Source organism: Acetobacter ascendens, from assembly GCF_001766235.1.
In the GTDB taxonomy this organism is placed as follows: Bacteria; Pseudomonadota; Alphaproteobacteria; order Acetobacterales; family Acetobacteraceae; genus Acetobacter; species Acetobacter ascendens.
Map to the genome: position 1 here is coordinate 1,082,501 of NZ_CP015164.1, position 57,671 is coordinate 1,140,171.

At 50.9% G+C, this 57,671-nt stretch carries 38 protein-coding genes and 10 pseudogenes (1 of these 48 cut by a window edge); 16 read left to right on the forward strand and 32 right to left on the reverse strand.

The features are described 5' to 3' along the window. Nucleotides 1-85: 85 nt before the first annotated feature. The gene (locus A4S02_RS05225; protein WP_070323158.1) at nucleotides 86-2,599 is read right to left on the reverse strand and encodes an excinuclease ABC subunit UvrA; all 2,514 of its coding nucleotides are present in this window, start codon (nucleotides 2,597-2,599) and stop codon (nucleotides 86-88) included. Nucleotides 2,600-2,781: 182 nt separating this feature from the next. On the opposite strand from A4S02_RS05225, the gene A4S02_RS14905 reads away from it, so the two are divergent. Next, nucleotides 2,782-3,536, forward strand: a protein-coding gene (locus tag A4S02_RS14905) for an IS5 family transposase (RefSeq protein WP_099046881.1) whose coding sequence is annotated in 2 segments (ribosomal slippage) — nucleotides 2,782-3,121 and nucleotides 3,121-3,536 — 756 coding nt in all. Because the reading frame shifts where the segments join, the coding sequence is not laid out codon by codon here. A 50-nt stretch (nucleotides 3,537-3,586) separates the two neighbouring features. Here A4S02_RS14905 and A4S02_RS05240 read toward each other — a convergent pair. Next, nucleotides 3,587-4,618 (reverse strand): annotated as a pseudogene (locus A4S02_RS05240) (dicarboxylate/amino acid:cation symporter); the annotation flags it as partial. A gap of 90 nt (nucleotides 4,619-4,708) precedes the next feature. Between A4S02_RS05240 and A4S02_RS14910 the strand changes: the two are divergent. Continuing rightward, nucleotides 4,709-5,657, forward strand: a protein-coding gene (locus A4S02_RS14910) for an IS630 family transposase (RefSeq protein ID WP_249023703.1) whose coding sequence is annotated in 2 segments (ribosomal slippage) — nucleotides 4,709-5,049 and nucleotides 5,048-5,657 — 951 coding nt in all. Because the reading frame shifts where the segments join, the coding sequence is not laid out codon by codon here. A 13-nt stretch (nucleotides 5,658-5,670) separates the two neighbouring features. Here the strand turns inward: A4S02_RS14910 and A4S02_RS05255 are convergent. Together A4S02_RS05255 and tmpT are read right to left on the reverse strand one after the other, a co-directional pair. Continuing rightward, nucleotides 5,671-5,898, reverse strand: a pseudogene (locus A4S02_RS05255) (cation:dicarboxylate symporter family transporter); the annotation flags it as partial. A gap of 172 nt (nucleotides 5,899-6,070) precedes the next feature. After that, nucleotides 6,071-6,712 carry a thiopurine S-methyltransferase gene (gene tmpT, locus A4S02_RS05260; protein ID WP_070323162.1) on the reverse strand — a complete coding sequence of 214 codons (642 nt, stop codon included), beginning with the start codon at nucleotides 6,710-6,712 and terminating at the stop codon, nucleotides 6,071-6,073. A 124-nt stretch (nucleotides 6,713-6,836) separates the two neighbouring features. Here tmpT and grxB point away from each other — a divergent pair, with 124 nt between their 5' ends. The 3 genes from grxB (at nucleotide 6,837) to A4S02_RS05275 (ending at nucleotide 10,705) form a co-directional block, all read left to right on the forward strand. After that, complete coding sequence (gene grxB, locus A4S02_RS05265; protein WP_070323163.1) at nucleotides 6,837-7,481, forward strand: glutaredoxin 2; 645 nt, start codon at nucleotides 6,837-6,839, stop codon at nucleotides 7,479-7,481. Nucleotides 7,482-8,172: 691 nt separating this feature from the next. Further along, nucleotides 8,173-9,528 carry an MFS transporter gene (locus A4S02_RS05270; RefSeq protein WP_070323164.1) on the forward strand — a complete coding sequence of 452 codons (1,356 nt, stop codon included), beginning with the start codon at nucleotides 8,173-8,175 and terminating at the stop codon, nucleotides 9,526-9,528. Nucleotides 9,529-9,631: 103 nt separating this feature from the next. Continuing rightward, nucleotides 9,632-10,705: a cobalt-precorrin-5B (C(1))-methyltransferase gene (locus A4S02_RS05275; RefSeq protein ID WP_019088931.1), complete on the forward strand. Its 1,074-nt coding sequence runs from the start codon at nucleotides 9,632-9,634 to the stop codon at nucleotides 10,703-10,705. A 4-nt stretch (nucleotides 10,706-10,709) separates the two neighbouring features. On the opposite strand, the gene cobM is transcribed toward A4S02_RS05275, so the two are convergent. The 3 genes from cobM to A4S02_RS05290 are packed head-to-tail and all read right to left on the reverse strand — an operon-like array spanning nucleotide 10,710 to nucleotide 13,084. Beyond that, nucleotides 10,710-11,468 (reverse strand): precorrin-4 C(11)-methyltransferase, encoded by a 759-nt coding sequence (gene cobM, locus A4S02_RS05280; RefSeq protein WP_070323165.1) that lies wholly within the window; start codon nucleotides 11,466-11,468, stop codon nucleotides 10,710-10,712. Beyond that, nucleotides 11,469-11,843, reverse strand: coding sequence for a cobalamin biosynthesis protein (locus A4S02_RS05285; protein ID WP_070323166.1), 375 nt, complete (start codon nucleotides 11,841-11,843; stop codon nucleotides 11,469-11,471). Then, complete coding sequence (locus A4S02_RS05290) at nucleotides 11,840-13,084, reverse strand: bifunctional cobalt-precorrin-7 (C(5))-methyltransferase/cobalt-precorrin-6B (C(15))-methyltransferase (RefSeq protein WP_070323167.1); 1,245 nt, start codon at nucleotides 13,082-13,084, stop codon at nucleotides 11,840-11,842. The genes A4S02_RS05285 and A4S02_RS05290 overlap by 4 nt, the downstream gene beginning before the upstream one ends. 88 nt (nucleotides 13,085-13,172) lie before the next feature. Between A4S02_RS05290 and A4S02_RS05295 the strand changes: the two genes are divergently transcribed. Further along, entirely contained in the window at nucleotides 13,173-13,976 is an 804-nt protein-coding gene (locus tag A4S02_RS05295; RefSeq protein WP_070323168.1) for a cobalt-precorrin-6A reductase, read from the forward strand. On the opposite strand, the gene cobJ is transcribed toward A4S02_RS05295, so the two are convergent. Genes cobJ through cobG form a run of 4 tightly spaced genes read right to left on the reverse strand, consistent with a single transcriptional unit; the run spans nucleotide 13,946 to nucleotide 17,275 of the window. Continuing rightward, a complete protein-coding gene (gene cobJ, locus A4S02_RS05300) occupies nucleotides 13,946-14,704 on the reverse strand; it encodes a precorrin-3B C(17)-methyltransferase (protein ID WP_070323169.1) in 759 nt (252 codons plus the stop codon). The genes A4S02_RS05295 and cobJ overlap by 31 nt on opposite strands. Then, nucleotides 14,701-15,426, reverse strand: coding sequence for a precorrin-2 C(20)-methyltransferase (locus A4S02_RS05305; RefSeq protein ID WP_070323170.1), 726 nt, complete (start codon nucleotides 15,424-15,426; stop codon nucleotides 14,701-14,703). Before A4S02_RS05305 ends, cobJ begins: the two co-directional genes overlap by 4 nt. After that, a complete protein-coding gene (locus A4S02_RS05310) occupies nucleotides 15,427-16,056 on the reverse strand; it encodes a precorrin-8X methylmutase (RefSeq protein ID WP_019088938.1) in 630 nt (209 codons plus the stop codon). Continuing rightward, a complete protein-coding gene (cobG, locus tag A4S02_RS05315) occupies nucleotides 16,043-17,275 on the reverse strand; it encodes a precorrin-3B synthase (RefSeq protein WP_070323171.1) in 1,233 nt (410 codons plus the stop codon). Before cobG ends, A4S02_RS05310 begins: the two co-directional genes overlap by 14 nt. Nucleotides 17,276-17,445: 170 nt before the next feature. Between cobG and A4S02_RS16335 the strand changes: the two are divergent. Then, nucleotides 17,446-17,986, forward strand: a pseudogene (locus tag A4S02_RS16335) (Dabb family protein). Between the two features lie 51 nt (nucleotides 17,987-18,037). On the opposite strand, the gene fumC reads toward A4S02_RS16335, so the two are convergent. Further along, nucleotides 18,038-19,486 (reverse strand): class II fumarate hydratase, encoded by a 1,449-nt coding sequence (gene fumC, locus A4S02_RS05325; RefSeq protein WP_070323172.1) that lies wholly within the window; start codon nucleotides 19,484-19,486, stop codon nucleotides 18,038-18,040. A gap of 294 nt (nucleotides 19,487-19,780) precedes the next feature. Between fumC and A4S02_RS14915 the strand changes: the two genes are divergently transcribed. After that, a protein-coding gene (locus tag A4S02_RS14915; RefSeq protein ID WP_099046881.1) for an IS5 family transposase occupies nucleotides 19,781-20,535 on the forward strand; the annotation gives its coding sequence in 2 pieces (ribosomal slippage) (nucleotides 19,781-20,120 and nucleotides 20,120-20,535; 756 coding nt in all). Nucleotides 20,536-20,680: 145 nt separating this feature from the next. Then, nucleotides 20,681-22,617, forward strand: a pseudogene (locus A4S02_RS05340) (hypothetical protein). A 5-nt stretch (nucleotides 22,618-22,622) separates the two neighbouring features. On the opposite strand, the gene A4S02_RS05345 reads toward A4S02_RS05340, so the two are convergent. The 4 genes from A4S02_RS05345 to A4S02_RS05360 all read right to left on the reverse strand — a co-directional run bounded on the left by A4S02_RS05345 (nucleotide 22,623) and on the right by A4S02_RS05360 (nucleotide 28,990). Then, a complete protein-coding gene (locus A4S02_RS05345) occupies nucleotides 22,623-23,558 on the reverse strand; it encodes a helix-turn-helix domain-containing protein (RefSeq protein ID WP_026019426.1) in 936 nt (311 codons plus the stop codon). A 156-nt stretch (nucleotides 23,559-23,714) separates the two neighbouring features. Next, on the reverse strand, nucleotides 23,715-24,608 hold the full coding sequence (locus A4S02_RS05350) for a transporter (protein WP_099046901.1): 894 nt from the start codon (nucleotides 24,606-24,608) through the stop codon (nucleotides 23,715-23,717). A gap of 87 nt (nucleotides 24,609-24,695) precedes the next feature. Next, nucleotides 24,696-27,152 (reverse strand): membrane-bound PQQ-dependent dehydrogenase, glucose/quinate/shikimate family, encoded by a 2,457-nt coding sequence (locus A4S02_RS05355; protein ID WP_070323173.1) that lies wholly within the window; start codon nucleotides 27,150-27,152, stop codon nucleotides 24,696-24,698. A gap of 341 nt (nucleotides 27,153-27,493) precedes the next feature. Then, complete coding sequence (locus A4S02_RS05360; RefSeq protein ID WP_070323174.1) at nucleotides 27,494-28,990, reverse strand: outer membrane beta-barrel protein; 1,497 nt, start codon at nucleotides 28,988-28,990, stop codon at nucleotides 27,494-27,496. A gap of 511 nt (nucleotides 28,991-29,501) precedes the next feature. Between A4S02_RS05360 and A4S02_RS05365 the strand changes: the two genes are divergently transcribed. Beyond that, entirely contained in the window at nucleotides 29,502-30,773 is a 1,272-nt protein-coding gene (locus A4S02_RS05365) for a cation:proton antiporter (protein WP_408736039.1), read from the forward strand. Nucleotides 30,774-30,867: 94 nt separating this feature from the next. Here the strand turns inward: A4S02_RS05365 and A4S02_RS05370 are convergent, their stop codons facing one another. After that, nucleotides 30,868-32,319 carry a PepSY-associated TM helix domain-containing protein gene (locus tag A4S02_RS05370; RefSeq protein WP_070323176.1) on the reverse strand — a complete coding sequence of 484 codons (1,452 nt, stop codon included), beginning with the start codon at nucleotides 32,317-32,319 and terminating at the stop codon, nucleotides 30,868-30,870. Beyond that, nucleotides 32,316-32,756: a hypothetical protein gene (locus A4S02_RS05375; RefSeq protein WP_019088428.1), complete on the reverse strand. Its 441-nt coding sequence runs from the start codon at nucleotides 32,754-32,756 to the stop codon at nucleotides 32,316-32,318. Before A4S02_RS05375 ends, A4S02_RS05370 begins: the two co-directional genes overlap by 4 nt. 474 nt (nucleotides 32,757-33,230) lie before the next feature. On the opposite strand from A4S02_RS05375, the gene A4S02_RS05380 reads away from it, so the two are divergent. Next, nucleotides 33,231-33,500 carry a hypothetical protein gene (locus tag A4S02_RS05380; RefSeq protein WP_228142463.1) on the forward strand — a complete coding sequence of 90 codons (270 nt, stop codon included), beginning with the start codon at nucleotides 33,231-33,233 and terminating at the stop codon, nucleotides 33,498-33,500. Between the two features lie 120 nt (nucleotides 33,501-33,620). Here the strand turns inward: A4S02_RS05380 and A4S02_RS05385 are convergent, their stop codons facing one another. From A4S02_RS05385 to A4S02_RS05400, 3 genes and pseudogenes are all read right to left on the reverse strand, one after another. Beyond that, a complete protein-coding gene (locus A4S02_RS05385) occupies nucleotides 33,621-34,826 on the reverse strand; it encodes an IS701 family transposase (RefSeq protein WP_070323097.1) in 1,206 nt (401 codons plus the stop codon). Nucleotides 34,827-34,890: 64 nt separating this feature from the next. Then, nucleotides 34,891-35,715, reverse strand: a complete 825-nt coding sequence (locus A4S02_RS05390) for an IS5-like element IS12528 family transposase (protein WP_082246765.1) — start codon at nucleotides 35,713-35,715, stop codon at nucleotides 34,891-34,893. Nucleotides 35,716-36,003: 288 nt separating this feature from the next. Then, nucleotides 36,004-36,516: pseudogene (locus A4S02_RS05400) on the reverse strand (AI-2E family transporter); the annotation flags it as partial. Nucleotides 36,517-36,598: 82 nt separating this feature from the next. On the opposite strand from A4S02_RS05400, the pseudogene A4S02_RS05405 reads away from it, so the two are divergent. Together A4S02_RS05405 and A4S02_RS05410 are read left to right on the forward strand one after the other, a co-directional pair. Beyond that, nucleotides 36,599-37,985, forward strand: a pseudogene (locus A4S02_RS05405) (IS1380 family transposase). A 261-nt stretch (nucleotides 37,986-38,246) separates the two neighbouring features. Then, nucleotides 38,247-39,269 (forward strand): IS110 family RNA-guided transposase, encoded by a 1,023-nt coding sequence (locus A4S02_RS05410; protein WP_070323179.1) that lies wholly within the window; start codon nucleotides 38,247-38,249, stop codon nucleotides 39,267-39,269. Between the two features lie 543 nt (nucleotides 39,270-39,812). On the opposite strand, the gene A4S02_RS05415 is transcribed toward A4S02_RS05410, so the two are convergent. Both A4S02_RS05415 and A4S02_RS05420 read right to left on the reverse strand, forming a co-directional pair. Then, nucleotides 39,813-40,829 carry an IS110 family RNA-guided transposase gene (locus A4S02_RS05415; protein WP_228142501.1) on the reverse strand — a complete coding sequence of 339 codons (1,017 nt, stop codon included), beginning with the start codon at nucleotides 40,827-40,829 and terminating at the stop codon, nucleotides 39,813-39,815. After that, nucleotides 40,726-41,472: an AI-2E family transporter gene (locus A4S02_RS05420; RefSeq protein WP_228142465.1), complete on the reverse strand. Its 747-nt coding sequence runs from the start codon at nucleotides 41,470-41,472 to the stop codon at nucleotides 40,726-40,728. Before A4S02_RS05420 ends, A4S02_RS05415 begins: the two co-directional genes overlap by 104 nt. 244 nt (nucleotides 41,473-41,716) lie before the next feature. On the opposite strand from A4S02_RS05420, the pseudogene A4S02_RS05425 reads away from it, so the two are divergent. Then, nucleotides 41,717-42,280: pseudogene (locus tag A4S02_RS05425) on the forward strand (IS5 family transposase); the annotation flags it as partial. Between the two features lie 234 nt (nucleotides 42,281-42,514). Here the strand turns inward: A4S02_RS05425 and A4S02_RS15610 are convergent. From A4S02_RS15610 to A4S02_RS05435, 3 genes and pseudogenes are all read right to left on the reverse strand, one after another. Continuing rightward, nucleotides 42,515-42,667 (reverse strand): annotated as a pseudogene (locus A4S02_RS15610) (IS5/IS1182 family transposase); the annotation flags it as partial. A 184-nt stretch (nucleotides 42,668-42,851) separates the two neighbouring features. Beyond that, entirely contained in the window at nucleotides 42,852-44,237 is a 1,386-nt protein-coding gene (locus A4S02_RS05430) for an IS1380 family transposase (protein WP_070323181.1), read from the reverse strand. 75 nt (nucleotides 44,238-44,312) lie between these two features. Continuing rightward, a pseudogene (locus A4S02_RS05435) lies at nucleotides 44,313-45,263 on the reverse strand (IS5 family transposase); the annotation flags it as partial. A 78-nt stretch (nucleotides 45,264-45,341) separates the two neighbouring features. Between A4S02_RS05435 and A4S02_RS05440 the strand changes: the two are divergent. Next, nucleotides 45,342-45,608: pseudogene (locus tag A4S02_RS05440) on the forward strand (transposase); the annotation flags it as partial. Here the strand turns inward: A4S02_RS05440 and A4S02_RS05445 are convergent. The 6 genes from A4S02_RS05445 to A4S02_RS05470 all read right to left on the reverse strand — a co-directional run bounded on the left by A4S02_RS05445 (nucleotide 45,585) and on the right by A4S02_RS05470 (nucleotide 56,053). Next, nucleotides 45,585-47,381: an AsmA family protein gene (locus tag A4S02_RS05445; protein WP_228142466.1), complete on the reverse strand. Its 1,797-nt coding sequence runs from the start codon at nucleotides 47,379-47,381 to the stop codon at nucleotides 45,585-45,587. The pseudogene A4S02_RS05440 and the gene A4S02_RS05445 overlap by 24 nt on opposite strands. 100 nt (nucleotides 47,382-47,481) lie before the next feature. After that, on the reverse strand, nucleotides 47,482-48,684 hold the full coding sequence (locus A4S02_RS05450) for an acetate/propionate family kinase (protein WP_019088432.1): 1,203 nt from the start codon (nucleotides 48,682-48,684) through the stop codon (nucleotides 47,482-47,484). Nucleotides 48,685-48,713: 29 nt separating this feature from the next. Next, a complete protein-coding gene (locus A4S02_RS05455) occupies nucleotides 48,714-49,730 on the reverse strand; it encodes a bifunctional enoyl-CoA hydratase/phosphate acetyltransferase (protein WP_070323182.1) in 1,017 nt (338 codons plus the stop codon). Between the two features lie 8 nt (nucleotides 49,731-49,738). Then, nucleotides 49,739-50,749 (reverse strand): dihydroorotate dehydrogenase-like protein, encoded by a 1,011-nt coding sequence (locus A4S02_RS05460; protein ID WP_070323183.1) that lies wholly within the window; start codon nucleotides 50,747-50,749, stop codon nucleotides 49,739-49,741. 17 nt (nucleotides 50,750-50,766) lie between these two features. After that, a complete protein-coding gene (gene nifJ / locus A4S02_RS05465) occupies nucleotides 50,767-54,354 on the reverse strand; it encodes a pyruvate:ferredoxin (flavodoxin) oxidoreductase (RefSeq protein WP_070323184.1) in 3,588 nt (1,195 codons plus the stop codon). Between the two features lies 1 nt (nucleotide 54,355). Continuing rightward, nucleotides 54,356-56,053 carry an NAD(P)-binding protein gene (locus A4S02_RS05470; RefSeq protein WP_228142469.1) on the reverse strand — a complete coding sequence of 566 codons (1,698 nt, stop codon included), beginning with the start codon at nucleotides 56,051-56,053 and terminating at the stop codon, nucleotides 54,356-54,358. 1,080 nt (nucleotides 56,054-57,133) lie between these two features. Between A4S02_RS05470 and A4S02_RS05480 the strand changes: the two genes are divergently transcribed. After that, nucleotides 57,134-57,671 carry the 5' portion of a TetR/AcrR family transcriptional regulator gene (locus A4S02_RS05480; protein ID WP_228142470.1) on the forward strand. The gene runs 47 nt beyond the window's last position, so only the first 538 of its 585 coding nucleotides appear in the window; the start codon lies at nucleotides 57,134-57,136; the stop codon falls past the right edge of the window.

Here is a 57,671-nt window from a genome sequence, read left to right on the forward strand (position 1 = left end):
CTCCGTCTCGGTGAAGCAGCTTCTACACCCCATCCCAATACAACGTCAATATACAAAATCAGAAAAAATTCATGTTTCTGATTTTTTATAGATATTCACGCAGGAAAGGGCCTGTACGGCTCGCTGGGTTTTTAGCGATATCTGCGGGCGTGCCTCTGGCAACAATCTGCCCACCTTCATCCCCCGCCCCTGGCCCCATATCCAGCATCCAGTCACTTTGAGCAGCAAGCCGCATATCGTGCTCGGCCAACACAACCGTATGCCCCTGCGCAACAAGCTGCCGCAGTTGACGGGTAAGCCGATCTACATCTGCTGGATGCAAGCCGGTCGTGGGCTCATCCAGAACATATAATATGTGCCCTGCCCGCTTTTTTTGAAGTTCCGTCGCCAGCTTAATACGCTGCGCCTCTCCACCAGATAGCGTTGTGGCAGGTTGGCCCAAACGCAAGTACCCCAAACCTCCCTGCCGCAAGGTATCAAATCCATGCGCAATGTTTGGGCTATCAGCAAAAAACTCATGCGCTTCATCAACGCTCATGTTGAGTACATCAGCGACGTTGCGCCCTTTAAGAGTAATAGCCAGCACTTCCGGCTTGTATCGTGCGCCATGACATTCCGGGCATGGAGCATACACACTGGGAAGGAACAGCAATTCCACTTCAATAGACCCCACACCCTCACACCGTGGACAGCGGCCTTTTGCGACATTGAATGAAAACCAACCCGCATCCATTTTCTGTTGCTTAGCCTGCGGCACAGCAGCAAAAGCTTGCCTGATCTGGTCAAACAGCCCCGTGTAAGTGGCCAAATTAGACCGAGGAGTGCGGCCAATAGGCTTTTGATCCACTACCACAAGGCGCCGGATATTTTGTAATCCGCTGACCACCTGCCCTTCCGGTTCAGCACTTTCCGCAACTTCTGGGATATCGTTATCGTCTGCCTCTGGTTGCTCAACAGGTTCTTTCTGCCCAAGCGCCTTGGAAACAATACTGACCAATGCCTGACCGGTTAAACTGGATTTACCGGAACCAGAAATACCCGTCACAACCGTCATGACACCTAAAGGGAGATCAAGCGTAACGTTGCGTAGATTGTTCCAGTTAATGCTTTTCAGGCAAAGCCACTCTTTAGGCTTAAGCGGCTCCATCTGCCCGTAATTGACCTCATCAAAAATATACGGTCGTGTGCGGGAACGAGAAACAGACTTCAGTCCATCCAACGGGCCACTATACAGGATTTCTCCCCCTTTTTCGCCAGCATCTGGTCCAACATCCACCAGCCATTCTGCATGACGGATAACCTGACAGTTATGCTCCACCACCAAAAGAGAATTGCCAGCATCCAACAATCCATGCAGCGCCTTAAGCAGGGCTTGCGTATCACATGGATGCAAACCAGAGCTTGGCTCATCTAGCACATACAACACGCCAAACAGGTTGGAACGAATTTGGGTTCCTAACCGCAGGCGTTGATATTCACCAGGAGAAAGTGTTTGCACACCTCGGCTTAGTTGAAGATAGCCTAACCCTAATTCCAATAGCGTTTGCAGCCGCTCTATCAGCGCTTCCACAATGCCATAAGCCGCAAGCCCTGTGGCATCGGTTTTCTTTTTGAGTTGCTGGCTTTGTTCCTGCAACACGGCCGTAATGTTCTTAAGAGGCAAGGCAGATAGCTCAGCAATATTACGCCCTGCAAATAACACCTGAAGCGCTTCGGCTTTGAGCTTTTGACCATGACATTCTGGGCATATACTGCTGACCATGAAAGATGCAGCCCTCGCCCGCATTTTGGCGCTTTGCGATTTGGCAAAGGTGTTCAGCACATACTGACGTGCACCTGTGAATGTACCGTTATAATCAGCCGGGACACCATGCTTTATGGCCTCTAACACCTGCTCATGCGTGCGGCCGGGGTAAACGGGCTCTGTTGGGGTTTCCTTCGTGTAAAGGATCCAGTCGCGCGTTGCCTTGGGAAGATCTTTCCACGGGATGTCTACATTCACGCCACGCGTGATCAGAATATCCCGCAAGTTCTGGCCCTGCCATGCCGTTGGCCATGCCGCAACGGCCCGTTGCCTGATACTAAGCGTATCATCCGGCACCAATGTTTTTTCTGTGACATCGTAAATGCGCCCAAGCCCATGGCAGCGTGGGCATGCCCCCATTGGCGTGTTGGACGAGAAATCTTCTGCCTCTAAACGGCTCATGCCTGCAGGATACGTGCCTGCCCGTGAATACAGCATGCGCAAGAGGTTTGAGAGTGTTGTGAGGCTTCCGACAGAAGACCGACTACTGCTACCCCCACGCTGCTGCTGCAAGGCAACGGCTGGAGGTAGGCCTTCTATGGCATCCACAACTGGCACTGGCATCTGATTAAACAACCGACGCGCATAAGGAGAAACAGATTCCAGATACCGACGCTGGGCTTCTGCATAAATTGTACCAAATGCCAGCGAGGATTTACCTGACCCTGAAACGCCAGTCATCACAACAAATTTGTCACGCGGCACAGAAACAAAAACGTTTTTTAGATTGTGTTCACGTGCCCCGCGGACACAAATCATATCGGCAGGGTTGCTGGCAGAAGGTTGTGTTTTCATGGGGGCATTATACGCCCCCTATTTCTGCCCTGTGGTATGGAAAAAAGAATAGGTGCCCTGCATGTGCCGCTTTCTGACGTTTACGGCGTGTCGTCAGTTAAGCCCTGAGAGTGGCACGTGAGGGTTGTACTTTGTGTCTGCGTGTGCTGACTGTTTTCCCGTTTTTTTGGGGAGACAGACAGATGCGGCGCTATAGTTTACGCGATGACCAGTGGGAGCGGATAAAGGATCTTCTTCCTGGTCGAGAAGGCTATGTCGGCGGCACTGCGGTGAACAACCGTCTGTTCGTGGAGGCGGTGCTGTATCGCTATCGCGCGGGTATTCCATGGCGCGACCTTCCTGCCCGTTTCGGTGACTGGAAAAACGTGCACTGGCGTCTGCGCCGCTGGTGTGAAAGCGGCGTCATCGAACGGATATTTCGTTATCTGGCCGCTGATTACGACAACGAATACATGATGATCGACAGCACAATTGTCCGAGCGCATCAGCATAGTGCCGGAGCTCTCAAAAAAGGGGCACGGATCAGGCCATCGGACGATCACGAGGCGGGCTAACTACAAAGATCCATGCCATCTGCGACGCTCTGGGCAATCCAGTGGAACTCGGCATCACACCGGGACAGGATGCCGATATCACCCAGGCAGAACCACTTCTGGAAAACATCGAACCGGATGCTTTCCTTGCTGACAAGGCGTATGACGCGGACAGGTTGATCGATCGGCTGATACAGCGCGGGATTACCCCGGTCATCCCGCCAAAACGCAACAGAACGACACGACGGAAAACCGATTTTTCTCTCTACCGCGAACGGAACCTTGTTGAGAGGTTCTTCAATAAACTCAAGCAGTTTCGCGCTATCGCAGCCCGCTACGATAAACTGAAATCGACCTTCCTCGCAGCCGTGCAGTTCGCCTCAATCATCATCCTGCTTAACTGACGACACGCCGTAGCGTAGGTAACAGAGCACCTGATTAACTTAAATAAAACCTACAGAGTATCCTCTGTGGGCCCATCAGAAAGAGCACCTTCCCATTTGGCCGAGATTGCAGCGGCATAGCCATTGCCTAGCACATTGGTTGCTGTGCGCATCATATCCAGAAAATGATCAATACCCAGAATAAGCGCAATGCCCGCCTCTGGCAGACCAAACTGAGGGAGAACAGCCACAAGTGTAACAAGCGAGGCACGGGGCACGCCAGCAATACCCTTACTACTGAGCATCATCACCAGCAGCATCAAAAACTGCTGAGACCACGGCATATGGATACCGTAAGCCTGTGCAATAAAAATGGCTCCGAAAGACTGAAACAGAATGGAGCCATCCATATTAAAGCTGTACCCCAATGGCAGCACAAAGCCACTAATCCGGGTGGGTACGCCAAAATTCTCCAGTTTTTCCAGCAACAATGGATAAACGGACTCACTGCTTGCCGTAGCAAAACCCAGCAGCACAGGCTGCACCAATTCACCCACCAGCGTTTTAATGCTGCGCCCCAGAACCAGAAATGCAATAAAGGTCAGAACGCCCCATTGCACAAAAATCGTGCCGTAAAATTCCGCCAGAAACCGCCCAAAATGCAGCAACATACCTGCGCCACTTTGCGCCACAGTGCCCATAATGGAGCCAAATACAGCCAGTGGCGCCAGCACCATTACCATGTCTGTCATACGCAGCATGATATGTGCCAGTTCTTCGGTCCATTTCAGCATGGTCTCACCTGCTTTACCCGCTGCGGGCAAAGCCACACCAAACAGAACCGAGAACACCACAATCTGCAGAATATCATTACGCGCCATGGCATCCATGACACTGGTTGGCACGACATGCAGCAGAAATTCAACGGGTTCAAAAGGATGCTTCAAAGACGAAATATCAGATGGCAAAGGCGCTGAAAATCCATAACCCGGCTGAAGAATATTGGCTGCAAATAAGCCGATAAGCAGCGAAATAAAGGACATGGAGATAAACCACAGCAAAACGCGCCCACCCACGCGCACCACCAAGGTATCATCCCCTAGAGCATAATCCGATCTAATAGGTTCATTTTAAGATTCCCATACTGGTCGAAATCTGATTCATACTATGTGCCGGTATGGAGGCCGGCCCGTATGACCCGAGCCCTGTCTGCTGACCTTCGCCGCCGCACGATTGCGGCTGTTGCCTCTGGCATGACCCGTCGTGCGGCGGCGGTTCGTTTTGGTGTGTCTTCGTCGAGCGTTATCCGCTGGGTTGCTGAGTGGCAGGCCAGCGGTCGTGACCATGCGCTTAAACAGGGCGGCGATCGCCGTTCTCACCGGATTGAAGCGTGGTCAACCTTCCTGCTGGCCGCGATTGAAACAAAGGCCGATATTTCCCTTGTCGAACTGGCGGAGACACTTGCAGCGGAACACGGTGTCCGCTTTGCGCCGAGCACGATCTGGCGCTGTCTCGACCGTCACGACATGACCATCAAAAAAAACGGCGCACGCCAGCGAGCAGACACGGCCCGACGTCGCACAGCAGCGCGAGGCCTGGTTTGACAGCCAGCCTGACCTTGATCCGACCCGTCTGATCTTCATCGACGAAACAGCCGTCTCAACGAAGATGGCTCGCCTGCGGGGGCGGTCACAACGGGGCACGCGCTGTCGGATGTCCGTGCCCCACGGGCACTGGAAAACCACGACGTTCATCGGCGGGCTGCGCCTCTCCGGCATGACAGCACCGATGATGCTGGACGGCCCAATGACCGGCGAATGGTTTGCCGCCTATACCCGCAAGGTGCTCGTTCCAACCTTATCACCGGGAGACGTCGTCATTCTGGACAATCTGCCCGCCCATAAAGGAGCCGTTGCCCGCGAGGCTGTGGAGGCAGTCGGCGCCAGGTTGTTGTTCCTGCCGCCCTACAGTCCTGATTTCAACCCGATCGAAAACATCTTCGCCAAAATGAAGGCGTGGATCAGACGGGTGGCACCGCGAACCCTCGACGCTCTTCAAAATACCGTCTGTGGAGCAATTGACGATATCTCTCATCGCCAGGCCGCCGCGTGCTTCACCGCCGCTGGATATGAACCAGACTGATCGGATTATGCTCTAGCTTGCCAATGCCGCTTACCAATGTAGCAAATACCAACGGCGCAATAATCATGCGGATAAGCCGCAGAAAAAGCCCCGTTAACAAGGTTGCCACCTGATGTGCAGCCGAAATATAGGCCGGAAACAGATCATGCACCGCAAGCCCGCATAAAATGCCTAACACAAGGGCAATCAGGATAGCGTAGGTGCGCCGTTTGGTATTAGTGGGTGAAGCAACCGCTGCCATCTGTCATTCTTCTCCCTTTGGAGCATGAAACTTGTCAAAAAGAAGGCTCATATAGGGAAGAAGACGCAAGAGGTCAAAGCTGTAAAACAAGCAAAATTATTTCTTAACCGTATCTTTTACTTAACAATATAAATGATTACCTGCCCATTTTTTGGCAAGTGCCTGATACAGACTATTCAGGTTGCAAAGACCATACACTCTCGGTAGCCGGCGTACCGCCTTTTAAACCGCCAGAAAATGAAGTATTTTCCAAGCATCTGATAGCATATTCTGCCCCGTAATACTGCTGAATATCTTGCTGGGTTACGCTAAATGGTGGTCCGGCTATACAAGTTTGATCATATTCCAAAGTAACAAGGAGTTGCTTCGCCTTGCTTGAGATATCCAGCAGATGCTCTGCATAAGTTGCGCGCATAGCAGGCGGTAAAGCGACCAGAGCAGCCCGATCATAAATAGCCTGCACATTTCCCAGCAGCTTACGAGAGAGTGTGAAAATATCGCCCACGAATATGTTAACGTTTTCCGCCTGAAAACACAGCATATTTGGTGCTATATGAGATATTTGCGGCGTTATGCCGAGTTCGGAAAAGAGCTGTTCTACCGCAATCTGGCTAAGCTCTACCCCAACCACATTTATCCCGCGTTGCAGAAGCCAATGAATATCTAGCGTTTTGCCACATAACGGTACAAAAACACGCGCGCCCTCTTGCAGCCCCAGAACAGGGAAATATTTGACTAAAAGTGGATTAACAGCGGAAAGATGAAAGCCAATTTGGTTTTTCTGCCATTTCATATTCCAGAATTGTGCATCCATTTTGGCCTCTTTCTGTTATAAAATTATTCAAACCATGTTTATGCTTAGTGCGTAAACAATAAAGCGAACACCCTGTTTTAACAGGATATTCGACCTTACACTCTGTATCAGAAAGTTGTCTCTCATGCGTAAACTTTATGTTTATGATCATTGCCCATTCTGCATCAAAGCCAGAATGATTTTTGGCCTCAAAAATATTCCAGTTGAGCTTGTTGTTCTGCAAAATGATGATGAAGCAACGCCCATTGGCATGATCGGTCAGAAAATGCTGCCTATTCTGGAAGAAAATGGGCACTATATGGGGGAAAGTCTGGATATTATTGCGCATATAGATCAGGAAGGAGCGCCTCTTCTTACTGTTCCCGCTCGGCCAGAAATTTCTGATTGGATCAGCCGTTCTAGCTCTTTGCTGTATAGGCAGTTCCTTCCCCGTGCAGCAGCAGCTCCTTTTCCGGAATTTTCCACCACATCCGGGCGAGCATATTTTATACGCAAAAAAGAGGCTTCAACCGGTCCATTTTGCGAGGTTTTTAATGAAGGAACAGAAGCCCTTCTCCCTTTAAACGCATTGCTGGAAGACTTATCTCTTCTTTTACCAGAACCATCTGCGCTTCAGGGACCGCTCTCTTATGATGATATCCATCTATTTGCGCACTTACATAGTTTTTCCATCATCAAAGGGCTTACCTACCCTGCTGCAGTAGAGAGCTATAGGCAAACACTTTCCAAGCGTTCGGGCATTCCTTTGCTGGATGCTATAGCCGTCTGATTATAAAAAACTTTTCCTGTGTGGCGTTTGCTGAGAATTCACAATCAGAAACACAGGAAAAGTTTGTATATAAATAAATACTCAAAATAATACATTAGTAATTTTTTTATAATTTATGATTTTAAAAAAGTAATTTTGTTTTTATTGTAAAATTATATATTTATTTTCGCATATTATAATTACTGTAAAATAATATATTCTAAAATTTTTCCGTTGAAAATTTCATCAGAAAATATTATCAAGGCAATGTTATGACAACTGGCATAAGGAGAGGTCTTTCCTTTAGAATTGTAATTCTTCCACAACATCAAATGGTTTCGTTTTCTTGTGGCCTTTAGATGGGTGCCTGTTTTATATTATTGCAATAATATAAAACCATAATCTGTTTACTCTCAGATTTTTCCTTTTCTCCCATCTGGCAAGCAGATACATCCAGCTATCGCATAGTGCCGCAGACCCGCTGCGCTCTTTTTCCCTCAGACACATGTCCTGAGGCTTTTATGGTTAGAAGCCCCTATTGGCTTTCACCATTCAGGCGCGGACTTCTCCCGAACCGTATTTTTCCACAAGATTCCGGAGTGAACGGCCATTTGGCATCACCCGGAGAATTGCAGTCAGCCAGCATATTCCGCACTTCGGTGGAATATCCCGTCAAAATGACGGTTGCCTGTGTAAAGAGGAGTATCTCCCCTTGAAACAGACAGACCCTCTGTCGCCTCCGCCTGCATCGTTTGCAGATCGTCTTGGAATTCCCGCGCCTCTGTTCTGGGGCTTTGTGGGGCTTCTGTTCTTCATGATTGGTGATGGTGTAGAAGCCGGTTACCTTGCCCCTTATCTGGAAGGGCATGGTACATCAGCCGGTAACACCGCCCTTTTGTTCACTATTTACGGCGTTACAGTTTCCATCTCCGCATGGCTCTCTGGCCCACTGTCTGATCTATGGGGCCCCAAGCGCGTCATGTGGATCGGCTTGGCTATCTGGGCCGTTTTTGAAGTTATCTTTCTGGCCTGCGGTGTTGCCGTTAACAGCTACCCCATCATGCTGCTGGCATATTCCCTGCGTGGCTTAGGGTACCCGCTGTTCACTTACGGTTTTCTGGTATGGATTGCCGCTGCCACACCACCGCGTCAGCTTGGTTCTGCTGCGGGCTGGTTCTGGTTTGCCTTTTCCGGTGGCCTGCCTACCTTGGGTTCTCTGTTCGCCAGCTTTGCCATTCCTGTTATTGGGGAAATGGCCACTTTCTGGTCTTCTCTGGGAATGGTTATTTTTGGTGGTCTGCTGGCTCTGCTGCTTACGCGTGAACCTACAGGCTCTCAGCGTTTGGCGGCCCCCGGCACCCCCGCCAAGGATATCTTCTTTAGCTCCATCAGCATTCTGTGGCGCGAACCCAAAACGTTTGTGGCCATGGTGGTACGCACCATCAACACATCATCCGAATACGCGTTTTTGGTGATTATGCCGACCTTCTTTACCAAGGTTATTGGTTTTACACTTTCTCAGTGGTTGCAGCTGCTGTCTATCGTGTTCCTGTCCAATATTCTGGTAAACCTGTTTTCCGGTATTTCAGCAGACAAGTTCGGTCATCGTGAAGTTGTAGCTTTTGGTGGCGGCATTGGCGCAGCTATTATGGTGCCTGCCTTCTATTACGTGCCGCAGATGTTCCCCGGCAACTTTATGATTGCCGCTATTGTGGGTGCTTTGTATGGCGCATCCTTGGCTGCTTTTGTACCTCTATCCGGCTTGGTGCCCCAGATCTGCCCAAAGGAAAAAGCTGCAGCTCTTTCCGCTCTTGGGTTGGGTGCTGGTGCCAGCACGTGGGTTGGCCCGGCCATTGTAACATGGTTTCAATCCTGGCGCGGTGTTGAAGGCATCATCTGGATCTTCTCTGGTCTGTATGTTGCTTCTGCCCTGATGACCATGCGCCTGACTATTTCACCCGAAGCACGCCGCTATCTGAAAAAAATCTCCGAACGGGAAAAACAGAAGCGCGCAGCTGCTGCTCGTGGTGATATTGCTGAAGAACTTTCCCTCAGTAAACAATCCTGAAGCCGTTCTGCTTTATATGCAAAGCTGGCAAAAGCCCCATCCATTTCTGGATGGGGCTTTTTTTTTATGTTCTGTCACACGCAGATGAATTACATCATGTCGCATGGCACCCAATACTCATCCCCTCCGGCGAGGCTGGACAACAGGCAGTTGCGCAACAGCCGCAGCAAAGGCCGCATGGCTGATGCTGAACGGCAATCCCGCTCCTGCCTGCGTGAACATCACCCTTCCCTCCGGTCAACAGGTAGGGTTTGCCATTGCCCGCACTGGAGGTACGCCAGATGCGCCTTTTGCTGAAGTTATTAAAGATGCGGGGGATGACCCGGATATCACGCACGGGGCCCTTATTCGCGCAACAGTAAAAACCTTACCTGCTGGTTGTGGGATTATGTTTCAAGCTGGCCCCGGTGTGGGCACAGTCACCCGCCCCGGCTTGCCCATAGCTGTGGGGGAACCTGCCATAAACCCAACACCTCGCGCCATGATTCGCGCGGCTTTAACCAAAGCAAATGCAGGTATCTGCCCAGATGCAGAGGTGATTATCAGCGTAGAAAATGGAAAAAAACTAGCTGAACGCACACTAAACAGTCGGCTAGGCATTCTGAACGGTCTGTCCATTTTGGGCACAACCGGCATTGTGGTGCCTTTTTCATGCTCAGCATGGATTGAGAGCATCCATCGGGGCGTGGATGTTGCGCGCGCAGAGGGCCTGACGCATTTGGCCGGAAGCACCGGAAATGTTTCCGAAAAAGGTGTGCAACAGTTTTATAACCTGCCAGACAGTGCGCTGATTGAAATGGGAGACTTTGCTGGTGGCCTCTTAAAATACCTCCGCAAGCATCCCATTCCGCGCCTTACAATATCTGGCGGCATCGCCAAAATGACCAAGCTTGGCCAAGGCTTTATGGACCTGCATTCTAAACGAGGCCCGGCAGATATGCGCCAATTGGCCGATCTTGTTCTCGCGCATAACGGAAAGCCCGATATAGCAGAGACCATTGCGTGCAGCCCCACAGTGGCTGAGGCCTTTTTGCACGCAAGCCAACAGGGTTTTCCATTAGGACACCTGATTGCCAGCTCTGCCTTACAAACAGTTAAGAATGTTCTACACCCCGCCCCCATACAAGCCGATGTGCTCGTGTTTGACCGTGCAGGCAATCTGGTTGGGCAAGCCTGAAAGCTTAGTCCTGCCCGCGAAAACGCCGCCGATAATCAGGATTATACAGAGCGCTTTCTCTAAAATCCTTATCACCTAATACGCGGCCAACAATCACAAGCGCGGTGCGTTCAATGGGGTTTTCTTTCAACTTGTCTGCAATGTTGGCAAGTGTTCCGCGTAGTACAAGCTGGTCTGGCCACGTTGCTCGAGCCACAATAGCTACCGGGCAATCCGTCCCATAAAATGGCGTCAACTCTTCTACAATTCTCTCCAGCGCATGCACTGCCAGATGGATAGCCAGTGTCGCGCCTGTAGCACCAAAAGCTGCCAGCGTTTCTTTTTCTGGCATAGCGGAAGCACGTCCGTTTACACGCGTAAGCACCACACTTTGGGCAACGCCCGGAATGGTGAGTTCCTGCCCCAATATGGAAGCCGCTGCCGCAAAGGCTGGCACGCCCGGTGTCATACTCCACGGAATACCGTGTTTTTCTAGACGGCGGATCTGCTCTGCCACAGCACTATATACAGATAGATCACCCGAATGCAGGCGTGCCACATCCTGCCCTTGCTGATGAGCCTTTACGTATTCAGCTTCTATCTCATCTAATGTCATGGGGGCTGTATCAACCTTGTGCGCATCTGGCGGGCAAAATTGCAGCATTTCTGGTGGCACAATAGATCCTGCGTATAAACATACTGGACAGGATGCCAAAATATCCCTTCCGCGTATGGTAAGCAGATCAGCCGCTCCGGGGCCTGCCCCTATAAAATGCACGGTCATTCAAATATCTCCTTCTGCCACGGCGCATGTCACACCATTCATGCTGCAACGCGGTACAATAAGTTTGCCCTGTGGGCCAGCCGCAACCAATGCACAGGCTTCAGATACAGAGGCTACTCCGGTATGCTGCATGCTACGGGCTGATACTGTCTTGCAGTGCGCATTCATCTGCTGCATGGCCGCAAGCTCTACCCAGACAATTCGGATACCCAGGCAATTTGCCACCTGTAATGGCAGATTTGTAGCATGCCGAAACGCAGGAACAGCAAGAGCGGACAACTCTTTGCCAGAATGGTACGCCAAGGCGCGTGCAATACATGCCTGAGCCTGCGCTAAGGTTGCCCTACTGTTCCAGCCCAAGCCAAGAAATATCATGAGGCCTCAGGTTTCTGCGCGATCCACTGTGTTACTGGCATGGCAGGACGGAAACCATGGAGAGACCCTATCTTCTCTAACCGAGACACAGAAATGCGCGTAAGCGTTCCCCCCCATTCCTGCATGGCACGCAGCAATCGGGCTTCTGTTTCCGCCACCACGGCATTCACCACAATACGACCACCGGGTTTAAGAGCCTGCCATGCAGTTTCCAATACGCTTGCGCGGCTTGCGCCTCCGCCAACAAAAATAGCATCAGGCTTTGGCAAATCTTCCATGCCTTCTGGTGCACGGGCTTGCCTTACATCTAGCCCCGGCACACCAAGAGCCGCCGCATTACGTGCAATGCACGCAGCCCGTTCTGGCTGTGCCTCAATGCACACTGCGCGGCAGGATGGAGATGCCAACATCCATTCAATACTAATGGAACCAGCTCCGCCTCCAATATCCCACAATAGCTCCCCTGCCCGAGGTGCTAGGGATGACAGCGTAACAGCACGAATTTCCCGCTTTGTAAGCTGGCCATCATGTTCAAACCACGTATCTGGTAACCCGTTGGTAAGCGGCAATGTATGGGAAGCACTTTGGGCACCTACCTCCAGCCCTATCAGGTTAAGCCGCTGAAGTTTATCTGGCGCACCTTCATGGGCATAAAAACTGTGCAAAGCTTCATGCGGGCCTCCTAGCCGTTCCAACACATGGCAACGCGTTGCACTTAATCCTTTACTGACAAGCCAGTTAGCCAAAACATGCGGCGTATTTTCATCAGCAGACAGCACAATAACGCGGCCAGATGGCTGCAAAGCTGGATAAAGCTGTTCTATGGGGCGACCACATAAGGAAATTACCCGGCAGTCCTGCTCTGCCCACCCAAGCCGACTACAGGCCAAGGCCACAGAAGATGGCGCGGGTAAGCACAGCATTTCCTGCGGAGGGATAGAACGTGCCAGTGTATTTCCAACACCAAAAAAGAATGGATTACCAGACGCCAGAACCACAGTAGGTAAGCCCTTTCGGGCAAGAATGGCGTCTATTCCGCGTTCAAAAGGGGTGGGCCATGCAAGTGTTTTCCCCTGCACGAATGGGGCTGCCAATTCCAGATGGCGGGCACCGCCCACCACAAAAGCCGCTTGCGTAAGAATGGAACGCGCAACGGGAGAAAGACCTTCCACACCATCTTCCCCAATCCCGATCAGGGTTAACCACGGCGTTTGTGGCGCATGTTGGGGTTGCTCGGTCATTCATCCATTCCTTTTTTGGCGCATACTTGCACGGCACCGGCCTCAGCTTTTACAACACTTTGTTTTTCATGCTGTAAAGCTTGTCCATATGCCTTCATCTTCCAATAATTTTCGCGTTCTTGTTCTTGGCGGCACCACTGAAGCCTCTGCCTTGTGCCGTTATCTGGAGCAGGAGCCTTCCATCAGTGCTACGCTTTCCCTTGCGGGGGCAACCAAACAGCCGCATTTGCCTACGCTATCTGTGCGAATTGGTGGTTTTGGAGGTTCTGATGGATTGTGCGCGTGGCTCAAAACACATGGAATCAAGGCTATAATAGATGCCACCCACCCTTTTGCGGCCACCATGAGCCAACATGCGGCCACTGCCTGCGCGACCACACAAACGCCTTTGTTGCGTCTGGAACGATCAGGTTGGCAGGAAATGCCAAGCGATAAATGGTTCCATGCAGCCAATCTGACAAAAGCGGCAAACCTATTAGCTAACGCCCCTACATGGAAAACAGCACCACAGCGTATTTTTTTAACAACAGGCCGTAAGGAATTGGCACCGTTTAAAATTGCGCCACAGCATCGTTACCTCATCCGCTCCATTGATGCGCCAGATCCTGCTTCCTTACCTCCGAATGCAACCATCCTGCTGGATCGCGGGCCTTTTGACGTGCAGAGCGAAGCCAAGCTGATGCAAGATTACGACATCACATTGCTGGTTTCAAAAAACTCTGGCGGCAGCGCAACATACCCCAAGCTGGAGGCTGCACGCCTGTTGCATATTCCCGTCCTGATGGTCGATCGCCCAGTGGCTTGCTCTAACATCCCCATAGTAGAAACTGCCCAACAAGCCATGGCATGGTTACAGGCGCATCAAGCCGCATCAACCCGCCGTAAAGTGTAAAACCACGGTTCACCATTGGGCCTATCCACCAAACGGCTAGCTTTGCAGCCTATCAACACCAATGTGCTCATATCAGCCCATTCTGCATTGGCTTCTTGCAGGGTAGCAAGCCGCACAGCTTCATCTGGCCGCCCTATGGCGCGCGCAAAAGCAACCGGAATAGTGGGCGGTAAAACACCCCGCAAATGCTCCAAAGCCTCACCCAACTGCCACGGACGAGCGTGAGATCGTGGATTATACAGCGCAATAACAAAGCCCGCCTGTGCGGCAAGCTGCAAACGTTCAAGCACCACATCCCAAGGTTTGAGATTATCTGAAAGGGACATAACGCAGAAGTCCCCACCCAAGGGGGCACCCAACCGCGCAGCCGCAGCCAGAACAGCACTCAGGCCAGGGACAACGCTGATATCCAGCGCACGCCATTTGTCTGGCCCTTGCTCTAACGCCTCAAACACAGCGCTAGCCATGCCAAACACACCTGCATCTCCGCCAGAAACAACAGCCACATGCCGCCCCTGCTCTGCCATTTGCAGAGCGTGCCGGGCGCGGTCCAACTCTACCCTGTTGTCTGAGGCATGGCGGACAACGTGCGGAGGGACTTCTACCCGTTTCACATACGGACCATACCCAACTAGATCTGTTGCTTTAGCCAATGCCTGATCTGCCTGCGGAGTACGCTGAAGGCTATTACCCGGCCCCAACCCTACAATGGTAACGCTGCCCTTCATCTCACACCTTTCCGCCCCGGCAGCAGAACCAGCGAGAAATAAGGCACGCTATCTTCCTGCTCCTGCAAAGCACACATACGGGTATTTTCCTGCGTGCCACGTTCAACATATACGGCATCTGACAAACGGCCTGCTTTTTCCAATGCCCGCTTGACCTGCGGCATGTTACGGCCTGTTTTCATAATAACTGCAGCATCTGCCTGTTCCAGCCAGTTGGTCAGCTTATCTTCTGGCAACGTGGCGGGAAGAACGCACAACACATCATCCCCATGCGTTATGGGCAGGTGTGCCTGGGTCCAGCATCCATTCATGGCCATAATACCGGGCACAACCTCGGTTTCAAAGCCAGCTTTCAGCCGATCAAAAAGATACATGGCCGAGCCGTAAAGGAAGGGATCGCCCTCACATAACAGAACGACATCCTGCCCTTTATCTAACCGTTGGGCCAGATTGTGTGCGCATTCATCGTAAAACTGGCCCATGCCACCATGATATGCTGGGTTGGCAACTGAGATTTCTGTTGTAAATGGATATTCCAGCCGCAATTCTTCAGCATCCGGGGCAATATGCGCACGCGCAATCGTGCGCGCATGACCCGGCCTATCATGACGGCAGAAATACGCCACCACCTTTGCCGCCTGCACCAGCCGGACAGCCCGAACGGTCATGAGCTCTGGATCACCCGGCCCTACGCCAACAACCTGTAATCTGCCGCGTGTCATTTATTCACGCTCACAGGCCAGAGCATTTACAGCGGCGGCAGCCATAGCACTCCCTCCCGGCCTGCCACGCACCACAAGCCATGGCACATCTTTGCGGAGGGAAAGAGCTTCCTTAGATTCCATGGCCCCCACAAAACCTACGGGCAACCCAATGATAGCTGCAGGATACGGTGCCCCAGCATCTATCATTTCTAATAAATGGAATAACGCGGTAGGTGCATTGCCAATGGCAACCACTGCACCAGCTAGCTTTTCTCCCCACAAATCCAGTGCGGCGGCTGAACGGGTGTTACCAATCTGGCGCGCCAGTTCGGGCGTGCGGCTATCACGCAATGTACAAATAACAGGGTTGTTAGCAGGCAAACGTGCCCGCGTAACCCCGTGCGCCACCATTTCGGAATCACACAAAATATCGCAGCCTTTTTTCAAGGCCGTGCGGGCAGCCGCCACAAAATTTGCCGTCATGCTAACAGATTGAGCCATCTCCACCAAGCCGCAGGCATGAATAATGCGCACAACAACCTGCGCTTCTTCCGGCGTAAAGGCAGAAAGATCGGCTTCTGCCCGAATGGTCGCGAAGGAGCGTTCGTAAATAGCTGCTCCATTCTTGATATACTCATACGCGGCCATTCATTATCCTTTCCTGTGGCTTGGTGCCTATAAAATAGTCTTCGACAGCTCTGTCATCTGGGAAAAAGCGCATGACAGGCCCCGATGCCGTGCCATTGCGGATAAGCCCATAACCACTTTGGCCGGCAACTACGGTCCAGCTTGCTTTTTCTGGGTGTGCGCAGCCTTTACTGCACCCGGATACATGCAGGCTTTCCCCAGCCCTCAAACTATGGGCCAGCGTTTTTGCCAGTGCTTGTGTAGCACCTTCTGCCTGAGCACATCCTGCATTCCCCATACAGGCAGAAACCCGTAAAATGGGATTGGTGCTTGTATCCACCATATCTGCCACATGTGGCGCGTACGACATGCCATGCAGAATAATACTGTGCCACGGCGTAAGCCGCAGAATGCCATCTCCGTTTCGTGCATGATTCGCGCAACTACGCAGCATGGCAGATGTTAAAATGCCTAATGGTGCATTCAGCGCATATAAGGCTAAGCCTATTTTACCCGCCAACAAAGCTGGATCTGGCGCATCTACAGCCGCAATTTCTACCGGATAGCCAAGCTGATTAACGGCCTGAAAGAGCATTTTACCCGTTTCTGGATACCGTGCTGGCCGTTTACTCTTTGGAATAGCGATAAAAGCCTGAGCCAGTTTTATGGTCAATTCCACTGCAGCCTGAACGGGTGCCGCCTTGCTTTTCTGATTGCCACATACAACAGACCACAACCCTGCCCCACTGGTTTGCAGCGTAATGTCTGCCTTTAACAACCCGACAGTAAACAGCCCTCCGCCATCTACGGCAAAACCAAACTTATCCGGCAATTCAGAGAGAATATCGGCATTACATAAGGCCACCCGTAAAGCTGCGGCACATTCCTGCGTATCTGATGCACAGGAAGGGTCGGCCCCCGCCAAGGGGGACTCCAATAACGCCAAACGTTTTTCCTGTTCAGGATTAGCCATACCCAAGCCTGCCAGAACGGCTAGTTCAGGAAAATGCAGGGCATTATTATGAGAGAACCCGCGTAATTGTAGACTGGCGCGATTGGTAAGGCAGATCAGCCCATTGCCCTCGCGCTCTGCAATCTGTGCCAGAAAAGTGGCCTGCGCCGCAGTTATCTGGCCAAAGGCTGGCCTTACCCGCACCAGCCAACCATCCTTAGCCTGCATGGGGGCAAACAAACCCGGACACCATCCTTTAACCTCTGGCGGCGTAAAACGCTGTGTCACGCTATCTGCCTCCCTTTCTGGCTATCGCGGATACAAAGTCTCTCTTCACGGCCGCCCTGTTACGCAACACACGCCCTGCTTGTCAAAAAGCCAGACATGCTTGATCATTTCATACGCAGGCACGCTGCAACCTTTCATCCGTTACTCGCAATCTGTGTTATGAAATACGGATGATTATAATACCCTCTCTTTCCATCCGCTTGAGCTTGATAGCAGGTTTGTTTTTTGCCGGATCAAGCATTTACTCTGTGCACGCCCATGCGAATGAACCCACCACACTAGATACAGCCGCACAGGCCACACATACGCTGGTGAAACAGATAGGCGAACAACGGTTTACTGCGCCCGATTTTCGCCCGGGTACTGTGCGACACATGGTGATGTTTCAGTTCCGCACCCACAGCAACGGTTGCGGAAAGGCAAGAAGTGACACGTCGCTTTCTGGAACTATTAACATCCTCACGCCGCCCGAATGGCACACCGGTTGTTGTCAGCTTGGAAGCCGGGCCACAAAACAGTGGGGAAAATGCTGATCTGGGGCTGGATTACGGGTACCTTGTCACCTTCCGTTCAGAAGGTGATCGTAATTACTACGTAGGCCGCCCTATTGTGCATACGAGCGGATGTTTTGACCCCACGCATGATGCTTTCAAAAAGTTTGCGGCGCCATTCCTAGCCAATGTGGTGGTTTTTGATTTTACCGTAAAATGAAGGGGAGAGAAAAACTCTCCCCGTGCCGTAAATGCTTGCAATATTTAGTGTTCAGGCACCGGCAATGCCTTCTCCCACCATATCCAGTGGGTTCACTACCTTATCGAAAGTAGCGGCATCCACGTAGCCAGATTTCAAGGCTGCATCCTTAAGGGAAAGGTCATGCTCCATGGCAATGTGAGCAATTTCCGCAGCCTTGTCATAGCCAATTACAGGCGCCAACGCTGTAACAAGCATAACGGACCCACCCACATTCTGTTTGAGCTGCTTTTCGTTCAGTTGCGTGCCTTCAACAGAAAAAATACGGAAATTATGACAGCCATCCGCCAAAATACGGATACTGGCAAGACAGTTGGCGAGTATTACCGGCCGCATAACATTCAGATCCAACTGGCCCTGACTAGCCGCAAACGCAATAGTGTTATCATTGCCCAGCACCTGCGTGGCAATCATCACCATTGCTTCACATTGTGTGGGGTTCACCTTGCCGGGCATGATGGAAGATCCCGGTTCATTCTCCGGCAGGTGCAGTTCACCCAACCCACAACGCGGGCCGGAGGCCAGCCAACGCATATCATTGGCAATTTTCAGCAATGGCACCGCCAAGCCACGTAAACCGGCAGATGTTCTAGCCATGGCATCCAACCCACTTAACGCAGCAAATTTGTTAGGTGCCGTAACAAAGGGCTGTTTTGTTAGCTCTGCTATACGTGCAGCTATAGCCTTGCTGAAACCTGCCGGTGCATTCAGCCCCGTGCCCACAGCAGTGCCCCCAGCAGCAAGTTCAAACAAAGCTTTACGATCTTTACGCAGGCCACAAAGCGCATCTTCTAGCATCTGCACCCAGCCAGACCACTCCTGCCCTACTGTTAAAGGCACGGCATCCTGCAAATGGGTGCGACCAATTTTAACAACGTCCATCCATTGCTCAGCTTTCTGGCGCAATGCTTCTATAAGCTTTTCTACGCTGGGCAAAAGTCGGTTTTCAATTTCCAGCAATGTCACAACATGCATAGCTGTGGGGAATGAATCGTTGCTGGATTGGCCCATATTCACATCATCATTGGGATGCACTGGTGTTTTGGAACCAATTTTGCCGCCTACAAGCTGAATGGCACGGTTTGCAATAACCTCATTCACATTCATATTTGTTTGAGTGCCAGAGCCAGTCTGCCAGACAAATAGCGGAAAATGTGCATCTAGCTTGCCTGCCGTAACTTCATCTGCAACCGTGGCTATCAGATCAGCTTTCCATTGAGGCATTCGCCCTTCTGCCGCATTTACCAATGCAGCTGCTTTTTTAACAATGCCGTAAGCATGATAGAGCGGCAAAGGCATATGTTCTGTACCAATGGAAAAATGCACCAGACTGCGCTGGGTTTGTGCGCCCCAGTATTTGTCTGCCGGAACATCTATGGTTCCCATTGAATCACGTTCCTGCCGAACACCTGTGGCCTGAATGCCTACGGGACAAAAACGAATTTGCGGATTATTGCTCATGATACATTACCTCCCCGCTGGTCAGTTACGTTCAGCCAGCTTTCTGGTTTGGGCAGCATAGACCTCTTCCGCGCCTAAAAATGAGATCAGAACCATCACATTTAGACGATTATGATTTTCGATCAGATATTTATAATTTTTTTTAAATTTACTTATATTTATATTTTTACAATTTTTTTATTACAGCAAGAATTACGGCGTGTCGTCAGTTAAGCCCTGAGAGTGGCACGTGAGGGTTGTACTTTGTGTCTGCGTGTGCTGACTGTTTTCCCGTTTTTTTGGGGAGACAGACAGATGCGGCGCTATAGTTTACGCGATGACCAGTGGGAGCGGATAAAGGATCTTCTTCCTGGTCGAGAAGGCTATGTCGGCGGCACTGCGGTGAACAACCGTCTGTTCGTGGAGGCGGTGCTGTATCGCTATCGCGCGGGTATTCCATGGCGCGACCTTCCTGCCCGTTTCGGTGACTGGAAAAACGTGCACTGGCGTCTGCGCCGCTGGTGTGAAAGCGGCGTCATCGAACGGATATTTCGTTATCTGGCCGCTGATTACGACAACGAATACATGATGATCGACAGCACAATTGTCCGAGCGCATCAGCATAGTGCCGGAGCTCTCAAAAAAGGGGCACGGATCAGGCCATCGGACGATCACGAGGCGGGCTAACTACAAAGATCCATGCCATCTGCGACGCTCTGGGCAATCCAGTGGAACTCGGCATCACACCGGGACAGGATGCCGATATCACCCAGGCAGAACCACTTCTGGAAAACATCGAACCGGATGCTTTCCTTGCTGACAAGGCGTATGACGCGGACAGGTTGATCGATCGGCTGATACAGCGCGGGATTACCCCGGTCATCCCGCCAAAACGCAACAGAACGACACGACGGAAAACCGATTTTTCTCTCTACCGCGAACGGAACCTTGTTGAGAGGTTCTTCAATAAACTCAAGCAGTTTCGCGCTATCGCAGCCCGCTACGATAAACTGAAATCGACCTTCCTCGCAGCCGTGCAGTTCGCCTCAATCATCATCCTGCTTAACTGACGACACGCCGTAGAAAAACCAGAATGCATTTCTGCTATGAATTTGGCTACTTCATAGACTTGCTATAGCCAAATGTTTATTCTACACGCTTTGTTTATATCATTCAAAAGGGCGTGACATTTTGCGTCCTCATGGACTTGGCTCAATGCATGATTCCACAAAAAATTATCATGCAAATAATTTCATCGTGAAATGGTACAGCATCCAACATGCACATACCGTGGAAAATATGAGAAAACTGTTACTGACAGGAAGCGTATTCACCTGCGCCATGTTGCTTTCTGCCCCTGCTCTGGCAGATGATGCGCAGGAACTGGCAAGCCATTAAGGCGGAAATGCGCCGGCTGGCTGCACAGGTGGAAGCTATTGAATCCCGTCAGGCCAAACGGCATGCAGGCACCTCCGCTCCTACGCGTAATGTTGCCCATAGTACCAACACACTTTCAGCCGCGCATACTGGCAATAAACTTGCCACAGCTTACGCAAACCAAGCAGACAGAGAAGATCCTTCCATCCGCTTTTCACCAGATGAAGCGCCTGTTCAAACAGCTTCCGATACGCACGGAGGCACAGCCAAAGGCGGCCTTGGCTTTAAATGGTTACCCGGAGCCTCTGGCTCTGACGCAGCTTCCGGCGCAGATACGGAAGAAAAAAGCCATTCCTCAATCGATCTCTCATCCTCCAGCCCTACTGCTATTACACAAACAGAAGTTGATAGACTTCCGCCCATTTTCAGTATTGGGGGCATATCTGTAAAGCTGGGGGGGCTTTATAGATATGTCTAATATCTGGCGTAGTTCGAACATGACCAGTGGCCCCGCAACGGGCTGGGGCAATTTTCCTTATGCCAACAGCCCCAACCATGGGCTGTCTGAAGAACGACTTTCTGCCCAGCTCAGCCGCCTGTCTATTTTGATGGAAGCCAACCCCAGCAAATCCTCCCGCTTGCAGGCTTATGTAGAAAGTGATTTTGCGGGTTCTGGCAGCACAACCAACAGCGTACAGATTAACGGCTACACGCCGCGCCTGCGGCAAGGTTACTTTACATTCACCCAAAAAGATTGGGGTTTGCATATTCTTATGGGGCAAGCGTGGAGCTTGGCCACCAACTACGCCAAAGGCATTATTCCCCGCCAAGAAGAACTACCAGCAGTTACAGATAACAACCAGTTGCCAGGTATTGTCTTTACACGCGTGCCTCAAATCCGAATTGGCAAGGACTGGAATCAGAAATACTGGTTGGGCCTTTCTATTGAAGACCCTCAAGCCACTGTCGGCTTCTCTTCCGCTATCAGTTCTGGCAGCACCATTCCCGCTGCGCGGGGGCAAGCAGCGGGTGCTCGTGTTTACTATGCCAATACCGGGGGTATGCTGCTAAATGCAGCAACAAATTACTCTTACAACCCTGTTCCAGACATTATTTTGAAGGCGGCAGCAGACACATCCTTCGGTCATTATGAAGTGTTCGGCCTTGCACGCTGGTTCCGTTCCCTTGCAGTAGAACCAGGAGCGACAACTACCAAAAAGCACACTCATTTTGGTGGTGGCGTAGGTGCAGGCATGACAGCCCCCTTAGGCACAAACCGTTTGCACCTTACAGGTGATGTTCTGGCCGGTGATGGTATTGGCCGTTATGGGCCAACCCAAATACCAGATACAACATTCAACGGTCGTGGGCAGCTTACGCCTGTTCCCGAAATCATGGGGTCGCTCGGCTTGGTGGGCCACCCTAATTCTTCCGTACTGCTTTACACTTATGGGGGCGTGGAAGCTTCTGGCCGCAAACGCTATATTGGCGCAGATGGCAAGCAATATGGGTACGGCGTAAACGATCTGGATCTCGCCGGATGCGATGTGGAGTTTGGGGTATGTAGTGCACAAACACACACCCTTGCCTCCTTTACTGCTGGCGGTTGGTGGCACTTTTTACAAGGCCGTTACGGAAGCATGATGGCAGGCTTACAGTATACCTTTGTACGCAAGTTCGCCTTTAAGGGGAATGATGGGCATGGCGATAGCGTAGATCCGGCCACATCGGGCAACACAGTTTACGTAACTTTCCGGTACTTCCCGTTCCAGTAAGACTTTTAGTTAATGCCAAAGCTCTTCATCTTGCGGTAGAGCGTTGCACGGCTAATTCCCAAACCACGCGCGGCCTGCGTAACATTCCCCTGAGAAACAGCCAAAGCGGAGCGAATAACGTTTTCTTCCGCCTTCTGAAAACTTATTTCCGAACCCTCTTCCAGCTCGGTTAACAGATTGGGATGCTGGGCGATGGTTTTATCTGTCCAGCCCATCCATTCACGCGCAGCATGTGTTGCGCCTGTAATTTCCCCTTGGTCGTTAATAGAAACCAAAGGTGCTGAGCAGCCCCTAACCGAACCTAAGGTAAGTATTTTTTGCCCTTCGTAACTGTTACGGAAAAGTTGTTCTTCAATACGCCGACCAGATTGCGCAAGCGTTTCCATAAGCAGTTTATCAATAGGTTGTTCTGTTTTGCCGTTCATCGAGGCAAGGTTTAGAGCCCCAGCTACGCGTCCCTGTGCATCAAATATCGGCACAGCATAACTAATCAACAGGGAAAAACAGAAACGCCAATGCGCGCCACGCCCTAGAAAAATCGGGCACCTATCCTCTACGCATGTTCCAATACCATTTGTGCCTGCTATCTCTTCGCTCCAGATAGCTCCTTCACGCAAGTTAAGGCGGCGGCAAACAGAAAGATGTGTTTCATCCGCACAACGTGCCAAAATCATGGCGTTGGGGTCTGCCAGCAACACCATAAGCCCCAAACCTTGCACCAAAGTAAAAAGGTGCTGCATTTCTTCCGAAGCTTGGCGCAATAGCAACGCGGACCGGCTACTGACATGCCGAAATTCTGCACCACACAGCACATCGGCTTTCCATTTTTGGGAAGGATCAAGCTGGTAGGATGTCTCGCAACGTATCCAGGATTTCTGTACTGTTTCTTCCTGACTTTCTGTTTTGGAAATAGTATTTTGAGACAAAGGCCGTGTGTTCATCGCGGGGGCTCTACCATATCCGACAAGGACATATTAAAGGCTTTCCTAACGTTGCCTTTCTCTTATACATAAAAAACATAACTCTCATAGGTATGTTGTGTATTTTATTTTTACCCATCCCTTGTAAGTAAAGTTTTTGTTATTCAAAAATAAAACTTACTGCCAAAGGTAAACGAACTTTATGTAATAAGCATTAGTCTCCGGTGTATTTCGTCCTTCAAGAGAGTGCGAGTAACGGGCTGTTAGCGAAAAATGCTGGTTAATATTGTACATAAGCCCCGGACCCAGAGCGATTTCGCGGCTGTTGGAATTATCCAGATATTGGCGCAACGTGTTATCACGCGTTCCAGTTACATTCTGCCAATCAAACGCAAGAAATGGCTCAAACTTCTTGGTGGCTTTCCAGCTAAATCGCAGGTTGGTGTAAAACACCACGCCGGGTGAATAACTATGCTGGTCTTTTTGATGTTTTGTAGAGCCAACAACCGTGCCGGCATCACCATCAAAACTGAAATGCTTCCATTCATAGTCAAATATTAAACTGGATATATTTGACCAATAATTGGTGGATGTTGCATCCCTTGTGCCGTAAGGCGTTTGCATAAAGGTCTGTATACCAAAAGTACTGTGCTTATTGGGCTTAAACCATGCTGCTGGTCCAACAATGGTTGGCCCTAACCCGCCATAATTTGTGCCATCTGCCAGTTTGTAGCTTTCCGTCTGGATCAGCTCAAAAGCAAACCCAACATGGGGAATGGCTTCAAAACTACGGAAATGCACATATTTGGTCATACCCGACCATGTATGGCTGCCACCGGCAGGCGTACGCTGCCCGCCACTTCCGTAACTATGGCCTGTGGCATTGCCATCGCCATACTGCACAAGCACGTTAAACGGCTTAAAATCTACAGGTAGGTCATATTCATGGGGACCAATAATGCCCAACGTGATATCCGCAGCTCGCGCAGGAACTACGTGACACACAATCACTGTAGGCATGACGAAACGCACGAGGGAAAGCAGACGCTCCCCGCCGTCTATCAAACGCATCTGAATATTCCGATAAGCAACAATAACAATCAAATAAACGCGTAATGCGGGGTTCCAGATAAACTGGAACCCCAATGTGTTAACGCGTTACTGAGCGGGAGAAGCTTTCTCACCATCAAGTGTGTAAGCGATAATGTAATCACCGCTTCTGGTGCCAAGGCCACCGTGGCCACCGGCTGCAATCAGCACATACTGTTTGCCCCCAGCTTCGTAGCTCATTGGTGTAGCCTGACCACCTGCTGGCAGACGATCACGCCAGATAATCTTACCGCTCGCCAGATCAAATGCCCGCAGATAGTCATCTGCCGTGGCACCCATAAACACAACGCCACCTTTGGTAACAATGTTGCCGCCAATATTATACATACCAGTAGGCAAAGGCAGGTTGTTATGGGTCCGGAAAGGGCCGGTATCACGGGTTGTGCCAACAGGATGCTGCCAAACAATCTTCTTCGTAACCAGATCAATTGCCGTCAGCGTGCCCCAGACTGGCCCTTTACAAGGGATCTGCAATGGGTTCAGCCATGGGTTGGTAAGCGCAATATAGGGTGTACCGTAATCTGGAGAAACAGAAAGGGCATCACCTTTAGGAGAGGGTTCTTCCCCACTACCGGTCCACTTTGGCAGCGCACCAGCCTGCTCCATTCCCGTACGTTTTTCCAGCTTGATACGGAAAGGCAGATAGCTTGCATTGGCCAGCATGATCTTACGCTGCGGGTCAATGGTAATACCCTGCCAGTCTACAACACCGTAGAATGCAGGATAAACAATGGTTGTTTTACCCACATGCGGTGGTGTGAACTGCCCTTCGTAAGCAGATTGACGATACTGGATACGGCAAATCATCTGATCCAGCAGCGTTGCCCCCCACATATCGGATTCTTTAAGATTAGCCGGTGTGAGAGAAGGCATACCAACAGGATAAGGCTGTGTAGGAGATACACGGTCATCCGGCGCATGGCCTGCTGTAGGAACTGGCTTTTCTTCAACTGGATAACCCGGAACTGGTGTGCCAGTGCGACGGTCCAGAACGAAGAATTCGCCACGTTTGGTGCTCTGCACCAGTGCGGGAACTTGCTCGCCATTCGGGCCGGGAAGTTCAACCATAGATGGACCGGAAGGTAGATCCATATCCCACAGATCGTGATGCACGGTCTGGTAGGTCCAACGGCGTTCGCCCGTTACAATATCCAGAGCAATTGTGGCAGAGGATGTTGCATCGTCAAACGGACGACGGCTTCCGCCCCAGTTATCTGGCGGAGAGTTACCTGTAGGAATGTAAACAAGACCAAGGTTGAGATCTGCCGTGTAAACACCCCAAGCGTTAGGTGTATCACGCGTTAGCTCATCATTCGGGCCGGGTTTCCATGTTTCTGGCTGATGCCCAGCATCCCACGCCCAGGCAATTTCACCTGTTGTAGCGTCAAACGCACGGATAGCGCCGGAGGGCTCGAAGTTGGCTTGGTTATCAAAAATCCACCCACCAGTAATCACTCGGTTTTTAGCCACCATTGGGGGAGAGGTTACAAAATGGAACCCATGCGGCACATGGCCCAGATACTGGCGGAGGGAGATAAAGCCGTGATCACCAAAATCTTCACAGGGTTTACCGGTTTCTGCATTCACAGCCACCATGCGCACATCGGCAACTGGTGAATAAATGCGGTTGCGGCAGCTTGTCTGAATTTCATCGGGAATATGGTAGTAAGAAACACCACGGCAAGCCAGATAGACGTTCTTGTCCAAATCTGCCGTTGCGGGGTGCGGATCAAACTTCCATTTCACTTTACCTGTGGCAGCATCCAGCGCCATCACCCAGCTATGGGGCGTACACATGTAAAGTGTATCACCAACCTTAATAGGCGTAAGTTCCAGGTTGAACTCATGCCCTTGGTCTGGCCCTGCTACAGTGCCTTCACCCTGCTGTTGCACATCCCCAGTACGGGTCACCCACGCACGCTTCAGGTGCGAGATGTTGGACGCCGTAATCTGCCCCAATGGTGTGTAACGATCCCCACCAACGGTGCGACCATAAGCTGTCCAGTCTCCATCTGGCACTCCTGCTGATGTTTCATCAGACTGGCCGCTTGCCGTCATACGGTCTGCGGGTACGGTGCCATCAATGGAATAAGAGCCAAAGCAACTTGCCACAACAACAAGGCAAGAAACCACCAAGGAACCTAGAACTTCGCGCTTATCAGTTAGCCAGCTATTGCCCGAGCGCCAAACACCCGGCAACAGCAGCCAGGCACCTAGCCCGATAAGTGTAAACAGACGAACTTCCAGGCCCCAGATATTCAGTCCAACTTCACATAAAGACCAAATAGTGGCCACAAGCAGCAAAGCTGCATATAGCCGCATAGCCAGAGTAGGCTTGCGAAAACCGCTAATAGCGGCCCCCAGCATGACACCGCCAGCAATAATATAAAACCAGGAACCTCCAAGGAACAGAAGTTCCGCGCCGCCAAAGAAGAGGAAAAGCCCCACAATGGCAAGCAGAATAGAGGTTATGAGCGAGAATAACCTCGCCTGACTCTCTCGCATACTCGTGCTCTTTCTACAGTTTCACGAGCCGTTACGGCAGCATAGCCTTAAAACACTATGCCCTCGCAGCGGCCAATGGCCCTGCACAACACAAAAGGACGCAATATCGTCACATTTTTGTCCTGTTTTTCACGCGAGTTTGTAGAAAATATCGCAAACTGTCTCATGAGTGAGACAGTTGGTGAGACAGACTGTTCTATTAAAGCCAGAATAGCATCTGCCCGACATATTCAGGCAGATGCATCATTCTTTCGCTTCACAAAATAGAAGCCCAGAAAAACGGAAGATTTTGTTTTTTATATCTCCCGTATTCTTATCACCTCTATGTTTTCAAGAATACCTTAGAAAGCCCATGTTGCATCACAACTGAACCAGAGCATGTTGTTTGTGCCGTTATTAACGGTTGGGTTTTGCACGGTGCCGGCTTGGTTGAACGGATGCGTGCCGTTAAGGGATTTATCCAGCCGGATTTCAGGCCGGATGGTAAAGCCACCCAGAGCCAGCTTCTTGTTCACGAACTCTGGCCGGTAGGAGACACCCAGCGTCAGTTCGCCATAGGTTGTGGGCAGAGCGTTGTAATAGGGAAATGGCTGGTTGCTGAGTGCTTGCGTGAGGGAGTTGAAGCTGGAATATTCCGTAATCACCCCACCCGTGTTGTCACGGAAGATTTCACCTCGCGCATTGAATGTCAGCCAGGGGTGGATGTCGTAGGAAAAGTAGGTTGTGACCCCATAGGCATCATCGCGCAGGGAATCATCGTGCAGATAGGTGCCATCTACGGAGACGGTCATCTTATCATTGATATGATACGTGGCCATAACGTCCGCATTATACTGCATGAGGCTGTTAGCCTGCTTGCCAATACCCGCACTCACCCACCCTGTGGGAGAGACAATGGTGCGGCCATTGTTGCCCTGTGGCCCAAAGTGCCCGATGGCATGCACATCCAGCTTGCCATCCATCAGCTTGTTCCATGCCAGACCAAAATAGCCCTTGGGCTTGTTGTTGTTGCCAGAAGCGCCAAAGGTTGTGGAGTTGCCCGCATCTACCCCCAAAATCCAGTCCATGTGGCGTGTCAGATGCATGGTGGCCAGAATACCCACTGTCTGAAACGGCACGATATAATCTGATGCGTAGTTGTAGGTATAGAATGGTCGTGCCAGAGCGGGCGTGCCTTCCGCGCCCATAATGCCGTACATCTGGCCGATCTGCACATCAATGCCGCGCTTGAAGATCCACGGCAAATGCACATCCAGATGCGCCTGTGTGGGTGCCCACTGATACAGACCGTGCAAGGAGCCAGAACCCATGCCGATTGTGGGGTCAAACCGTGCATCGGAACCATACATGGCTTCGAGCACAAAGCCGATGCCATACCCACTGCCCACCGATGTGACAGGGTGAGACAAAGAGCCAATGATCTGGTTCAGCGTGACCGTATTGGCGCGATCTGAATAATACTGCGCAAAGTTGCGGCCAGAGCGTGTCCAGGGGTTGCCTGAAATCCCCGCTTCAATAGAGACATGCCCCTCTAGCCCTTCCCAGTATGTGGGGGTATGGCCGGGTTTGACATGGAACAGATTGCCCGCCTTAGGCTTCATGGCCTCTTCCTCTTCAGAAAGAGAGGTGGCGGGCGGTTCTTCCCCATCTGTTGGCGTGCCCGCACCCTTTTCTGCCTCTTCGGGCTTGAGGGTTTTGGCTATGTCTCCCACCTGAACCTGAGCAGGCGCAGATGTTTGTGCATGGGCTGTTGGCGTACCTGTTTCACACAAAAATGCAGCGCAACATGATAGCAATACAAATTTGAAGGCACTTCGATCGGTCAGGGTCTGTCGCATGTATCACTTCTCTTGCGCATCAGAAATAGTGACGAACACGAAACGTATTGATCTGCACTTACCTCCAGCCAAACACCAAAAGTATCAAGCTGCATGATGCCTTCACCATAATTGCAAAACCAATACGTACGTTTCGAATTAGCAATAATATACCGTGCGCAAAATGGCAATCCTCTAGCCACAAAATAAACACAGCTTTTGGCACAATCCGCTCTGCTGAAAGCTTCTCTTCTCTTTCTGACATTTAAATATTGCACCCACGACCCAAGACGGCAGGCAACCTCACCCAACCTATCGCGTTGGTTGCGTAGCTTTTGTAGGCAGCATGCAACTAAGGTATTTGAAAATATTTTCAATATTTATTTAAATCTTCAACTATTAAAAAATATGGAATATTTATATGATTTAGAAATATCTATACTTATGATATTACTTGGTTATATTACCCATATGTGGGCTGTTGTGATTTATCGCAAACCCGTGCACATGCAACATACCCCCACCCACTGATATGCAAAATTTGCATACCATCCCAGTTTTCGATTACAAAGGATCATTCTTCAACAATAAGGGACGGAACGACACAGCAATGACATCGCTTTTCACAGATGCCACAATTTTTGTTTTCCTTCCTTGGGTGCTGTGGCGCCTTCTGAATAAAGCACTGCCTATTGTTGTATTGCCTATTCTTATTGGCATTCTGCTGGCTGTATGGCACGCCCCCATTAAAGAGATGGGCATTCCTTCTTCTTATGGTGATACCATTGGATGGGTTGCCGTATTGGTGCTGGCGTTTACCGCTGGCTTGGAAATGTGGCAGCACCCAGAGGGTGATACATCTGCCCATGCTATTGCTTCCCCTTCCTTGGGCCGCCTGTTAGCCGGCGCTGGTGTTGCTTTAGGTATTCCGTTCTTGGTGGGATCCTTCTTGGCATACACCTGCTTTCTGCCTTTGCACGGATGGCAAGCTCCTCTGGCCTCACCTCTTATTGCTGCGGCTTCTATCGGTTTGTGCATTTCCGTAAGCGCACTACCGGTTCTGATTGGTGTTGTGAGAGAACTTGATGCCCCCCAGCGCCCGTTGGGGCAGTTAGCGCTTAAACTGGCTGTGGTAGATGATGCTGCCTTATGGGTTGGCCTTGCTGTTTTACAGTTTGCTCATAGAGGCACCACTGCCCTCCATGGTTGGACTGGGCTGGAGTTTCTGGCCATTGCATTACTGGCCGGACTGGCGGCGGCAGGTAATTGGGCCTCTCGCCATTTCCGTCATCCTCCTGCATGGGTTATCTGGGTGACTGTTCCGATTTATCTGGCTGCCGGATCATGGGCCAGCAAGCAGCTTGGATTGCATGAGTTGATCGGCGCATACTTTGCCGGTGCAATCATGCCGCCCAGTTGGGTGAGACGCCTTCCCATAGAACAAGTTGGAACGTTTGCCCTTATCTGGCTGGCCCCAATGTTCTTTGGCCACAGCGGCCTGCACATAAATGGAGATGCCCTAACATGGCCCTCTATTATTGCCTCTTTTGCGTTAGTTGGCATTTCCATTCTTAGCAAGATTGGCGCGGTTTATGTGTTTCCACCTGCTCCGGGGCTTAAACCCAGACAGGCCTTGGGCATTGGGGCGTTGCTACAATGCAAAGGGCTTATGGAAATTGTTGCCGCCACTATTCTGCATGAACAGGGCATATTGTCTGACTTTGCCTTTGCATCTTTGATGGTGCTGGCAGTTGTTTCCACCGTATTAACCGGGCCACTCTTCCGCTTTCTGGCCCCACGTTAAACCACTACAGTTTACGGCACAGTCTAAAACTACAAAAACATGCTGCGGGTATATATAGTATTACATCACTATATATACCCGCAGATGAACAAACCTAAAATACAAAATATTGGCAAACATATATCAAGGGAATGGCAAGAGTTGTTATTGCTGCGCATATTCCCAGTACACGTATGCGCGCTGTATCTGACACCACAAAAGAGGCCCCAAGACAGATACAAAAAATAGCATAATAAAGAAGGCTAACGCTTAAATAGCTTCTGAAATAAGGCGTAAGAAGCGCTGTGCTGATCAGAACAGAAATACCGGAAATACAGCCAAAAACACTGCCGTATGTTAAGCACGTAAGAAACTTTGTGCCCGTACCGGGTTCCGTTGCTCCGTTTTTCTGCTCTTTTCTATACCGCGATATCAACCATAATCTGTTGCCTGAATAGAAAAGAAAAGCCCCTATAAAGCCGAGTATTAAATATCCAAATTTAACTACATTTCCCCCAAAACTTCCAAAATGCAGTGCAAAAAAAGTGGTTAAAATACTAAAAGGTGCAGATTGGAGGCCAGGCATATACTCTGTAGAAAGTATTTTTCCAGAAACAGGGGCAAGCTCTGCAAGGCCGCCAGCCGGACCACGCATCATATAATGCTCATCATGCCCGATGACGTATAAAGTCTGTTTCGCTTTATCTGTTGAGGCATAATTTAATACATCTGGCACAAAACCCGGAGCCTGTTTTTGCAAAGCCTGTAAGATCTCTGCCGGAGCAAGAGACATGGTTGAAGTATGCACAACAGGCTGATGGTTCATATTTTTTGTATGTAAATGCCTATCATGAATAGCCGCCGGGGCCGAAAACATCATGGTTTGCACATTATGGATCACGCCATGATAAGCAAAAAGCACAGATGAAAGAGCAATAACCACATGAAAAGGCAGGCTGAAGACACCAAGAAGATTATGAATATCCAGCCATTTCTTCCATGCTCCCTTGATAAGCCGTAAGGCAAAGAGATTTTTTGCCAGCATAGGCAAAAATACAATCACACCAGATACCAGCGCAACGGCATATAACAGCGCAATAATACCCATGAACCACCTGCTGTAAGGCATAAAAACGGGTAGCCCCACATTTTCATGTAGCTCATCTATAAAATGTGCCACTTCAGATGGTTTGTGTTTGACCGTGACCAAATGCCCTTCTGCATCAAGCGAGGCGGCCATCATATCCACAGGTCCAGCATGTCTTTGCCCTGGTATTACTGGCCACATCAGCCTGGCCGGCAAAGAAACTGTAGGGGAAAGCACAACCGTATATTCTTGCTGTGCCTCCGGGTAAGCTGCGAATGCTTTTTGCATCAGATCTGGCACCTGCTGTACGGTTACAGGTGCCGGCAAAGCCACAGGTTTTGTAAGCCAGTTTTGAAGCGGCACTTCAAAAACACTGATGCCCCCAGCATAAAAGGCTACAAAAAGAAATACCCCCGCTAGAATACCCACCCAACTATGGATATCCCGATACATTTGTACAATATCTGTGCGTATTTTCATGCCTGTAGGGCCTTTAAAATAAAAAACAGGCCCCAAACACATAAGGCAGAAATAGACAGATAATTCCAGGCTCGCTTGCCATTAGAAAACAAAAAGCAGGTTGGTAAAATAATACACCACAGCAAAACCGTAAGCCACGTTAAAAACTGAGCAGATGCTGTTCTTGGGTCACTATCTGCATGAGAGAGAACGCCGATAATACCCACAAGGCCGAATGTAAGTATATTACCCGGCAAAACAGCGGCACTAACTTTGGTAAACCAGTTCTGGCTTGTGTAAGTATATTTACGCATAACGCTTACCGTTGCCTTAGCAAAGCAACAGTAAATGGAAAAAGAAGCCATACAAGCATCATCAACAGCATTTGCATGAATAACGCAGTTATTGTACTTTTGATCTGCCAAAGACAGCAGAAAGATAGCAGCTGCTCCCCCCACCCTATCATTCTGAACAAACCTTTTGAGCGAACAGGGGCTGTAAATATATATTGATTACGAGACGTAGCATAAAGCATACAGCACCCAGAAACAGTGGCTCCTGTTGCAATCCACATCATGTATTCAGGCAACATGCTTCCCCCCGATGTTGCGTTCGGACAGAAAAGATTTGCTCATACTCTCCCCGTGCATGTGTTTGTATAAAGCCATGAACCTCATGTGGAAAAGCCGCGCTATCTTTCAGAAAAGTTAAAGTAGAACTTATTGCACAAATACATTATTAAGAATCATTATCAACATAATTTTTTACAGCTATATCTTGCTCTGCCCTTCACCGCGCAATCATACAATCCTTTTAACGCTTTCCGCCTGCCCTGTTCTCAGGCCATGGCAGGGTATCTTTGATAATCTTGCAAATGCCGTATCAAAGTCCCAAATTTTAGTGTCAAGATTATGCCAAAAGGATGCATTTCCGTGAGCCTTATTAAAAAATGTATATTCCCTACTCTAAAAACCACCGCCATTGGCCTGACAGCAGCATGGACAGCCATGGCTGCGTGTAGCAAAAGCAAGGAACTGGATGGCCAAGAAAAATCCGTTCATTTGGCCACAATGGGTTCTGCCGGGTTGGTAGGCATTCTGGGTTTTTGCCTTTTGCGTAAGGATGGATGGGGCAAAACATATCGCCCTTGGTTAGGCCTTAGCACTACAGTTGCATTTTGTGTCGTGAGTGAGCGCGGATAGCGCTGACCTGATGCGTTCGTCGAAAGACGGACCATCTGAGGATGTGAGGGACGGGTAGTCTGCGTTGTGCAAGTTTTACGACGAGGCGCCTGATTTCCTGAATGGACCAGCGGACGACGATTATCGTGTTCTGCGTTGTGTTTTTTTCGGTTTCAATGAGTTTGCCTGATACCGGACACTTGCCATGACGGCATAGGCCAGCATGACCAGAGAGACATGCCGATGCCAACCATGCCAGGAGCGGGTCTCGTTATGATCAAGACCAAATTCGTTTTTGGCCGTCTCGAAACATTCTTCGATCCTCCAGCGCGTCCCTTCAACGTTCACGAGTTCCTGCGTGGTTGTCCCTTTCGGGCTCCAGGTCGTAAAATAGGCAAGGTCCCCGTCAGAGATGTTTCGGCGGATCAACAGGCCACGTGTCCATGGTCCGGCTATAGGGCTGTCAAATTCTTCAGCATCCAGATCAGCAAGCGGAAGATACGCCCAGTCATAAAGTCGCTCACCTTTTGTGCCGTGCCCCGCTGACAGACGACGCCAGGCCTGGTCTGGCAGTCCTGCTGCAATATCTTTCGCCTCTCCGGCAATCAGCGGTTCCGTTGCCCATGATCCGAACCAGTGATTGCCCTTGACCCCAAGAACATATCCAATTCCTGCCCGGCGAAGCGTGCGTTCCACATCGCCGACGCCATACACGCTGTCTGCTGCAACCCAGCGGAAGGGCACACCGGCCTCAATACTCCGCTCAATCATCATCGAGGCTAACGCCGGTTTGGTTGCAAACACCACGTCATCGGGAACGTGGGCCTGCTTCAGGCGCTCACGGTTCGATGTCCAGTCTTTCGGGAGATACAGGGCGCGGTCCACAAAGGCATGGCCCCGCGCCGATACATAGGTGGCAAATACACCAATCTGGCAGTTCGTGATCTTGCCGGCAGATCCCGTATACTGCCGCCCCACACCGCAGGACGCCTGACCCTTCTTCAGAAAACCGGTCTCATCGATGACCAGCACGCCCTCTTCAGTGCCCAGATGCTCGATCACATAATCCCTAACGACATCACGAAGGGCATCGGCATCCCAGTGCCCGCGCCCCAGAAGCGCCTGCTGCCCCCATGGACCAGGATCTCCTGCGGCTTCCGCTCGCATCCATCCCGTCTTGCGTGGTTCATTGCCAATCAAAATATCAAGAAAAGCACAGGCTGAATCTACGACACGTTTTTGCGTGAACAGCGGCGCCATCCGATCCTTGGCGGACCGAAGCGAGCGCCCCCATAATTCTAGCGTCTCTTCAACAGACGCACCGCCACTCATCATATCCTGAATCATGGTTACCCATAGATTCAGAACTCAACATAAAATGCAACTGTAGTGTTAGAGCCCTTTTGGAAATTCACGGATGAGCGTTTCGGCGTAGCATGAGGCTTCCCATGGCGATGTGGATCATGGCCTCTGCGACGTCGATCCGCTGTTCGTAGTCCTTCACAAGGCGACGCCAGCGGATCATCCAACCGAAGGTCCGTTCCACAACCCACCGACGCGGCAGGATTTCAAACCCTTTTGCTGTCTCTGACCGCCGGATGATCTCGACTGTGAAGTCGAGAAAAGTGGCCTTATCCATCAACTGGAGGCGGTCATAGGCTCCATCGACAAACAGGTGCTTCACCCAAGGCCAGCGTTTACGAATGGCATCAAGGATCATCTGTCCTCCTGCACTGTCCGAAATATCGGCTGTTGTCAGCTGGACCAGGAGAAGGCGGCCATCCGTATCAACTGCGATGTGACGTTTCCGACCGACGATCTTCTTGCCTGCGTCATAACCACGTGTCTTTGCGTGGGGTGCCTTGATACTCTGGCTATCAATGACACCACCCGATGGACTGGTTTCGCGTCCTGTCGCTTCACGATCGAGCATCAGACAGACATCATGAATGGTCTGGAACAGGAAACGGCGCATCAGCCTGCGGAACCACCAGTAAACCGTTTGACATGGGCCAAAATGAACCGGAAGCATCTCCCAACCGCAGCCTGAGCGCACGAGATAGCGCAGAGCATTGATGATCTCACGGAAATCGGTTGTCCGTTTCCGACCACGCCGGTTCGCAGGGGGCATCAGAGGCGCTATGCGCTCCCATTCCTCATCTGTCAGATCAGACGGATAGCGTTTCGTCTTGCGTGTAATTCCGGCCATGCGGCCTCGTTGTGCTGGCGTCCACATCCTGCCTTTGAATCACGCTCAAAACCTCTTGAAAACCTATCATAGCGAATTTCCAAAAGGGCTCTTAGCCTTATTGCCAGCCACGGCATTGCCGGTGTACGCAGCCGTAAGGCTATTCAGCATCAGGATAAAAAAGATGCCGTGCAAAGCGGTATCTTGCAGGTTGTTATGATTATTCTGGCTGCTTGTGTATTTACCACAAAACCAAATAAGTAATTCTAGAACACACCCCAATATCTTGCATTTATATCAAGATATTGGGGGCATAATTTGTTATTACACATCAAATCAGGATTCCTGATTACTTTCCATCCACTGTTTGATCAATGTATAGGTAATAGAAAGGATCATTGGCCCAACAAAAATACCGGCCAAACCCAAGGCAGCCAAGCCGCCAATAACGCCCATCATGATAAGAACCAACGGAACGTCTGCCTGTTTGCGGATCAGGTAGGGCCGCAACATGTTATCCAGAAAAATGGTTAAAAAAGTGATAGCAAGCAGCACAATTGCTGGCACCATTCCCTTATCAAAGTAAACCCAGATGACAGCCGGGAAAAGGGTAATACCGGGCCCGGCTTGCAACAGACATGCCATAAAGGTAACGGCGGTAAGAATACTCGCCCAAGGCACACCAGTAAGATACATGCCACCGCCCCCCACCAGGCTTTCAACAATGGCGGTAAGAGTGACCCCCAATGCCACCCCCCTGATAGTACGCACAGCCAGCTCCAGCATCTCCTGCCCTCGCCTGCCTGATAGTGTCTCTACCAACCGTTCTGATGTCGACGCGGAAATCTCACGGAAGGGTTGTACATCGGGTTAGATTATGAAAAAGTCTATTTTGTGTAAAAGAAATTTTCGTAAGCTATAAGAAAACCCGATGCAGACAGAGTGTAGCGCAGGCGCGTATGAGTTTCCAGCCTCCTGTGGACGGCGTGTTGTAGCCCGTTTTGACGGGGGTCGCATGAGTTCGGATGGCGGTGTCATCCTGGTAAAGCAGGTCGATGATAGTCTGGGGTTCAGTCGCCGTTTTGCTGCATGTTTTCGCGATGAGCGGCATCCTGCCTTTGTGGAATACCGGGTTGAAGACCTTGTCCGTCAGCGGATCATGGGCCTGGCACTGGGCTATGAAGACCTTAATGACCATGACGCTTTACGTCATGATCCTGTCATGGGTCTGGTATCGGGACGTCTGTCAGGAAGCCGGGCCAACTGTGCGGCACTGGCAGGAAAATCCACGCTGAACCGGCTAGAGCGCAGTGGGCAGCAGGCAGATCGTTACTGCCGCATCATTGCTGATCATGAGGCCCTGGCTACCCTGTTCGTGACGCTTTTCATGGACCAGCATGAGCGCGCACCCGCCCGGATCGTTCTGGATGTGGATGCCACCGATGACCGTATCCATGGCCATCAGGAAGGCCGCGCCTTTCATGGATATTACGGCCATAACTGCTATCTTCCCCTGTATGTCTTCTGCGGGGACCATCTCCTCAGCGCTACCCTGCGCACGGCAGACAGGGACCCGGGGAAGGAAGCACTGGCAGACATCCGCCGGATCGTGGAGCAGATCAGGAGCCGCTGGCCCCGGGTGCGTATCCTGGTGCGTGGGGACAGCGGTTTCGCCCGGGACAGTCTGATGACATGGTGCGAAGACAACCACGTTGACTTCCTGTTCGGGCTTGCAGGCAACACCCGCCTGTATGACCGGATTGCCTCTTTGTCCGCTGAGGTTCGTGACGAAGCCGCCACGACAGGCAGAGCTGCGCGCGGTTTCGCCTCCTTTGACTTGGATCACAAAGGACAGCTGGACGCGCCGCAGGCGGGTGGTGGCCAAGGCCGAATGGCGCCACGGCAACCGCTATCATCGCTTTATTGTCACCACGCTACCGCAGGGAATGTCCGACCCCCGCCATCTCTACGAACAGATTTACTGCGCACGCGGGGATATGGAAAACCGCATCAAGGAATGCCAGATGGATCTGTTCTCAGACAGGACCTCGTCCCACACCATCCGGGCCAACCAGCTCCGGCTGTGGTTCTCGGCCGCAGCCTATGTCCTGCTGACCGCTCTGCAAAGACTGGCCCTTGGCCAGACCAGCCTGGAGACGGCGACCTGTGGCACCATACGCGCACGACTGCTCAAAATCGCGACACGTGTAACGCTCAGCGTCCGTCGGATTGTCCTGTCCATGCCGGACATGTTCCCCTGTCAGCATGAATTCGCCCTCGCTCATGCACGATTGCGAAGGCTCCGGCAGGCCATCTGAAGAAACAGACAGTGCACAGACCACATAGCTTCCACCAACACTGCCTTCTCAGGCCGTGACACCCTCACTGCGTTCAGAACCCGCCGCCAGAAGCAGAATATCGTCAATATTCCAGATCGGGCTCCTGTGGGATGACTGAACTCTACAAAATGACCCGAAATTGCCTCAAGTGTGAGATGGGGTGGTTGCCGTCCTCCCCGCACGGCATCGCAATGTGCCAGAATGGTCGTTGGAAGAAACGACTGCGCGAAAGGACGGCAGATGAAGGATACAGTGATAGGCGTTGATCTGGCAAAGAACATTTTCCAGGTTCATGGAGCTTCGCGTGCGGGCGAGGTGATGTTTCGCAAAAAGCTGCGTCGTCAGCAGTTTATGCAGTTCATGGCCACGCAGTCGCCTGCTCTGGTCGTTCTTGAAGCGTGCGGGAGCGCGCATTACTGGGCTCGCGAACTGGCAGGAGCTGGTCACGAAGTCAGACTGATCGCTCCGCAGTATGTGAAGCCTTTCGTGAAGCGCCAGAAGAACGATGCTGCTGATGCGGAAGCGATTGTCATTGCGGCCCGTCAGCCGGAAATGCGCTTTGTCGAACCACGCACTGAAGCGCAGCAGGCGCGTGGCGTTCTTTTCCGGGCCCGGCAGCGTCTGGTGCACCAGCGCACGGAACTGGTGAATGCCCTGCGTGCCGTTCTGTATGAATTCGGTCTCGTCGTGCCACAGGGGATTGCGCATATCAGACACATTGAAGCCATGCTGGATGAGGCGGTTCTGCCAGAGGCTGTGAAGCAGGAATGCCTTGATCCGCTGCGACAGATTTCGGAGCAGAGTGTGCGGATTGATGTCAGAACAAAGAAGATCAGGATGCTTGCCCAGGAAAGTGAAAACACCTGCAGATTGCAGAGCATGCCTGGAGTGGGTCCTCTGACCGCTCTTGCGATTGAAGCTTTTGCGCCTGACCTGCAGAGCTTCCGGCGCGGGCGCGACTTTGCTGCGTGGCTGGGGCTGGTGCCCCGTCAGTTCTCATCTGGCGGAAAGGAAAGGCTGGGGAAGATATCAAAAGCCGGGCAGGCTGATATCCGCAGGCTTCTCATCATGGGCGCCATGACCCAGGTGAACTGGGCCAGCCGTAAGGCCCCTGCACCGGGAAGCTGGCTGGCACGGATGCTGGCCCGCAAGCCCCGTATGCTGGTAGCCATTGCGCTGGCCAACAGGATGGCACGAGCCATCTGGGCCATGGCAACAAAACAGGAGGATTATCGGGATCCGGCCCTGTCCGTGGCAGCCTGAGCGATGGCTCGGCTCCCGCGGATGGAACCGGTAGGGGTGTGAGAGGGCGATGACCTGAATGGGCGCATGATCGTCTGATCCGGATCGGAAAAACCAGTGGATTTCTCTGTGCTTTAAAGCACGCCTGTGAGATTTGGATCTGATCCGCTGATCACCATACTGGCCAGTGGCTTCTGAAAGGCCACATCAACAGGCCTTACAGAAGACCGCACACGATCACACGTCAATATGGGTCAGAAAACTCTTGCATAACGGACGGCAACCATATGTGGACGGCTCCCCCTTGCAAGGGGCTAGGCAAGAAAATGATCGGATCTTTGCTTCCATATGTCCGGCCTGTTGATGCGGCCATAGGGTCGCTGGCCAAGATGGCTTCCGCAGCGTGAGCCCCAAACACAGAAGCGGTCTTTGATGACCACTGGTTGCCACGGGTTTTCTCACGCCATGGATCGATCGATCACACCATCTGCTCTATTACTTGCAAGCCACGACCTCAGCTCGGCACGAGAGCGTCAAATGTCAGCGCATCGTGCCAGGCTAAGCTCAAACAGCAGCTGCGCCGGGTTGCTGCAGAAGGCGCTTATAGTGTTCGCCGCTGACCATCAGTTTCCAGGCAATCCGCGCAATCTTATTGGCAAGGGCCACCGCTGCGAGTTTCGGTTTTTTGCGCTCCAGCAATTCACGTAACCAAGATGAGGCATTCTTCCCATTGGTCCGCCGGGCATGCGACACGACTGCGGTCGCGCCAACCACCAGCGTGCTTCGCAAGACCTCATCGCCAGCGCGTGTGATTCTGCCAAGCCTTGTTTTTCCATCGGTTGAGTGATCCCTGGGCGTCAATCCGATCCAGGCCGCAAAGGCTCGACCCGATTTGAACAGATGCGGATCAGGCGTTTTCATCATCAGCAGCGCTGCGCCGATCGGGCCAACGCCCGGAATTTTCGCAAGACGCTGACTGCATTCGTTGGCGCGGTGCCATGCCATCACCTTGCCCTCAAGCTGTTCGATTTCACCTTGCAATTCAGCATATTCCTTTGCGTGAAGGGCAAACAACTCGCGCGTCAATGTGGGCAGGCTTTCGTCCGCAGCGATCCGATCAAGGAGTGCCTCAATCCGGCACATGCCTTTGGGCGCCGTGATCCCAAACTCGGCAGCATATCCCCGGATCGTATTGGCGAGCTGTGTGCGGTTCCGGATAAGTCGTGCCCGCATTCCAATCAGCATCAACGCTGCCTGCTCTTCCTCGCTCTTGAGCGGGACGAACCGCATTGTAGGCCGACTCATCGCTTCACAGAGGGCTTCCGCGTCGGCGGCATCGTTTTTCCCGCGCTTGACATAAGGCTTCACGAGCTGCGGCGCGATCAGCTTCACTGTGTGTCCCAGACACGAGAGCACCCGCCCCCAGTAATGGGAGGCGCCACAGGCCTCAATCGCGATTTCAATCGGGGGCAGTTTCTCAAAAAACTTTACCATCTCCCGGCGGGATAGCTTCCTGCGCAAAACAGGCTGCTCCTTCGCGTTTACACCGTGCAATTGGAAAACACTTTTTGACGTGTCCATGCCAATACGGATAATTTGTTCCATGGGTGGCCTCCTCTGTGAATTCTGCAACGACTTCACCTTGGCACATCGCGATGCCGTTGGGAGCCGTCCACCCCATCACAGAAGAAATCCGCGTCGAGATAAGATATTCAGCCTTTGCCAGAAATGCCGCCAGTATAATCAAAGTCAGCAAAAACTGCACTGCAAGCATACCAATGCTGCCCGCATAAGACATAAGATAATGCATGATCTGATCTGGCTGCGGCACAGCCTGCTGCACAATATCCATTGGCTTCATGTTTTGCAGATGCTGCCACCATTTACCCAAATATTCACCTACCAAAGGTAGATGGAGCAGTTTGTCTGGTAGATCAGGTAACTTTAAAGACTTGATATAAGGAACAATTCGGCTGAACGCATCTGCATGCTTTACCACTGTAGAAACAGCCATCCAGAATGGCAGCACAAACAAGGCCAGAGCGACCAAAAGTGTGCAGGAAATAGCCATTTTACGGCTACCATGTAACCAAGCCTGCAAACGCAGCAGCAATGGCCACATGGTTACGGCAATGGTGCCTGCCCAAATAAGAGCGGGAATAAAAGGCTCTAAAATCCACACTGCCCCCAGCACAAGTGTGCAGGCAAGCAGAGCAACCAGCACAGGCCGGGTTCCTGTAGTCAATTCTGGTTTTTGTTCAGAAGTAGATGTTTTTGGTATCATTATTTTGCATTCATCCCACGGCCACAGGCTGAACCCGCCGTAAAGCTTTTTAGTTCAGGGGGTAAAAAGGCCGCCATATCTGCTTCTTTCAAAAATTCTCGCCCGCGGCTAGACCATTTAGAGCCCTTTTGGAAATTCGCTATGATAGGTTTTCAAGAGGTTTTGAGCGTGATTCAAAGGCAGGATGTGGACGCCAGCACAACGAGGCCGCATGGCCGGAATTACACGCAAGACGAAACGCTATCCGTCTGATCTGACAGATGAGGAATGGGAGCGCATAGCGCCTCTGATGCCCCCTGCGAACCGGCGTGGTCGGAAACGGACAACCGATTTCCGTGAGATCATCAATGCTCTGCGCTATCTCGTGCGCTCAGGCTGCGGTTGGGAGATGCTTCCGGTTCATTTTGGCCCATGTCAAACGGTTTACTGGTGGTTCCGCAGGCTGATGCGCCGTTTCCTGTTCCAGACCATTCATGATGTCTGTCTGATGCTCGATCGTGAAGCGACAGGACGCGAAACCAGTCCATCGGGTGGTGTCATTGATAGCCAGAGTATCAAGGCACCCCACGCAAAGACACGTGGTTATGACGCAGGCAAGAAGATCGTCGGTCGGAAACGTCACATCGCAGTTGATACGGATGGCCGCCTTCTCCTGGTCCAGCTGACAACAGCCGATATTTCGGACAGTGCAGGAGGACAGATGATCCTTGATGCCATTCGCAAACGCTGGCCTTGGGTGAAGCACCTGGAGGGTTCTAAAAACCCTCCTTTTGGTCAATTATGAAATCATAACCCATTGGTATTGTTGCAGACAAAAAGCCTTAAATAGGTTTTTTCGAACCCTCCAGGTGGAGGGATCGAAGAACCCTTGATTGATGTGCTTGGCCGGTAATTTCTGGGTTTTGGCGATTTGATTGACGGTTTTTGCGATGGCGTCCAGTCTGCGTTTTGAGCAGATTGGGAGTTGTCTCTCGCTGGATGGCTATGCGCTCGCGTTCAATCTTTCGAGGAAGAGGAGGCGGCGCATATTGTAGACGATATTGGCGAGCCCGATCCTCATGGTGGCTCGACTGATACCGACAGTCCGGACAAACAGCCCCGTCTGTGACTTCTGATCGGCAAAGACATGCTCGACGCGGATTTCTCACACTTGAGGCAATTTCGGGTCATTTTGTAGAATTCAGTCATCCCACAGGAGCCCGATCTGGAATATTGACGATATTCTGCTTCTGGCGGCGGGTTCTGAACGCAGTGAGGGTGTCACGGCCTGAGAAGGCAGTGTTGGTGGAAGCTATGTGGTCTGTGCACTGTCTGTTTCTTCAGATGGCCTGCCGGAGCCTTCGCAATCGTGCATGAGCGAGGGCGAATTCATGCTGACAGGGGAACATGTCCGGCATGGACAGGACAATCCGACGGACGCTGAGCGTTACACGTGTCGCGATTTTGAGCAGTCGTGCGCGTATGGTGCCACAGGTCGCCGTCTCCAGGCTGGTCTGGCCAAGGGCCAGTCTTTGCAGAGCGGTCAGCAGGACATAGGCTGCGGCCGAGAACCACAGCCGGAGCTGGTTGGCCCGGATGGTGTGGGACGAGGTCCTGTCTGAGAACAGATCCATCTGGCATTCCTTGATGCGGTTTTCCATATCCCCGCGTGCGCAGTAAATCTGTTCGTAGAGATGGCGGGGGTCGGACATTCCCTGCGGTAGCGTGGTGACAATAAAGCGATGATAGCGGTTGCCATGGCGCCATTCGACCTTGGCCACGACCCGCCTGCGGCGCGTCCAGCTGTCCTTTGTGATCCAGTCAAAGGAGGCGAAACCGCGCGCAGCTCTGCCTGTCGTGGCGGCTTCGTCACGAACCTCAGCGGACAAAGAGGCAATCCGGTCATACAGGCGGGTGTTGCCTGCAAGCCCAAACAGGAAGTCAACGTGGTTGTCTTCGCACCATGTCATCAGACTGTCCCGGGCGAAACCGCTGTCCCCACGCACCAGGATACGCACCCGGGGCCAGCGGCTCCTGATCTGCTCCACGATCCGGCGGATGTCTGCCAGTGCTTCCTTCCCCGGGTCCCTGTCTGCCGTGCGCAGGGTAGCGCTAAGGAGATGGTCCCCGCAGAAGACATACAGGGGAAGATAGCAGTTATGGCCGTAATATCCATGAAAGGCCCGGCCTTCCTGATGGCCATGGATACGGTCATCGGTGGCATCCACATCCAGAACGATCCGGGCGGGTGCGCGCTCATGCTGGTCCATGAAAAGCGTCACGAACAGGGTAGCCAGGGCCTCATGATCAGCAATGATGCGGCAGTAACGATCTGCCTGCTGCCCACTGCGCTCCAACCGGTTCAGCGTGGATTTTCCTGCCAGTGCCGCACAGTTGGCCCGGCTTCCTGACAGACGTCCCGATACCAGACCCATGACAGGATCATGACGTAAAGCGTCATGGTCATTAAGATCTTCATAGCCCAGTGCCAGGCCCATGATCCGCTGACGGACAAGGTCTTCAACCCGGTATTCCACAAAGGCAGGATGCCGCTTATCGCGAAAACAGGCAGCAAAGCGGCGGCTGAGACCCAGAATGTCATCAGCCTGCTTCACCAGAATGACGCCCCCATCCGAACTCATGCGACCCCCGTCAAAACGGGCCACAACACGCCGTCCACAGGAGGCTGGAAACTCATACACGCCTGCGCTACACTCTGTCTGCATCGGGTTTTCTTATAGCTTATGAAAAATTCTTTTACACAAAATAGACTTTTTCATAATCTAACCCGATGTACAACCCTTCCGTGAGATTTCCGCGTCGACACGCGAGCGGATGACCGACTTTCCAGCATTTGATTTCTGGATATGCCGGGGCATAGGCTTGAGATGCGGCTTTTTGCGATGAACCTTGGAGACAAAGCCCTGCTTTTCCATGAAGTCTTCGTTGTCTTTTGAGCGATAGGCCGTGTCGGCCCAGACACTTGAGGCCGTATTGGTTTTATCCAGAAGCCCCTCTCTCAATCGCGCGCCATCACTGGCAGCGGCATGCGTTATTTTCCATTTGCGGATGAACCGGTATTTCCGATCGATGGAAACATGCGATTTATAGCCAAAGAACGGGATGGCGAGATCGCTGGATGGCATGGTTCCATCATCCTGCCGCTTCGCCTTCGTGAACTTCAGTGTCCAGCGCGCATGACGATCCTTGTGCGACAGCTTTGCGGGTTTGTCCTGCCAGTCTTCAGGAATACGGCCTGCTCGCAGATCCGCTTTCTCTGCATTGGTGTTCCGCTGCTTCGGAGCCGCTACCAGCGTGGCATCCAGGATCTGGCCTGACATCGGCAAATACCCGGCGTTACGCAGGGTCGCATCAAAGCGGATGAACAGCCCATCGATCGCACCCGCCTGGGTCAGACGCTTTTGATACAGCCAGACCGTTTTGGCATCCGGCACCCGATCTGAAAGTCCCAGCCCAAGGAAACGCATAAAGGAGAGGCGATCGTTGATCAGATATTCCGTCCGCTCATCAGACAAATTGTTGAGCGTCTGGATCACCAGGATCTTGAACATCAGCACAGGATCAAATGGCGGTCGTCCGCCCTTGCTTCCATCGGAATACGCCAGGGCCTTGTCCAGATCAGGACGGAACGCTTCAAAATCCACAGTCCGGGAAAACGCTTCGAGCTGATCGCCAAGCCCACTCAGCCGGGCAAGACGCTCTTCAACATCAAAGAAACCAGACTGCTTCATATCGCCATTCCCTCAATCAACGCAGAAGAAATAGAATCATACAGAAGACCTCAAAACCAGGGGGTTTTTAGAACCCTCCACCTGTTTGCCGATGGAGCCTATGACCGCCTCCAGTTGATGGATAAGGCCACTTTTCTCGACTTCACAGTCGAGATCATCCGGCGGTCAGAGACAGCAAAAGGGTTTGAAATCCTGCCGCGTCGGTGGGTTGTGGAACGGACCTTCGGTTGGATGATCCGCTGGCGTCGCCTTGTGAAGGACTACGAACAGCGGATCGACGTCGCAGAGGCCATGATCCACATCGCCATGGGAAGCCTCATGCTACGCCGAAACGCTCATCCGTGAATTTCCAAAAGGGCTCTTAGCCAGCCCTACATGTGGGCTGCTAAAAGAGCCGCTTACCATAACGGGAATTTCCATAGCCAGCATGCCTTTGGCACCATTGCTGGCAAAAACCAGTTCAAATGCTTTTTTATTCAAATCAAACTCGGCTTTTCCCACAATACTACCTGCATCTGATTTTATGCGTAATGGCTGCACAACACCTTTGCCTTGGTGCATTTCCAGCGCCCCCAACAAGCACGATACATTCGCTTTACCTTTACTTTGGCGAAAGAGAGCCCCAACATCCGTTGTGGCAATATCCATCACTTCGCGCGAAATGGTACCTGTATTCATGCCCACAGCGGCCGTTACATTGGCTAGGCGCGAGGCTTCATTTAAAGTTTGGATATTATCTGCATGCGTGAGCACGCGAATATTCAACTTCCCCCCCACCGGAAATGGCGAAAACCCCGCCTGCTTACGGAACTGATCAATATCCCCATTATCTACATTAACTGTAGCCTGCACACGCGTGCCTTTCTGACCGGCTAACAAATGGCCTGAAGCCTGAATACTCGCTCCAAGCCAATTCATCTTCATGGAACTTACATCCACTCGGCCTGGCATTTGGCTTAAACTGATTTGGGCTTGGTTAAAAACAAGCGCATTATACAACACCGTATCTGCCGCAAGTGTAACATTGATAAGCGGATCAGGATGCAAAGGCACCTGTAACGGCACATCAATACCGCTCGCAGATGTTTTGTTTTTTTCGGAAGAGTTCCCCAAAAGAGCATTCAGGCTTAGGCGCGAAAACGCCATGGAACCAGCAACCTTATCTGGCTGCCCTGAGGCACCTTCTGTAAATGTTACATCCGCACTTCTGATGGGACTTTCTTTAAGCGAACCAGTTGTATGGTCTAAGTGCCACACATCCCCTTTATGCGTGAAGTGTCCCGATAGCGTAATAGGTTGCGTAATCTTGCTATCAGCCTCACCTGCAAAAGCCATGATTGGGCGGGATGTTGCTGTCTGCAAATCCAGCTTTGCATCAATGCCATCAAAATCAAATAAATCTGTCATGCTGCCGTTCAGATGCAGAGATAAATCACCCGATGCCGCATGAATATCTGTTCCATAAGGCTTACCCGCTTGGCGCAAAACATCTATCGGCTGCATGTTGGCCTGCAATGTTACGGGCGTGCCATTATACGCACCGTTCACGTCCATCACTAATGGTGTGCTATCGCTTGTTGAATGCAAAGCTACCGCTTTAAGGCCTGTTATGTAACTATGGCCATGCGCTGAGCGGTAGATAACCTCACTATCCGTAATGGCTGCATCACGCAGCCCCGGAAACCATATTTTACCGCTAGGTTCTTTTGGCTTGGATGGAGCAGAAGATGCCTTTTTGCCAAAGCGCCAGTTCGGTTCACGTTCAGGCGTACGCTCGAACAAACCTGAAAACCCATCAATTTTCACGTCTCGCGCCTGCATCTGCCCGTTAAATAAGGAACTGAGCAGGATTTGAGCGTGCAGATGCTTCAAGCTTATCATATCTGCACGACTACCGTGGGGAATGTTGGCCAGATGCAGATTATCCAGATCTAGTGTAACCCACCAGCCAAAGCGCACATGCAATGCCTCAATCTGGGTTTTGCGGCCAAGTGACGCACTTATTCTATCTGAGGCAATATGCGCCAGATTATAGTGTGGAAGGCCAGCAACCAGCACGCCAGCGGCCACAGCGGAAACAGCCAGAACACTTCCGGCCAACCATACCCAACGGGGCATACAAGTACCTTTCCCAATCCTTTATTAGGAAATAGAATGCAGAAATATTATCAAAATATCCACGGAAATTTATTTCTTGAAATCAGGAATATATTTAAATTTATTTTCCTGAATCAAGAAAAGGAAGAACGCTGCGGTAGATTTGCAGTTCTTCATTTGTAGGTATGACACAGATTTTTATTTTACTACCTATTTTGCTGATAACCGGCGCATGAGCTGCATTGGCGGCTTCATCAATCTGCACCCCCATCCATGCCAGAGCCTGACAGACATCTGCACGAAGGTTCTGATCATGTTCACCAATACCTGCTGTGAACACAATGCCATCCAAACCACCCATGACGGCGGTTAATGCACCAATTTCCTGCACAATCCTGTAAACAAATAACCCGAGCGCTTCTGAAATATTCTTACGCTGTAAGGTATCCTGACTTTGCGCCAATGTTGCGCGCAAAATACGCATATCGGACGATACACCCGAAACACCCAACAACCCTGATTGATGATAAAGTGTGGTGACCAGCGTTTTCCAATCTGCTTTTTCAGACTGCACCATGTAAAGCAGGGCACCCGGATCTATAGCACCGCAACGCGTACCCATCATCAGTCCATCAAGCGCGGAAAACCCCATGGTTGTTTCCATGCTTTTACCATGGTGCAATGCACATAGGCTAGCGCCGCTTCCCAAATGCGCAATAATGGTGCGCCCCTGCGCTAACGCAGGATTAGTTTCTGCCAAGCGGGCTGCAATATAACTGTATGAAATACCATGAAACCCGTAACGGCGTATGCCGTGCTCTGCATAACGGCGCGGAAGTGGCAGCAAGCGCGCCATTTCCGGAATGGTTTGATGAAAAGTGGTATCAAAACACGCCACCTGTAAAATATCAGGACGCTTTTCAAAAATAGCTTTTGCGGGAGCCAACGTAGCGGCCTGATGCAACGGGTCAAACGGCGTAAGTTTATCCAACTGCTTGAGCGTATCCAGCGTAATTTTAACAGGTTGCAGAAATTTTGCCCCACCATGCACAATCCGGTGCCCTACAGCCAGCACACGCCCTTGGCCAGAATACTGCTCAAACCAATGGAAAAGATGGCTAAAAATATGCAACCCCGTTTCCGACCATTTTTCCTGTACAAGACGCTTTCCCTCGGCATCTTTGGCCGTAAACTGAGAGTGATCGGGAAACTCCTCAATTTCTCCATGCAGCAGAACCTGCGGATCTACCGTGCCTGAGAAAGCGTAAATCGTCAGCTTCAGGCTTGAAGATCCGCTATTAAAAACAACAACTACATCCTGCACGGATACTCTTCCTTGTTATGAGGCTGTTTTCAGCTCTGCCCACCGGCAAGATGATGGACATAAAGCGCCCCAATGGCTATGGAAGCCAAACGCGCCTGCACACTGTTTGCCCGGCTGGTAAGTAATACGGGCACGGCTGCCCCCAGAACAATGCCTGCGGAATCTGCGTCAGACATAAAAATCATATTTTTTGCCAGCATATTGCCGGATTCCAAATCTGGAGCCACCAGAATTTGCGCACGCCCAGCTACGGGTGAAACAATGTTCTTTATTTTTGCGGCTTCAATACTTACGGCGTTATCCATGGCCAAGGGGCCATCCAGTATGCCCCCTTGTATCTGCCCGCGCTCTGCCATCTTGCATAAACATGCAGCATCAACTGTTCCGGGTATTTTGGAATTAACTGTTTCTACAGCAGAAAGAATAGCAACGCGTGGGGCGCCCAAACCTAACCCGTTGTGTAGGTCTATCGCGTTTTGAACAATATCACGTTTGACATCCAGATCCGGAAAAATATTAATGGCGGCATCTGTTACAAACAGCAAGTCCTCATATCCAGGCACAGCCAACAAAAAAACATGGCTAATGCGCCGATTGGTGCGCAAACCGCTATCTGCTTCAACAATTGCATGCATAAAGATATCGGTATGCAAGCTGCCTTTCATCAACGCCTTTACACGCCCCTGCTTTGCCAAAGCCGTTGCTTTCTGGGCGGCTTCTGCTGGTGTTGCGGCATCAATAAAAACAGCTTTATCCAATGCAATGTCGCTTGCCTGTGCCACAGATGTGATTGTGCCCTTATCACCTATCAAAACAGGCTCAATAATACCCCGTTGCGCCGCATCCATGGCACCTTCAAGGGCGTGTTGTTCACACGGCCAGACAATACCGACAGGCACCTGCCCGGGCAATTGAACAGCGCGTGAGACCAGTTGCTCAAACGCCTGATGGCTGGTTGGCACTGAACTCCCCGGCATTTCCGCAGTATCATGCGTATATTGTGAAATCTGCGTCTTGCTAGAAAGAATATTGTTCATATCATTCATCTTTATAATTACTCGGTAATATCAGTGATATGTGCAGATAAAATATGCCTATACTGCGTACGCAGGAAGTCTTCAGCTTGGACCGCTGTACCTCTGGCTGCCATATGCCCCTTAAATTCCTTTACAGTCTCCAAATTCTGCATAGACATCCATGCACGCAGTTCATCCAGAAGGGTTGAAATATAGCGCCCCCCCTGCTGCAACAGCACTGATGTCACCATGGCGACATCCGCTCCAGCCAATAGGCATTTAGCAACATCCATGCCGGAATGGACACCTCCAGAAATTGCCAGATCAGCCTGACAACGTTCTGAAAGCAGCGCCGCCCACATAAGCGGTAACCGTAACTCGTAAGCAGAGCTAGGAACAAAATCCACTTCTGCGCTATCCGTTAAGGAGCGCAATCCGGGCTCGTAAAAACTGTTGAACAGAACAATACCACCCGCTCCGTTTTCTGATAACCGCTTCACCATATTGCCGGGTGAGCTGAAAAAGGGCGAAAGCTTAACGCTTACCGGCACCTTAACCTGTGCGCGTACATCACGCAGCACCTGTATGCAGCGCTCTTCTACCTGTGCGCCTGTTTCATCCGGATTGGTTGGTACATGCCAGAAGTTCAGTTCTATGGCCGCCGCACCTGCCTGCTCCATATCTTTGGCAAAACGCAGCCACCCTGCCGGTGTGCAGCCATTCAGGCTGGCGATAATAGGCACACCAGCCTTTTCTGCTGCACTACGCAACACTGCCAACCTTCCATCCAGCGGAGACGCATGATGCATGACAGGAAAATATCCTGCAGCTTCTGGGTGAGAATTTTCTCCCGTTTCCCACAAAGCGGCTTCTGCCAGTTCCTGTGCCTGAATATCTTCTTCAAACACAGAAGCCATAACAATGGCAGAAGCACCGGCATCTGCCACACGCAAAATACCCTCAAGATCTGCCGTTAAAGGAGATGCCGAAGCCACGACGGGGTGAGCCAATTCCAGCCCAAGATAGTTTGTACGAATATCCATTGCCATAATGCTCCCGTCTCGCCTCAGTTCACATCTTCCCAATGTGGGAGGAAGCGGCTGCCATCACGGGCGGCCATATCTTCGTAAATCCGGTAGCGCTCGTTGGCTGCCGCCTGCGCCTGATGCAACAGATGCGCGGCACTTTCTGGATGTGTACGGGTGAGCGTTTTGTAACGCAGTTCCCGATACGCATAGTCCTCCAGCGAAATACGTGGGCGCGTTGAATCAAGCCGGAACGGATTAAGCCCACTTTTGCGCATGGTAGGATCAAACCGGAACAACGGCCAATACCCCGAGGCTACGGCTCGCGCCTGCTGCTTCATACCCGTACGCATATCTATGCCATGCGCAATACACTGCGAATACGCCAAAATAAGAGATGGCCCCTCGTATGCCTCTGCTTCTCGCATTGCAATAATAGCCTGCTCCGGGTTTGCTCCCAGCGCAATCTGGGCCACATATACATTGCCGTAAGCAATAGTCTGCAAAGCCAGATCCTTACGCGGCACACGTTTGCCACCTGCCGCAAATTTGGCAGAAGCACCAAGCGGTGTTGCTTTGGAGGATTGTCCACCCGTGTTGGAATACACCTCTGTATCCAGCACAATCACGTTTACATTACGCCCTTGCGCCAACACATGGTCTAGGCCACCGTAATCAATATCGTATGCCCAGCCATCGCCCCCAACAATCCAGATGGAGCGTCGGATCAGAAAATCTGCCACAGAAAGCAACATAGCGGCATCAGGCGTATTTATACCTTCTAGCTTGCCACGTAGGGCGCTCACACGCTCACGCTGGAGCACAAATTCGCTTTCTGTAATCTGGGGTGCATTCAGGATAGCCGTTACCAGATCCTGCCCCACAATATCGGCCTGTTTTTGCAACAGTTGCCGTGCCAGAGATTCCTGTTTATCCGCAGCCAGACGGAAGCCAAGGCCAAATTCTGCATTGTCTTCAAACAGAGAATTTGACCAAGCCACCCCACGCCCCTGTGCATTGGCTTTCCATGCATGTGCTGGGGTATTGCCCGCATAAATAGCCGAACAGCCTGTGGCGTTGGCAATCTGCAATCTATCTCCAAACAGTTGGGAGATGAGTTTCAGGTAAGGTGTTTCACCACACCCTGCGCAAGCACCACTGAATTCAAACAGAGGTTCCAAAAACTGCACGCCGCGTACGTTGGCTTCGTTAATGGCGGCGCGGTCCACTTCTGGCAGGTGTTCAAAAAACGCGATATTCCCGCGTTCCTGTTCCAGAATAGGTAGTTTTTCTCCCATATTGATGGCGCGTGTTTCACCATCAGGGTTAATCGCCGGGCAGTTTTCAACACACACACCACAGCCCGTGCAATCTTCTACATAAAACTGGAGTGTAAAGCGGGAATCTGGATAACCACGAGCATTCACCGGAGCCGATTTGAAGCTTTCCGGCGCACCATCCAGATCCTTGTCTTCGTAAGTTTTGGCACGGATGACACTATGGGGGCATACAATACTACACTGTCCGCACTGGATACATGTATCCGGGTTCCAGATTGGCACCTCTACCGCAATATTGCGTTTTTCGTACTGCGTTGTGCCTCCGGGGAAAGTACCATCAGCCGGAATATGGCTTACAGGAATACTCTCCCCCCTGCCCGCCATAATTTCTGCTGTAACCTGCTGCACAAACAACGGGGCAGATGCAGGCACAACCGGCGGCATAGGCAATGTGCCATCTGCCTTGGCTGGCACAGCCACTTCATGCAAGGCCGCCACTGCGGCATCCACTGCGCGGAAGTTAAGCTGCACAACAGCATCACCCTTTGCGCCATATGTTTTTCGAATAGATTGCTTGATTGCCGCAATAGCTTCATCTGGGGGCAAAACATTGGAGAGATGGAAAAAGCATGTTTGCAAAATGGTATTAACGCGCGGCCCCAAACCAAGCTTAAGCGCAACATCAGAGGCATCAATCACAAAAAAACGCAGCTTTTTATCAACAATCTGATCCTGCACTTTGCGCGGCAACTGCTCCCAAACCTTGTCTGCCGCATAGGGGCTGTTCAGCAGAAACGTGGCCCCATTATTGGCCGCGCCTAAAATATCGCGCCGGAACAGAAAATCGAACTTATGGCAGGCTACAAAATCTGCATGACGGATAAGATATGGCGCCTCAATGGGGGATTTACCAAACCGTAGGTGAGATGCCGTTTCTGCCCCAGACTTATGGGAATCATAATCAAAATAAGCCTGCGCATACCAGCCCGGTTTTTCACTCAGAATTTTAACGCTGTTCTTATTAGCCCCCACTGTGCCATCTGCGCCAAGGCCGTAAAACAGGCAGCGCACAGTGCTTTCTGGTTCTATATCGAAAGTTTCATCATATTCCAGATGTGTATAGGAAACATCATCAATAATCCCCACTGTAAAATGGTTTTTGGGTGTGGGTTTCTTCAATTCATCAAAAACGGCTCGTGCCATGGCTGGGCTGAAATCACGCGAGGAAAGGCCATAGCGCCCACCTATCACGCGCGGCATATGTGGGAACTGACCATTCTCCACCCCTTCAGCCAACACGCTTACAATATCTGCATGCAATGGTTCCATAGGAGCACCGGGCTCTTTGGTACGATCTAGCACTGCAATAGATTTTACGCTTGCAGGTAAAGCCTTCAAGAAATGCTCTGCAGAAAATGGTCGGAACAGGCGCACCTGCAACGCGCCTACTTTTTCACCCTGTGCGTTCAACCACTTTGCTGTTTCCCGCACCACTTCGGAGCCGGAGCCCATGGAAATAACCACACGCTCCGCATCTGGCGCACCTGTGTAATGAAACAGATCATATTGGCGGCCTGTAAGAGACGCAAACTTATCCATTGCCTCCTGCACAATGGCCGGCACGCGCTCATAAAACGGATTAACGGCTTCTCTGGTCTGAAAATAGGTATCCGGGTTTTGCCACGTACCACGAATAAACGGGTGTTCTGGGTTAAGCGCCCGTTGCCGATGTGCATGCACCAACCGATCATCTATCATCTGGCGGATAATATCATCCGATACCACAGAAAGGCTGTTATATTCGTGTGAAGTACGAAAACCATCTGCAAAATGGATAAAGGGAATACGTGAAGCCAAAGTGGCAGCCTGTGCAACCAGCGCCAGATCATGAGATTCCTGCACAGAACCTGCACCCAACATAGCAAACCCGGTTGTACGGATGGCCATGATATCCTGATGATCACCAAAAATGGAGGAAGCACCAGCCGCCAGTGCACGCGCTGCCACATAGAAAACTGTTGATGTCAGCTCACCCGCAATTTTGAACATATTGGGCAGCATGAGCATAAGGCCCTGAGAGGCCGTAAAAGTTGTGGTAAGCGCCCCGGTTTGCAAAGCACCGTGCACACACCCTGCTGCACCACCTTCTGCCTGCATTTCCTGCACAACAGGCACTTCACCCCAGATATTCTGCACACCTTGATCAGACCACGTATCTGCCAGTTCTGCCATGGGGGATGAGGGCGTAATGGGGTAAATCGCACATACTTCGTTCACACGATAAGCAATATGCGCAACAGATGTATTGCCATCCATTGTCTGGAGTTGTTCGGTCATGACATTCTCCATTTTATGCACGCACCTTGAAGCGTGCTGGCATAACAGGCTCACCCAAACTTCCCTTGGCAGGCGCAGCCTCTACTGGTTCTGGGTCCATCTCAATGGCATGGCAGGGGCACTGTTCTGCGCAAACTGCGCAGCCTGTGCACAGATCCATGGCAACCGCATATCCTTTTCCCGGCCCTAGCCGTGTAATGGCTTGCTCTGGGCAGGATGCATAGCAATTGTCACATTCAAAACAGTTGCCGCAGGAAAGGCACCTTCCGGCTTCATAGCGGGCCGTTTTTTCATCCAAACCAGCGAATATTTCGTCAAACCCGGCCCGCTCTGTTAAAGGGCGTTCAGTCTGCTTGCTTCTGTCTGCCTGCGCGTAATCTGGCAGGTGCAGCATATCAAATGAAACCAGCGGATGCGCCGCAGGATGCACATAGCGCTGCCCGACCAAATAAGCATTGATAGCACGAGCAGCTAGCTTACCGTGGCCTGTAGCGGTTGTCATGGTGCGTGCGCCGCCTATGCAATCTCCACCTGCAAAAATACCTTCCTGCCCTGTCATGAGGGTTGAGGCATCTACAGCAACCGTATCATTTTTATTTATGCTGATAGCGGGAGCTGTTTTCAATAATGCCAGATCACTATGTTGCCCTACAGCCATAACCATTGCATCTGCGGGCAAATGCATTGTCTGCCCTGTAGGGGTTACGCTGCCATCTGGGTTCATGGTTACCTTTTCAACCGTTACCCCATCTGCGCCAAAATGATCTGCAACACTCAGCCATTCAATTTTAACCCCTTCTGCAAAAGCAGCGTCTGCCTCGCTTGGCAAAGCTTCCATATGCTTGGGATCGTAACGGAAAATGAGAACCGTATCTTTGGCACCCAGCCGTTCTGCTGTACGGGCGGCATCCATTGCCACGTTGCCACCACCAACAATGACAACGCTGCGGCCTAGCTGGGGCCTTGCACCTTTGCTTACTTCATCTAGCAAGCTCACGGCATCCACTAGTTTTTTACCATCTGTTGCGGGAATATTCAGATGGTTACCCAATTGGGTTCCTACCGCCACAAATACGGCATCAAACCCACCTTGCCAGCGCGCCTGCATAATATCATCAACCCGCACACCACACCGCAGTGTAACACCCGGCATGGATGTTATTTTGGCAATTTCATCTTTAAGAGACTGCCGCGGCAACCTGTAGGCTGGGATACCATGCATCATCATCCCGCCTGGTTCTGCTGCGGCCTCATGTATTTCAACCTGATGCCCCAATCTGGCAAGGTGATAGGCGCAGGAAAGCCCGGCTGGGCCGCTGCCTATAATCAGCACCTTTTTGCCTGTAGATGGAGCTGACTGAAAATTCCAGCCATTCTGCACAGCCAAATCACCCAAAAACCGTTCCACAGCATGAATGGATACCGCACCATCCAAGCTGCCTCGGTTACATCCGCCTTCACACGGGTGATAGCATGCCCTGCCATGCACTGCTGGCATCGGGTTGTTTTCTGTAAGTGCATGCCATGCTTTTTCGTAATCTCCGGCCTGTGCATGCGCCAACCAGCCTTGAATATCCTCCCCCGCAGGACAGGCATGATTACAAGGCGGCAAAAAATGTTTGTAAGCCGGTCTTTGCCATCGAGAACTCCCAACACCTCTACGTGTTGTATCCTGCATGACCTGTGTCATGTCGTGCAGCTTTATAGTCATGTAGGTTCTCTCCCGACCCCGTGGCCATTTTAAAGTGACCGTGCGTATGCAACGCGCATTTACGGAACAGATTGCTAAAACACGAGCATGAACCGCAATGCGCTGTGTGCAGGAAGCCAAAAATCGAATAATACGTCAACTTTAAATTAATAAAATCATTTTCTTATTTAAATTATTTTCTTGCGAATAGATTTCATTAAAAACAATTTTTGACGATAATTATTATTCATAAAAGAAATAAGAACCAAAACAGTGCTGTATTCCGAAAAATACTTAACTTGACACATTAATCATATTTTATAATTTTCACAAAAGCCTTCTTGTTTTCCTTATAATAAGGATCCTAGACATAATAGGCAGGCAAATATTTTTGTAAAAAAGACACTTCATTTGAGTGCCGCAAAATCACCAGATTTTTCTGTATTTTGGAATGAAATATTACGTCATCATCTCCTTCAAAAAATTTTTGCACTATATGTCATAATTTTTATCCTGAAAGACTTTATGCAGAAACCACTCCCACTGCTTATTCCGAACAAGATCGGCAAAGAGACTTCAACGACGCAGACACCAACCACGATGATTGCCTATCTTTTGATGAATTCGATACAGAAGTTAGAAAAATTCTGTCTTCCAGAGATGATTTTTCATCACGAGGCTTTGCGATACTTCCCACATCAGCTCAAGACACTATTTCTAAATGATGAATTTCATAAAATGGATCATGGTTATAAGTGTTTTTTAAACGTTAACTAGAATCAGGTATTATAAATATTAAATGAAATTTCTATATTAATTTAATATTTTATATGTGATTTATTCTGTTAGTTTATTTAATTTTGTTTTGATTTTTTGTTTATTATAATATTATATCCTCTTTTATGATGTATTGAAAAATATCTCTTTTTTAATCTCATTTTATTGCCGCTTTCAGATAGCGGAATTTTACTGTAAACAAAGAGCGAGAAGGACACTGGAGTTTGTAAAAAATTGACGGAACACCCGCAAAAGCCCGTTACCAAGGCTAAACCAACAACAACCAGACCCAAAAAGTCCTATCGCGCTTCTCAAAAACGCGAAATGACGCGCGCATTCAAGCAAGACGCCTTTGAAAGCGCTGCGTGGAAAGTCTTTTCCGGTATTGGCCTAGATGCGGCAACGGTTAGAGATATTGTTGCACTTAGCAATGTTTCTCCCGGCAGTTTCTATAATTATTACAAAACCAAAGAAGCCATTTTTGATATTATCCTCGTAAAAGTTGCGCAGCGTGTAAGAAGTGCCGCACGCTTGGCACGGAGTGAAGAAGATAATCTGGATGCAATGCTCCAGAAAAGTCAGTGTGCGGCTTTCCGGGAACTTCTAAGCATTCATGGTGCCCCGCATTTTCTGGAGCTTAACCAGCACCATATCAGAGCCAAGCTTTTTAATATGAGTGAAACACGGGAAATGCTGGATGACCTGAAGCAAAATCTGCTCAAGCGGGTCCCAATGAAAAATACATCTCCTGAACGTATGGATTTTATTGCGACCGCTGTTTTAACAACGACTCTGGAAGGGTTGCTGTATATTGCACGCAACCCTTTGGTCGATATTGATCAAACTTCCCGACTTACAGCCG

Coding starts and splice junctions, on each gene's coding strand:
- A4S02_RS05225 (WP_070323158.1), bottom strand. CDS start 2,599: ATGAAAACACAACCTTCTGCCAGCAACCCTGCCGATATGATTTGTGTC.
- tmpT (WP_070323162.1), bottom strand. CDS start 6,712: ATGGATGCACAATTCTGGAATATGAAATGGCAGAAAAACCAAATTGGC.
- grxB (WP_070323163.1), top strand. CDS start 6,837: ATGCGTAAACTTTATGTTTATGATCATTGCCCATTCTGCATCAAAGCC.
- A4S02_RS05275 (WP_019088931.1), top strand. CDS start 9,632: ATGGCACCCAATACTCATCCCCTCCGGCGAGGCTGGACAACAGGCAGT.
- cobM (WP_070323165.1), bottom strand. CDS start 11,468: ATGACCGTGCATTTTATAGGGGCAGGCCCCGGAGCGGCTGATCTGCTT.
- A4S02_RS05285 (WP_070323166.1), bottom strand. CDS start 11,843: ATGATATTTCTTGGCTTGGGCTGGAACAGTAGGGCAACCTTAGCGCAG.
- A4S02_RS05290 (WP_070323167.1), bottom strand. CDS start 13,084: ATGACCGAGCAACCCCAACATGCGCCACAAACGCCGTGGTTAACCCTG.
- A4S02_RS05295 (WP_070323168.1), top strand. CDS start 13,173: ATGCCTTCATCTTCCAATAATTTTCGCGTTCTTGTTCTTGGCGGCACC.
- cobJ (WP_070323169.1), bottom strand. CDS start 14,704: ATGAAGGGCAGCGTTACCATTGTAGGGTTGGGGCCGGGTAATAGCCTT.
- A4S02_RS05305 (WP_070323170.1), bottom strand. CDS start 15,426: ATGACACGCGGCAGATTACAGGTTGTTGGCGTAGGGCCGGGTGATCCA.
- A4S02_RS05310 (WP_019088938.1), bottom strand. CDS start 16,056: ATGGCCGCGTATGAGTATATCAAGAATGGAGCAGCTATTTACGAACGC.
- fumC (WP_070323172.1), bottom strand. CDS start 19,486: ATGAGCAATAATCCGCAAATTCGTTTTTGTCCCGTAGGCATTCAGGCC.
- A4S02_RS05345 (WP_026019426.1), bottom strand. CDS start 23,558: ATGAACACACGGCCTTTGTCTCAAAATACTATTTCCAAAACAGAAAGT.
- A4S02_RS05350 (WP_099046901.1), bottom strand. CDS start 24,608: ATGCGTTTGATAGACGGCGGGGAGCGTCTGCTTTCCCTCGTGCGTTTC.
- A4S02_RS05355 (WP_070323173.1), bottom strand. CDS start 27,152: ATGCGAGAGAGTCAGGCGAGGTTATTCTCGCTCATAACCTCTATTCTG.
- A4S02_RS05360 (WP_070323174.1), bottom strand. CDS start 28,990: ATGCGACAGACCCTGACCGATCGAAGTGCCTTCAAATTTGTATTGCTA.
- A4S02_RS05365 (WP_408736039.1), top strand. CDS start 29,502: ATGCAAAATTTGCATACCATCCCAGTTTTCGATTACAAAGGATCATTC.
- A4S02_RS05370 (WP_070323176.1), bottom strand. CDS start 32,319: ATGAAAATACGCACAGATATTGTACAAATGTATCGGGATATCCATAGT.
- A4S02_RS05385 (WP_070323097.1), bottom strand. CDS start 34,826: ATGATTCAGGATATGATGAGTGGCGGTGCGTCTGTTGAAGAGACGCTA.
- A4S02_RS05390 (WP_082246765.1), bottom strand. CDS start 35,715: ATGTGGACGCCAGCACAACGAGGCCGCATGGCCGGAATTACACGCAAG.
- A4S02_RS05410 (WP_070323179.1), top strand. CDS start 38,247: ATGAAGGATACAGTGATAGGCGTTGATCTGGCAAAGAACATTTTCCAG.
- A4S02_RS05415 (WP_228142501.1), bottom strand. CDS start 40,829: ATGGACACGTCAAAAAGTGTTTTCCAATTGCACGGTGTAAACGCGAAG.
- A4S02_RS05430 (WP_070323181.1), bottom strand. CDS start 44,237: ATGCAGACAGAGTGTAGCGCAGGCGTGTATGAGTTTCCAGCCTCCTGT.
- A4S02_RS05445 (WP_228142466.1), bottom strand. CDS start 47,381: ATGCCCCGTTGGGTATGGTTGGCCGGAAGTGTTCTGGCTGTTTCCGCT.
- A4S02_RS05455 (WP_070323182.1), bottom strand. CDS start 49,730: ATGAATGATATGAACAATATTCTTTCTAGCAAGACGCAGATTTCACAA.
- A4S02_RS05460 (WP_070323183.1), bottom strand. CDS start 50,749: ATGGCAATGGATATTCGTACAAACTATCTTGGGCTGGAATTGGCTCAC.
- nifJ (WP_070323184.1), bottom strand. CDS start 54,354: ATGGAGAATGTCATGACCGAACAACTCCAGACAATGGATGGCAATACA.
- A4S02_RS05470 (WP_228142469.1), bottom strand. CDS start 56,053: ATGACTATAAAGCTGCACGACATGACACAGGTCATGCAGGATACAACA.